This window comes from Pseudochrobactrum sp. B5, from assembly GCF_001939785.1.
Classification (GTDB): domain Bacteria; phylum Pseudomonadota; class Alphaproteobacteria; order Rhizobiales; family Rhizobiaceae; genus Pseudochrobactrum; species Pseudochrobactrum saccharolyticum.
Window position 1 is genome coordinate 230,687 of record NZ_MOYL01000006.1, and the last position, 56,385, is coordinate 287,071.

General features: G+C 51.7%; 59 protein-coding genes and 1 tRNA gene (1 of these 60 running past the window's edge). 35 read left to right on the forward strand and 25 right to left on the reverse strand.

All coding sequences use genetic code 11. The features are described from left to right. Positions 1-203 carry the 3' portion of an outer membrane protein gene (locus tag BKD14_RS16745; RefSeq protein ID WP_075657313.1) on the forward strand. Its footprint begins 502 nt before the window's first position, so only the last 203 of its 705 coding nucleotides appear in the window; the start codon falls outside the window, past its left edge; it ends in the stop codon at positions 201-203. Between the two features lie 61 nt (positions 204-264). Here BKD14_RS16745 and BKD14_RS16750 read toward each other — a convergent pair whose 3' ends face one another. From BKD14_RS16750 to BKD14_RS16760, 3 genes are read right to left on the reverse strand one after another with little or no spacing between them, the layout of a single operon-like run. Continuing rightward, a complete protein-coding gene (locus BKD14_RS16750) occupies positions 265-603 on the reverse strand; it encodes a DUF6616 family protein (protein ID WP_075657314.1) in 339 nt (112 codons plus the stop codon). 23 nt (positions 604-626) lie between these two features. After that, positions 627-1,397 (reverse strand): DNA alkylation repair protein, encoded by a 771-nt coding sequence (locus BKD14_RS16755; protein ID WP_075657315.1) that lies wholly within the window; start codon positions 1,395-1,397, stop codon positions 627-629. After that, on the reverse strand, positions 1,378-1,890 hold the full coding sequence (locus BKD14_RS16760) for a MarR family transcriptional regulator (RefSeq protein WP_075657316.1): 513 nt from the start codon (positions 1,888-1,890) through the stop codon (positions 1,378-1,380). Before BKD14_RS16760 ends, BKD14_RS16755 begins: the two co-directional genes overlap by 20 nt. Positions 1,891-2,080: 190 nt before the next feature. On the opposite strand from BKD14_RS16760, the gene BKD14_RS16765 reads away from it, so the two are divergent. The 5 genes from BKD14_RS16765 (at position 2,081) to BKD14_RS16785 (ending at position 8,998) form a co-directional block, all read left to right on the forward strand. After that, the gene (locus BKD14_RS16765) at positions 2,081-3,247 is read left to right on the forward strand and encodes a phosphoserine transaminase (RefSeq protein ID WP_075657317.1); all 1,167 of its coding nucleotides are present in this window, start codon (positions 2,081-2,083) and stop codon (positions 3,245-3,247) included. Between the two features lie 214 nt (positions 3,248-3,461). Beyond that, positions 3,462-5,063, forward strand: a complete 1,602-nt coding sequence (gene serA, locus BKD14_RS16770; RefSeq protein WP_022710547.1) for a phosphoglycerate dehydrogenase — start codon at positions 3,462-3,464, stop codon at positions 5,061-5,063. A 130-nt stretch (positions 5,064-5,193) separates the two neighbouring features. Continuing rightward, a complete protein-coding gene (locus BKD14_RS16775; protein ID WP_075657318.1) occupies positions 5,194-5,715 on the forward strand; it encodes a GNAT family N-acetyltransferase in 522 nt (173 codons plus the stop codon). A 205-nt stretch (positions 5,716-5,920) separates the two neighbouring features. Continuing rightward, positions 5,921-7,210: an adenylosuccinate synthase gene (locus BKD14_RS16780; protein WP_022710549.1), complete on the forward strand. Its 1,290-nt coding sequence runs from the start codon at positions 5,921-5,923 to the stop codon at positions 7,208-7,210. 321 nt (positions 7,211-7,531) lie between these two features. After that, positions 7,532-8,998, forward strand: a complete 1,467-nt coding sequence (locus BKD14_RS16785) for a hypothetical protein (protein ID WP_075657319.1) — start codon at positions 7,532-7,534, stop codon at positions 8,996-8,998. Between the two features lie 129 nt (positions 8,999-9,127). Here the strand turns inward: BKD14_RS16785 and rpoH are convergent, their stop codons facing one another. Both rpoH and BKD14_RS16795 read right to left on the reverse strand, forming a co-directional pair. Beyond that, positions 9,128-10,003 carry an RNA polymerase sigma factor RpoH gene (gene rpoH / locus BKD14_RS16790; RefSeq protein ID WP_022710551.1) on the reverse strand — a complete coding sequence of 292 codons (876 nt, stop codon included), beginning with the start codon at positions 10,001-10,003 and terminating at the stop codon, positions 9,128-9,130. Between the two features lie 306 nt (positions 10,004-10,309). After that, a complete protein-coding gene (locus BKD14_RS16795) occupies positions 10,310-11,323 on the reverse strand; it encodes an RluA family pseudouridine synthase (protein ID WP_075657320.1) in 1,014 nt (337 codons plus the stop codon). 137 nt (positions 11,324-11,460) lie between these two features. Here BKD14_RS16795 and BKD14_RS16800 point away from each other — a divergent pair, with 137 nt between their 5' ends. Both BKD14_RS16800 and BKD14_RS16805 read left to right on the forward strand, forming a co-directional pair. Beyond that, the gene (locus BKD14_RS16800; protein WP_306401565.1) at positions 11,461-11,853 is read left to right on the forward strand and encodes a hypothetical protein; all 393 of its coding nucleotides are present in this window, start codon (positions 11,461-11,463) and stop codon (positions 11,851-11,853) included. 340 nt (positions 11,854-12,193) lie between these two features. Further along, complete coding sequence (locus BKD14_RS16805) at positions 12,194-12,619, forward strand: Fur family transcriptional regulator (protein ID WP_028233722.1); 426 nt, start codon at positions 12,194-12,196, stop codon at positions 12,617-12,619. Between the two features lie 308 nt (positions 12,620-12,927). Here BKD14_RS16805 and BKD14_RS16810 read toward each other — a convergent pair whose 3' ends face one another. The 3 genes from BKD14_RS16810 to BKD14_RS16820 all read right to left on the reverse strand — a co-directional run bounded on the left by BKD14_RS16810 (position 12,928) and on the right by BKD14_RS16820 (position 15,248). Further along, the gene (locus BKD14_RS16810; RefSeq protein ID WP_075657322.1) at positions 12,928-13,950 is read right to left on the reverse strand and encodes a PAS domain-containing sensor histidine kinase; all 1,023 of its coding nucleotides are present in this window, start codon (positions 13,948-13,950) and stop codon (positions 12,928-12,930) included. A gap of 186 nt (positions 13,951-14,136) precedes the next feature. Beyond that, entirely contained in the window at positions 14,137-14,301 is a 165-nt protein-coding gene (locus BKD14_RS16815) for a DUF1328 domain-containing protein (protein WP_022711298.1), read from the reverse strand. Positions 14,302-14,450: 149 nt separating this feature from the next. Further along, a complete protein-coding gene (locus BKD14_RS16820) occupies positions 14,451-15,248 on the reverse strand; it encodes a response regulator (RefSeq protein WP_075657367.1) in 798 nt (265 codons plus the stop codon). A gap of 279 nt (positions 15,249-15,527) precedes the next feature. Between BKD14_RS16820 and BKD14_RS16825 the strand changes: the two genes are divergently transcribed. The 3 genes from BKD14_RS16825 (at position 15,528) to BKD14_RS16835 (ending at position 17,266) form a co-directional block, all read left to right on the forward strand. Then, positions 15,528-15,743 carry a NepR family anti-sigma factor gene (locus BKD14_RS16825; RefSeq protein ID WP_075657368.1) on the forward strand — a complete coding sequence of 72 codons (216 nt, stop codon included), beginning with the start codon at positions 15,528-15,530 and terminating at the stop codon, positions 15,741-15,743. A gap of 5 nt (positions 15,744-15,748) precedes the next feature. After that, positions 15,749-16,297, forward strand: a complete 549-nt coding sequence (locus BKD14_RS16830; protein ID WP_022711295.1) for an RNA polymerase sigma factor — start codon at positions 15,749-15,751, stop codon at positions 16,295-16,297. 63 nt (positions 16,298-16,360) lie between these two features. Further along, entirely contained in the window at positions 16,361-17,266 is a 906-nt protein-coding gene (locus tag BKD14_RS16835) for a diacylglycerol kinase family protein (protein ID WP_075657323.1), read from the forward strand. 191 nt (positions 17,267-17,457) lie between these two features. On the opposite strand, the gene BKD14_RS16840 is transcribed toward BKD14_RS16835, so the two are convergent. The 4 genes from BKD14_RS16840 to BKD14_RS19400 all read right to left on the reverse strand — a co-directional run bounded on the left by BKD14_RS16840 (position 17,458) and on the right by BKD14_RS19400 (position 19,013). After that, positions 17,458-17,694, reverse strand: a complete 237-nt coding sequence (locus BKD14_RS16840; RefSeq protein ID WP_022711293.1) for a hypothetical protein — start codon at positions 17,692-17,694, stop codon at positions 17,458-17,460. Between the two features lie 104 nt (positions 17,695-17,798). Further along, positions 17,799-18,257: a hypothetical protein gene (locus BKD14_RS16845; protein ID WP_075657324.1), complete on the reverse strand. Its 459-nt coding sequence runs from the start codon at positions 18,255-18,257 to the stop codon at positions 17,799-17,801. A gap of 1 nt (position 18,258) precedes the next feature. Next, a complete protein-coding gene (locus tag BKD14_RS16850) occupies positions 18,259-18,588 on the reverse strand; it encodes a DUF883 family protein (protein WP_028233720.1) in 330 nt (109 codons plus the stop codon). A 266-nt stretch (positions 18,589-18,854) separates the two neighbouring features. Further along, a complete protein-coding gene (locus BKD14_RS19400; protein WP_022711290.1) occupies positions 18,855-19,013 on the reverse strand; it encodes a hypothetical protein in 159 nt (52 codons plus the stop codon). Positions 19,014-19,623: 610 nt separating this feature from the next. Here BKD14_RS19400 and exbB point away from each other — a divergent pair. From exbB to BKD14_RS16865, 3 genes are read left to right on the forward strand one after another with little or no spacing between them, the layout of a single operon-like run. After that, positions 19,624-20,742, forward strand: coding sequence for a tonB-system energizer ExbB (exbB, locus tag BKD14_RS16855; RefSeq protein ID WP_139316465.1), 1,119 nt, complete (start codon positions 19,624-19,626; stop codon positions 20,740-20,742). Positions 20,743-20,747: 5 nt separating this feature from the next. Beyond that, positions 20,748-21,266, forward strand: coding sequence for a TonB system transport protein ExbD (exbD, locus tag BKD14_RS16860; protein WP_075657325.1), 519 nt, complete (start codon positions 20,748-20,750; stop codon positions 21,264-21,266). 3 nt (positions 21,267-21,269) lie between these two features. After that, a complete protein-coding gene (locus BKD14_RS16865) occupies positions 21,270-22,199 on the forward strand; it encodes an energy transducer TonB (RefSeq protein WP_238481653.1) in 930 nt (309 codons plus the stop codon). 68 nt (positions 22,200-22,267) lie between these two features. Here BKD14_RS16865 and dut read toward each other — a convergent pair whose 3' ends face one another. Then, on the reverse strand, positions 22,268-22,750 hold the full coding sequence (gene dut, locus BKD14_RS16870) for a dUTP diphosphatase (protein WP_022711286.1): 483 nt from the start codon (positions 22,748-22,750) through the stop codon (positions 22,268-22,270). Between the two features lie 208 nt (positions 22,751-22,958). Further along, a complete protein-coding gene (locus BKD14_RS16875; protein WP_075657370.1) occupies positions 22,959-23,435 on the reverse strand; it encodes an Lrp/AsnC family transcriptional regulator in 477 nt (158 codons plus the stop codon). Positions 23,436-23,563: 128 nt separating this feature from the next. Here BKD14_RS16875 and BKD14_RS16880 point away from each other — a divergent pair, with 128 nt between their 5' ends. Both BKD14_RS16880 and BKD14_RS16885 read left to right on the forward strand, forming a co-directional pair. Continuing rightward, positions 23,564-23,782 (forward strand): DUF6356 family protein, encoded by a 219-nt coding sequence (locus BKD14_RS16880; RefSeq protein ID WP_022711284.1) that lies wholly within the window; start codon positions 23,564-23,566, stop codon positions 23,780-23,782. 95 nt (positions 23,783-23,877) lie between these two features. After that, positions 23,878-24,702, forward strand: coding sequence for a class II glutamine amidotransferase (locus tag BKD14_RS16885; protein WP_022711283.1), 825 nt, complete (start codon positions 23,878-23,880; stop codon positions 24,700-24,702). A gap of 6 nt (positions 24,703-24,708) precedes the next feature. On the opposite strand, the gene mbfA is transcribed toward BKD14_RS16885, so the two are convergent. From mbfA to BKD14_RS16900, 3 genes are all read right to left on the reverse strand, one after another. Next, the gene (gene mbfA, locus BKD14_RS16890; RefSeq protein ID WP_075657326.1) at positions 24,709-25,692 is read right to left on the reverse strand and encodes an iron exporter MbfA; all 984 of its coding nucleotides are present in this window, start codon (positions 25,690-25,692) and stop codon (positions 24,709-24,711) included. 94 nt (positions 25,693-25,786) lie between these two features. Next, positions 25,787-26,281 carry a GNAT family N-acetyltransferase gene (locus tag BKD14_RS16895; RefSeq protein ID WP_051139038.1) on the reverse strand — a complete coding sequence of 165 codons (495 nt, stop codon included), beginning with the start codon at positions 26,279-26,281 and terminating at the stop codon, positions 25,787-25,789. A gap of 132 nt (positions 26,282-26,413) precedes the next feature. Beyond that, positions 26,414-28,597 (reverse strand): malate synthase G, encoded by a 2,184-nt coding sequence (locus BKD14_RS16900; RefSeq protein ID WP_139316462.1) that lies wholly within the window; start codon positions 28,595-28,597, stop codon positions 26,414-26,416. 519 nt (positions 28,598-29,116) lie between these two features. Between BKD14_RS16900 and BKD14_RS16905 the strand changes: the two genes are divergently transcribed. Then, positions 29,117-29,674 carry an HNH endonuclease gene (locus tag BKD14_RS16905; protein WP_075657328.1) on the forward strand — a complete coding sequence of 186 codons (558 nt, stop codon included), beginning with the start codon at positions 29,117-29,119 and terminating at the stop codon, positions 29,672-29,674. A gap of 23 nt (positions 29,675-29,697) precedes the next feature. Here BKD14_RS16905 and BKD14_RS16910 read toward each other — a convergent pair whose 3' ends face one another. Together BKD14_RS16910 and BKD14_RS16915 are read right to left on the reverse strand one after the other, a co-directional pair. Next, complete coding sequence (locus BKD14_RS16910; RefSeq protein WP_022711278.1) at positions 29,698-30,228, reverse strand: disulfide bond formation protein B; 531 nt, start codon at positions 30,226-30,228, stop codon at positions 29,698-29,700. A gap of 81 nt (positions 30,229-30,309) precedes the next feature. Beyond that, positions 30,310-30,900, reverse strand: coding sequence for a YqaA family protein (locus BKD14_RS16915; RefSeq protein WP_022711277.1), 591 nt, complete (start codon positions 30,898-30,900; stop codon positions 30,310-30,312). 274 nt (positions 30,901-31,174) lie between these two features. Here BKD14_RS16915 and BKD14_RS16920 point away from each other — a divergent pair. Then, positions 31,175-31,259 (forward strand) — tRNA-Leu (locus BKD14_RS16920). A 138-nt stretch (positions 31,260-31,397) separates the two neighbouring features. Then, positions 31,398-32,177: a glycosyltransferase family 25 protein gene (locus BKD14_RS16925; protein WP_075657329.1), complete on the forward strand. Its 780-nt coding sequence runs from the start codon at positions 31,398-31,400 to the stop codon at positions 32,175-32,177. Between the two features lie 7 nt (positions 32,178-32,184). Here the strand turns inward: BKD14_RS16925 and BKD14_RS16930 are convergent, their stop codons facing one another. Next, a complete protein-coding gene (locus BKD14_RS16930) occupies positions 32,185-33,072 on the reverse strand; it encodes a LysR family transcriptional regulator (RefSeq protein WP_075657330.1) in 888 nt (295 codons plus the stop codon). Between the two features lie 129 nt (positions 33,073-33,201). Between BKD14_RS16930 and BKD14_RS16935 the strand changes: the two genes are divergently transcribed. Continuing rightward, on the forward strand, positions 33,202-34,059 hold the full coding sequence (locus BKD14_RS16935; protein ID WP_075657331.1) for an EamA family transporter: 858 nt from the start codon (positions 33,202-33,204) through the stop codon (positions 34,057-34,059). Positions 34,060-34,062: 3 nt separating this feature from the next. Here the strand turns inward: BKD14_RS16935 and BKD14_RS16940 are convergent, their stop codons facing one another. The 3 genes from BKD14_RS16940 to secA form a co-directional block, all read right to left on the reverse strand. Then, on the reverse strand, positions 34,063-35,184 hold the full coding sequence (locus BKD14_RS16940; RefSeq protein ID WP_083647246.1) for a GNAT family N-acetyltransferase: 1,122 nt from the start codon (positions 35,182-35,184) through the stop codon (positions 34,063-34,065). Positions 35,185-35,187: 3 nt separating this feature from the next. Continuing rightward, a complete protein-coding gene (locus BKD14_RS16945) occupies positions 35,188-36,603 on the reverse strand; it encodes a lipopolysaccharide biosynthesis protein (RefSeq protein ID WP_075657372.1) in 1,416 nt (471 codons plus the stop codon). Positions 36,604-36,737: 134 nt separating this feature from the next. Next, entirely contained in the window at positions 36,738-39,458 is a 2,721-nt protein-coding gene (gene secA, locus BKD14_RS16950) for a preprotein translocase subunit SecA (RefSeq protein ID WP_075657332.1), read from the reverse strand. A gap of 393 nt (positions 39,459-39,851) precedes the next feature. On the opposite strand from secA, the gene BKD14_RS16955 reads away from it, so the two are divergent. The 6 genes from BKD14_RS16955 to BKD14_RS16980 all read left to right on the forward strand — a co-directional run bounded on the left by BKD14_RS16955 (position 39,852) and on the right by BKD14_RS16980 (position 43,976). After that, positions 39,852-40,778 carry a peptidylprolyl isomerase gene (locus BKD14_RS16955; protein ID WP_075657333.1) on the forward strand — a complete coding sequence of 309 codons (927 nt, stop codon included), beginning with the start codon at positions 39,852-39,854 and terminating at the stop codon, positions 40,776-40,778. A gap of 296 nt (positions 40,779-41,074) precedes the next feature. Further along, the gene (gene argJ / locus BKD14_RS16960; RefSeq protein WP_075657334.1) at positions 41,075-42,316 is read left to right on the forward strand and encodes a bifunctional glutamate N-acetyltransferase/amino-acid acetyltransferase ArgJ; all 1,242 of its coding nucleotides are present in this window, start codon (positions 41,075-41,077) and stop codon (positions 42,314-42,316) included. Next, the gene (locus BKD14_RS16965) at positions 42,316-42,855 is read left to right on the forward strand and encodes a hypothetical protein (RefSeq protein WP_075657335.1); all 540 of its coding nucleotides are present in this window, start codon (positions 42,316-42,318) and stop codon (positions 42,853-42,855) included. The genes argJ and BKD14_RS16965 overlap by 1 nt, the downstream gene beginning before the upstream one ends. Continuing rightward, the gene (locus BKD14_RS16970; RefSeq protein WP_245293667.1) at positions 42,852-43,076 is read left to right on the forward strand and encodes a GNAT family N-acetyltransferase; all 225 of its coding nucleotides are present in this window, start codon (positions 42,852-42,854) and stop codon (positions 43,074-43,076) included. The genes BKD14_RS16965 and BKD14_RS16970 overlap by 4 nt, the downstream gene beginning before the upstream one ends. A gap of 10 nt (positions 43,077-43,086) precedes the next feature. Continuing rightward, positions 43,087-43,497, forward strand: a complete 411-nt coding sequence (gene mutT / locus BKD14_RS16975; protein ID WP_075657337.1) for an 8-oxo-dGTP diphosphatase MutT — start codon at positions 43,087-43,089, stop codon at positions 43,495-43,497. Between the two features lie 122 nt (positions 43,498-43,619). Then, positions 43,620-43,976, forward strand: a complete 357-nt coding sequence (locus BKD14_RS16980) for a hypothetical protein (protein ID WP_022711265.1) — start codon at positions 43,620-43,622, stop codon at positions 43,974-43,976. A 9-nt stretch (positions 43,977-43,985) separates the two neighbouring features. On the opposite strand, the gene BKD14_RS16985 is transcribed toward BKD14_RS16980, so the two are convergent. Beyond that, positions 43,986-44,861 (reverse strand): methyltransferase domain-containing protein, encoded by an 876-nt coding sequence (locus BKD14_RS16985; RefSeq protein WP_075657338.1) that lies wholly within the window; start codon positions 44,859-44,861, stop codon positions 43,986-43,988. A gap of 176 nt (positions 44,862-45,037) precedes the next feature. Here BKD14_RS16985 and BKD14_RS16990 point away from each other — a divergent pair, with 176 nt between their 5' ends. The 4 genes from BKD14_RS16990 (at position 45,038) to BKD14_RS17005 (ending at position 47,423) form a co-directional block, all read left to right on the forward strand. After that, entirely contained in the window at positions 45,038-45,769 is a 732-nt protein-coding gene (locus BKD14_RS16990; protein WP_245293674.1) for a ComF family protein, read from the forward strand. 85 nt (positions 45,770-45,854) lie between these two features. Next, on the forward strand, positions 45,855-46,118 hold the full coding sequence (grxC, locus tag BKD14_RS16995; RefSeq protein ID WP_033316077.1) for a glutaredoxin 3: 264 nt from the start codon (positions 45,855-45,857) through the stop codon (positions 46,116-46,118). Positions 46,119-46,143: 25 nt separating this feature from the next. Further along, a complete protein-coding gene (locus tag BKD14_RS17000; RefSeq protein ID WP_022711261.1) occupies positions 46,144-47,001 on the forward strand; it encodes a carbon-nitrogen hydrolase family protein in 858 nt (285 codons plus the stop codon). Further along, the gene (locus BKD14_RS17005) at positions 46,998-47,423 is read left to right on the forward strand and encodes a DUF1178 family protein (protein ID WP_075657340.1); all 426 of its coding nucleotides are present in this window, start codon (positions 46,998-47,000) and stop codon (positions 47,421-47,423) included. The genes BKD14_RS17000 and BKD14_RS17005 overlap by 4 nt, the downstream gene beginning before the upstream one ends. Before the next feature lie 71 nt (positions 47,424-47,494). Here the strand turns inward: BKD14_RS17005 and ubiG are convergent, their stop codons facing one another. Beyond that, the gene (gene ubiG, locus BKD14_RS17010) at positions 47,495-48,286 is read right to left on the reverse strand and encodes a bifunctional 2-polyprenyl-6-hydroxyphenol methylase/3-demethylubiquinol 3-O-methyltransferase UbiG (RefSeq protein WP_083647263.1); all 792 of its coding nucleotides are present in this window, start codon (positions 48,284-48,286) and stop codon (positions 47,495-47,497) included. A 186-nt stretch (positions 48,287-48,472) separates the two neighbouring features. On the opposite strand from ubiG, the gene BKD14_RS17015 reads away from it, so the two are divergent. The 5 genes from BKD14_RS17015 to BKD14_RS17035 all read left to right on the forward strand — a co-directional run bounded on the left by BKD14_RS17015 (position 48,473) and on the right by BKD14_RS17035 (position 56,122). Beyond that, positions 48,473-49,726 (forward strand): aspartate kinase, encoded by a 1,254-nt coding sequence (locus BKD14_RS17015; RefSeq protein WP_022711258.1) that lies wholly within the window; start codon positions 48,473-48,475, stop codon positions 49,724-49,726. Between the two features lie 641 nt (positions 49,727-50,367). After that, a complete protein-coding gene (ptsP, locus tag BKD14_RS17020; RefSeq protein ID WP_075657341.1) occupies positions 50,368-52,638 on the forward strand; it encodes a phosphoenolpyruvate--protein phosphotransferase in 2,271 nt (756 codons plus the stop codon). A gap of 140 nt (positions 52,639-52,778) precedes the next feature. Continuing rightward, entirely contained in the window at positions 52,779-53,855 is a 1,077-nt protein-coding gene (gene prfA / locus BKD14_RS17025; RefSeq protein WP_075657342.1) for a peptide chain release factor 1, read from the forward strand. Between the two features lie 8 nt (positions 53,856-53,863). Next, on the forward strand, positions 53,864-54,739 hold the full coding sequence (prmC, locus tag BKD14_RS17030) for a peptide chain release factor N(5)-glutamine methyltransferase (RefSeq protein ID WP_075657373.1): 876 nt from the start codon (positions 53,864-53,866) through the stop codon (positions 54,737-54,739). 462 nt (positions 54,740-55,201) lie between these two features. Beyond that, on the forward strand, positions 55,202-56,122 hold the full coding sequence (locus tag BKD14_RS17035; protein WP_083647252.1) for a DUF4167 domain-containing protein: 921 nt from the start codon (positions 55,202-55,204) through the stop codon (positions 56,120-56,122). Positions 56,123-56,385: the final 263 nt, after the last annotated feature.

Genomic DNA, 56,385 nt, shown 5'->3' on the forward strand with positions numbered 1-56,385 from the left:
ATGGCCGTGATACGACCCGTCTGCAATGGGCGCTGATGGCCGGTGCTGCAATTGACGTGACCGAGAATATCAAATTTGATCTTGGTTACCGCTATGCACGTATTTCATCCGGTGATGCCGCAAGTGTCGGGTCTCTGACGATTGCGGATAAAGGTTTGGAATCGCATCAGATTCGCGCAGGTCTGCGTATGACAACCTGGTGAGCAGGTTAAAATCTCTGCTATTATTGAAATGCCGCGTTTCCATAAACGCGGCATTTTTTGTTTAGCAGGCGGCGAGCTGTGCCAGATGTGTGTTCATATCTGTTGCTTCACCTGCGGCATTGATCGTGTCGAAATAATCATGCCAACCGGTAGCCGCAATCGCTTCCAGCAAAGCTGTAACGGCTGCTTTGTCACTGAATTTCCAGATGGCGAAAAACTGCTGCTGTGCCGGATGGAGTTGAGACGAATCGGTTTGACCGAAGGCCAGCGGTTCAATGCCAAATTCAGACAGGTTGCTCATGCCTGCGCCAATGCTGGCGAAAAAATCCTGACGTTGCTCTGGCGACAGGGCAAGCCATGCCGCTTTAGGGCTGTATAATTCTGCAAGATAGTGGGTCATATCAGTCTCATTTACGGGGAGGATTATTTATTGAGTGTCCGCAAAGCGCGTTTGCAGATGTGGGCAGTAGAAGGTGAAGTGCTTTCCTGAAGCCAGCGGTCGCAAAGGGAACGTACCCAATCCGGTGTGGTTTTGGAGGCATCATTGAGCCAGTTGGCGACAGAATCCTGCACATAAATTTCCGGATCACTGTGCAGTGCTTCAAGGATAAGAAGTGCCAGTTCCGGCTGGGTTTTCAGCAGGTTAAAATGGGCGCACCATATGCCACGCGGACGGATGGCCTCGCAGGCATAGCGCCGGATTTTATAGGACGGATCATTCGTCCAAGGCTGCAACAGGCTGAAACTCAGTTCCGGTTGCGCGATCAGATCATTGCGCAGTGCCAGCCATGCCCATTCCCGCACGCCAAAATGATGATCATCGGCAAGCGGGCGGATCAGTTCCAGTTTTTCTTGCAGGGAAAGCTGCTGTTGCTGGGCGATGAAATAACAGGCCCAGCCGCGAATTGTATCTGATTGATGGATGGTCAGATCACTCAGTTTGATAGTTCCATGAGTGTGTAATAATTGTGCTGCCAGTGCCATACGGGCGGTGATACCAGCTGTAGTGCCGCTGAGTTGTTGATGCAATTCTGTCGGAATATCCGGAAAAACAGTCTGCATCAGCAGGGCAAAATCAATGGCAAGGCATTCCGTCAGTACGGTGGTTTCTGCTGTGCCGCTATTCAGCTCGGCCAGCCGTTCCGGTGTGATGTCGCTCATACGGCGAACAGATTTAACGGGTGCTTTGGTCATGGTCTGCCGGCTCCTGTGCCGCTGTCCAGATTTTACCCAGTAAGGTACTGAGCATTTGTTTCTCTTGTTCATTCAGCGGAGCCATCAGAGAGGCAATCCATTGTGAATGATCGCTCACCAGCGATGTTGCGGTCTGTTTTCCCTTGTCCGTCAGAGTCACGATAATAGAGCGGCGGTCTGTCTGGCTGTGATTGCGAATGAGAAAACCATCGCGTTCCAGCCCGTCGAGCAGGCCGGTTAAAGTGGCGCGGGTGATTCCGGCACGCTCTGCCAAAAGATGGGGCGCCAGACCTTCCGACTCTTGCTGCAACAAAAACAGAATCACAAAACGGCTCTCGGAGAGCTGATAAGGGGCGAGGCGTTGTGCGCAGCTCAGATCAATCATTTTGGCAGTACTGAGCAGCTCAAAACACAGGCGCATATTCTGATAATGACCTGTTTGCTGCGTTTCCGCACCAAGAAGAGCGCGATGTTTGATTTCCAAAATATCCATATGGCAACATATAGTATGGTGCCTAATTATATGTCAAGTTTATGCGGATGATGTAATTTTGTCGCAGATGATAAATTCTGTGACGGTTTCGTTTCTGACCCACTTGCGCGTGGCGTGGCTTTTATATAGCTTCGTCAGTGGGCCACTTCTCCCCAACGGGAAGCGTGCTATCTGAAAGGGTAGATACAAAATGACGACTTTTCCAAAGCCAGACATCCGTCCGGCTAATGCACAATTTTCTTCAGGTCCTTGTACCAAGCGTCCAGGCTGGACATTGGAAGCGCTCACAGATGCACCGCTCGGCCGGTCGCACCGCGCTAAACTTGGCAAGACAAAGCTCAAAGCAGCGATTGACCTGACCCGTGAAATTCTTGCAATTCCAGCAGATTACCGCATCGGCATTGTACCAGCATCGGATACCGGTGCGATGGAAATGGCTTTGTGGTCACTGCTTGGTGAGCGCGGCGTTGATATGGTCGCGTGGGAAAGCTTCGGTGCCGGTTGGGTCACCGATGTTGTAAAACAGCTTCAACTCAAAGATGTCCGCACATTTGATGCGCCTTATGGTGAAATTGTTGATTTCGCTAAAGTGGATTTCGACCGTGATGTGGTTTTCACATGGAACGGTACGACTTCCGGCGTTCGTGTGCCGAATGCAGATTTCATTCCGGCAGATCGCAAAGGTCTGACCATTTGTGACGCTACCTCTTCGGCTTTTGCGCAGGATATGGATTACAGCAAGCTCGATGTCGTTACTTTCTCATGGCAGAAAGTGCTCGGCGGTGAGGGTGCGCATGGTATGCTGATCCTTTCCCCGCGCGCAGTAGAGCGCCTTGAAAGCTATAAGCCTGCCTGGCCGCTGCCGAAAATCTTCCGCATGACCAAAGGCGGCAAGCTGATTGAAGGTATCTTCACCGGCGAAACCATCAATACACCTTCGATGCTCTGCGTTGAAGATTATCTGGATGCGCTGCAATGGGCGCAGTCGATCGGTGGTCTTCAGGGTCTGATGGCGCGTGCGAATAAGAATTTTGCCGTGCTCAATGATTTTGTTGAAAAGAGCGACTGGCTTGCCAATCTGGCTATTGTGCCGGAAACGCGTTCCAATACCTCTGTTTGCCTGTCGATCAAAGATGCGCAGGTTGCAGCTTTGCCGGCAGATGCTCAGGCCGCTTTTGCCAAAGCGATTGTAACGCTTCTGGAAAAAGAAGGCGTTGCCTTTGATATCGGCGCCTATCGCGATGCACCGTCGGGGCTGCGTATCTGGACCGGTGCAACCGTAGAGGCATCGGATTTGCAGGCATTGCTGCCATGGCTCGACTGGGCATTTCAGACGCAAAAAGCGCAGCTTTCCTAAGATCATTCATACGGCCGCAAGGCTATGAGCATTGTTAGAGCGTGATGTCTTTAGCTGAATAGTTATCCCGCTCTAATCTTTTGATTACGCATGATCTTATCCGAAAACCGGTTTCCCCTTTTCGGGATCATGCTGAGTACCCGCTGCAACTGTGTTGGGACGGTTGCGGCACACCACCCTTATTTTCTGCTATCACACAATTACGGAGGCCGTTATGGCACCTCGCGTTCTCGTTTCGGATAAATTGTCGCCAACCGCAGTGCAGATCTTCAAAGATCGCGGCGTTGAAGTGGATTATTTGCCGGATCTCGGAAAAGACAAAGAAAAACTGCTCGAAGTTATCGGCCAATATGATGGTCTGGCGATCCGTTCCGCTACCAAAGTGACCGATAAGCTGATTGCAGCAGCAAAAAACCTAAAAGTGGTTGGGCGCGCCGGTATTGGTGTGGACAATGTGGATATTCCTGCTGCCTCGCGCCGCGGTATCATCGTGATGAATACGCCTTTCGGTAATTCGATCACCACTGCGGAACATGCGATTGCGCTGATGTTTGCTGTTGCCCGCCAATTGCCGGAGGCTGACCAGTCAACCCGCGCCGGTAAGTGGGAAAAGAACCGCTTCATGGGTGTGGAAATTACCGGCAAGACGCTCGGTGTCATCGGTTGCGGTAATATCGGTTCGATTGTTGCGACCCGTGCCATTGGCCTCAAAATGCATGTGGTGGCTTTCGATCCGTTCCTCTCTGAAGGTCGTGCGGAAGAGCTGGGCGTTGAGAAGGTCGAGCTGGACGATCTGCTGGCACGCGCTGATTTCATCAGCCTGCATACGCCGATGACCGACAAGACCCGCAATATCATCAATGCTGAAAACATCGCCAAGATGAAAGACGGCGTGCGTATTATCAATTGTGCCCGTGGCGGTCTGATTGTTGAAGCCGATCTGGTTGCAGCCCTGAAATCGGGCAAAGTCGCCGGTGCCGGTATTGACGTGTTTGAAGTAGAACCGGCAACAGAATCCGAATTGTTTAATTTGCCGAATGTGGTCTGTACCCCGCATCTTGGTGCTTCGACCTCTGAAGCGCAGGAAAATGTGGCGCTGCAGGTTGCCGAGCAGATGGCTGACTATCTGATCAAAGGTGCTGTGACCAATGCGATTAACATGCCGTCGATCACTGCGGAAGAAGCACCGCGCCTCAAGCCGTTTGTAAAACTGGCTGAAGTACTGGGTGCCTTTATCGGTCAGGTAACGGATGAGCCTATTCAGGAAGTGGAAATCCTGTTTGACGGTTCCACCGCAGCCATGAATACCCGCGCTTTGATGAGTGCGGCGCTGGCCGGTCTGATCCGCCCGCAGGTCTCCGATGTGAACATGGTATCGGCGCCGGTAATGGTGAAAGAACGCGGTATTATCGTATCAGAAGTGAAGCGCGATAAATCGGGTGTGTTCGACGGTTACATCAAGATCACTGTGCGCACGACAACCCGCACCCGCTCAATTGCCGGCACCTGCTTCTCCGATGGCAAGCCGCGCTTTATCCAGATCAAAGGTATTAATCTGGATGCGGAAGTTGGTCAGCATATGCTTTATACGACCAATAATGACACGCCGGGCATGATCGGCTGGCTGGGTACAGTTTGCGGTAATCACGGCGTGAATATTGCAAACTTCTCGCTTGGTCGTGAGCGCATGGGCGGCGATGCGATTGCGCTTCTCTACCTGGATGAGCGTATTCCGGATGCGGTTCTTGATGTGCTGCGTGCCAATGAAGCCATTGTGCAGGCACGTCCGCTGGTCTTTGATATCGCTGCGGATTAATTAAGGCGTTAGGCCCGATTATCTAAAATGAACAGGCATCCCGGAAAGCGTTTTGTGCTTTTCGGGATGTGCTTTATCAACTGACGGGAAATTGACGAAGCATTCCGTCATATGAATAAAGGCAATGATTATGTCTGAGAATAAAGCGCCGCTGACTGCTGACTGGCGGCTGATGCAGCCATCCGACTTGTCGGAAGTGCATGATATGAGCTGTATAGTGCATCCGGATTTTCCTGAGGATCCTGCTATTTTTGCTGACCGGCTGAGTGTTTTTGCTGCCGGTGCTTTTGTGCTGCAGGGTGACAAACAATTGCTCGGTTATAGTTTCAGCCATCCGTGGATGCGTTTTTCCGCACCGGCGCTGAACACGCTTTTACATCAGGTGCCGGAAGGTGCTGACAGTTTCTATATGCATGATGTGGCATTGCTGCCGCAGGCACGTGCATTCGGTGCCGCACGCAAGCTGGTGACACTGCTCGTGGAAACGGCCGAAGCGCATGGTTTCGACTCACTGTCGCTGGTGGCCGTGAACGGATCGCAGCCCTATTGGGAAAAACAGGGATTCTCCGTGCAGGATGTGCCGCATTTGCAGGGAAAACTGCTTAGTTACTCTGAAGATGCCCGTTTCATGATGCGCAATCTGGCAAAATAAGCCAGTTTTTGCAGGAAGAGGTACGATTTCCGGCAATCGGGAGTCGCACTTTTTGTTGTGACGCTGTATAGAAGCTCACGTTCTGTAAAAAATACGGGCTTGCATAAGCACGCGTTTTAGAAAGAGCGGGCCTAAAGCGGCATGTGTCACAGGCTCGATTCAAATTCCAAACAAGCTGTACATTCTGTACTGAGGAGTTTTCTTCATGGCTAATGTGATCGTCGTCGGCTCGCAATGGGGCGACGAAGGTAAAGGTAAGATCGTTGACTGGTTGTCGGAACGCGCTGATGTAATCGTGCGTTATCAGGGCGGCCACAATGCCGGTCATACTCTGGTGATTGACGGTGTAAGCTACAAGCTGGCACTGCTTCCTTCCGGCCTCGTACGCGGCAAACTTTCCGTTATTGGTAACGGCGTTGTCGTCGACCCGCATCATTTCGTGACAGAAGTTGAAAAGCTGCGCGCACAGGGCGTTGAAGTGACCCCTGAAGTTCTGCGTATTGCTGAAAATGCTCCTCTGATCCTGTCTCTGCACCGCGAACTGGATGCGATCCGTGAAGACGGTTCTGCCGGTCTGAAAATCGGTACTACCAAGCGCGGTATCGGCCCTGCTTATGAAGACAAGGTTGGCCGCCGTGCCATCCGCGTGATCGATCTGGCTGAGCCTGAAAGCCTGCGTCCGAAAATTGAACGCCTGCTGACCCACCACAATGCGTTGCGTCGCGGTATGGGACTGGCCGAAATTTCCGTCGATAGCATCCATAATGAACTGACCGAAGTTGCTGACAAGATCCTGCCTTATGTGGATCAGGTCTGGAAGATTCTCGACGACAAGCGCAAAGCCGGTGCCCGCATTCTGTTTGAAGGTGCGCAGGGTGCGCTGCTCGATAACGACCACGGGACTTACCCGTTTGTAACTTCGTCCAATACTGTTGCCGGTCAGGCTGCCGCCGGTTCGGGTCTTGGCCCGACAGCAATCGGTTATGTGCTCGGTATTACCAAGGCTTACACCACCCGCGTTGGTGAAGGTCCGTTCCCGTGCGAACTGGATGATGCAATCGGTGAACATCTCTCGACCGTTGGTCGTGAAGTCGGCGTAAACACCGGTCGCTCCCGTCGTTGCGGCTGGTTTGATGCGGTTCTGGTTAAGCAGACTGTGCGCACTTCCGGTATTACCGGTATTGCACTGACCAAGCTGGACGTTCTTGACGGTCTGGACGAAATCAAAGTTTGCGTGGCTTATGAGCTGGATGGCAAGCGCATTGATTATCTGCCAGCCTCAATGGATGCACAGGCACGCGTCAAGCCGATCTATGAGACACTGGAAGGCTGGAAAGACACAACTGCCGGTGCCCGTTCATGGAATGAGCTGCCAGCACAGGCTGTGAAATATGTTCGCTATATTGAAGAGCTGATCGGCACGCCGGTTTCCATGCTCTCCACCAGCCCTGAGCGTGACGATACAATTCTGGTAACAGATCCGTTTCAGGACTAAAATTTCTGAAATCAGTGATTTGAAAAAGGCGGGATTTCGATCCTGCCTTTTTTGCTTTTTATGCCCCTTGATTGCGCAAGCGGAGTGCTCCATGTTGATCAGGGGACGATTTCAGGGTGATAGGGGACTTTTTAACGGTATTTTATCGTTTATGTTCGTCTGTAAGGTGTTGAATTACACAGTAAACTTTGCATTCGTTAAGACTTATGTTTAATAAAACATTCAGATTTCATCTGATTTTCTCATGAATAGGCTGATATGGCGCTGTGCAAAAGCGCTTGGAGAGGCAGATTCAGTCGCCAGTAACGGATTTGGAAGAGTATGGCAGATTTTGCAGCGGTACTGAAAAAGACAATTGATGCTCAGGAAAATCCTGATCAGGCGCTTCGTCAGCGTGTCTATGCGAAGGCCCGCTCCACGATCGAGCAGAAGCTGACGGCTGCAAATGCGCCGGACGCGGTTGCCCAGCGTCAGCGCCAGATGCTCGAAGCGGCGATTGAGGAAGTTGAAACCGATTACCGTGCTGCCGAGCGCGCTGCTGAAGAAGCTGCACAGCCGGAGCAGGCGACTGATCCGCTGGAAGATTTTCTGAAAGCAGTTCAGGAAGCCGGTGTTGCCGATGAGCAAAATACGGAACCTTCTGTCTTGCCGGATGATCCGCATGACAGCACATTGCATGGCAATACGCAGGATGACTGGCAGAATGACCGTGATGACACATCCGGTTTTGCAGAACGCTCCTCTTATAATGATTATGATGAAGAACCGCGCAGCCGCAGCTCCAAAGGGCTGATTGCCGGACTGATTGCAGTTCTGCTGCTTGGCGGTGTCGGTTATGCAGGCTGGACCTATCAGGATCAGATTAAGGATTATGTTTCTTCGCTCACAGCCGGTTCAACGGATAGCGGTGAGGGCACAGATGCAGGCGAAGATAGCGGTGATGAACCGGACACCGGAACAACAACACCGCCGGAAACAACACCACCTGCAACGAATAATGACAGTGGCGGTAATGCTGATAGCAATACAACACCGGCACAGACCAAGCCTGAAGGTGAGCAGAAACTGACCCAGCGTTTGCTGCCGGATGGCAGTGAAGTGGATGCAGGGACTTCCGGTGACAAGCCGACAGTCGGTGAGGGAACCTCCAATGCACCGGTGACAGGAACTGCTCCGGCGACCAATGGTCAGCCTGCGGCGAACACGAATACACAGGCGCAGACTATTCCGGTCGGACAGCCGGCTTTCTTCTATGAAGAACAGCGCGGCGGTGAAACATCGGCTGCAATCAAGGGTAATGTTGTCTGGTCAGTGGTGCAGGATTCACCGGGCGAAGGTGTGCCGGATGAACCGGCAATCCGTGCCGATGTCAGCTATCCGGACAGAAAAATCAATCTGCGCATGACCCTGCGCCGCAATGCGGATCAGTCAATTCCTGCAAGTCATCTGATCGAGATGATCTATACAGTGCCGGATGATTTCGACGGCGGCGTGATTGAGAATGTGCAGCGCGTGACCTTCAAGGATTCCGAACAGGCAGCAGGTAATCCGCTGGCAGCTATTCCGATGAAGATCGCGGATAACTTCTTCCTTGTGGCATTGAATGATGCCCGTACGGCTGTTGATATGAACCTGTCGCTGATGCGCCGTCAGCAATGGATTGATATTCCGATCACCTATCGTAATGGTCGCCGTGCGCTGATCAGCATCGAAAAAGGTGTGCCGGGTGATAAGGTCTTTGATGAAGTGCTGAAAAGCTGGGGCAACACAGCACCGGCAGCCAACTGATAAGAATAAACAGGGCAAGAGCGTGTTATGAAGCTTCAACATGCTATGCTCTGTGGTAATAAAAAAACCGCCTTGTACTTTGTACAGGGCGGTTTTGATTTATGCCGGATGCTAAACGGGATATCTGCTTTATGCAGCTTCCGCAGAGGCCATGACAGCCTCCTGTACTTTTTCAAAAGCGCGGACTTCAATCTGACGGACACGCTCACGGCTGATGCCGAATTCGGTCGACAAATCTTCAAGCGTAACCGGTTCCTCTGCCAGACGACGGGCTTCAAAAATCCGGCGTTCGCGGTCATTGAGCTTGGACATTGCTGATTCAAGCATGGTGCGGCGGCTGTTCAGTTCGTCTTCGTCAATCAGAACCTGTTCCTGAGAGGCGCTGTCATCCACCAGCCAGTCTTGCCATTCACCGCTTTCACCTTCCGAAGCGCGGATCGGCGCGTTCAGCGATGCGTCACCGCTCATACGGCGGTTCATGGATACGACTTCTTCCTCAGAAACGCTCAGGCGGTGAGCGATTTCTTTCACCTGTTCAGGGTTCAGATCGCCGTCATCCAGCGCCTGAATCTTATTCTTAGCCTTACGCAGGTTAAAGAACAGGCGCTTCTGGTTTGCGGTGGTGCCCATTTTGACAAGGCTCCACGACCGCAGCACATATTCCTGAATCGAGGCCTTGATCCACCACATAGCATAGGTGGCGAGACGGAAGCCGCGTTCCGGTTCAAAACGTTTGACAGCCTGCATCAGGCCGACATTGCCTTCAGAGATCACTTCACCGATCGGCAGGCCGTAGCCGCGATAACCCATGGCAATCTTGGCCACGAGACGCAGGTGACTGGTAACAAGTTTATGGGCGGCTTCCGGATCAGCATGCTCGCTATAGCGTTTTGCAAGCATATATTCTTCCTGAGGCTGAAGCATCGGGAAGCGGCGGATTTCATCGAGATATCGTGTCAGACCACCATCACCTGCGGTGATAGCCGGTAAAGTTGCACGGGCCATATAGCACCCTCCTTTTTGTGACAGGTTCCCATTGAGGCGAACCCGCGTCTGTATGATAACCATTTCAGACAGTTCGTCGCATAAAGTGAGTATATAGGAAGAATTTAGGCGAAAACACGGTCAAAGTGACAAAACACGAGAATTTTATCAAAATGACTACAGAATTAAATTTTAGAAGCGTGTTTTAATTAACATATTGAAAATCAATAATATTATTGTGGTGAAATGTCTGTAGGGAAAAAACAACCGGGAGCAAACATGCTGCCGCTCCCGATTGTTACAATTATTTAATATGGCGAACCGGTTTTAATCCGCTTTAAGACCGCCATGGCGGAAGGCTTCGAGCAGAATCTGCATATCTTCCGGCATGTCAGCGGTGAATTCCATAAATTCACCGGTCATCGGATGTTCAAAAGCCAGCAGCCGTGCATGCAGTGCCTGACGATGGAAATTCTGTACAGTTGTTTTCAGTTCGTCAGTCAGACGGTTGGCCTTGGTTTTATAAGCGCCGCCATATTCACTATCGCCGATCAGCGGATGGCCGATATGCGCCATATGCACACGGATCTGATGGGTACGTCCGGTTTCAAGGCGGCACTCTACGAGGGAAGCGAGTGCTGTGGCATCGCTGTTCTCACCGAAACGCTCTTCAATTGTAAAATGGGTAATGGCGTAGCGTGCATCTTCACGGTCTTCACGTACCACCGCCTGTTTGGTGCGGTCACGATGTGAACGGCCGAGATGGGCATCAATCGTACCGGCAGGGCGCTCAGGCATACCCCAGACCAATGCCATATAGGCGCGTTCCAGCATTCCGTTACGACCGTGATCGGCAAATTGTGCGCTTAAGTTCTGATGCGCCTTGTCATGTTTGGCGACAACCAGCACGCCGGATGTGTCTTTATCCAGCCGGTGAACAATGCCCGGACGTTTGACGCCGCCGATACCGGAGAGGCTGTCACCGCAATGATGTATCAAAGCGTTAACCAAAGTTCCGGTCCAGTTGCCATTTCCCGGGTGTACAACCAGTCCGGCAGGCTTGTTGACCACAATTATGTCATTATCTTCATAAAGGAGATCAAGCGGAATGTCTTCCGGCTGTGGTTCAGCGGGTTCGGCTTCCGGAATGTGCAGTACAATCGTTGAACCTTCGCGTAATTTGTGCTTAGGCTCACTCACAGTCCGGTTGTCTACCTGTACATGGCCGGCACTTATGAGTGATTGGATGCGATTTCGTGAAAGATCAGGCGTGAGTTGAGAAGCAAGCCACTGATCCAGCCGCTTCCCTGCGGCATCTGCGTCGGCAATTAGCTCTTTCAATCGTCTCTTCCCTTCGTTATCACGCCTCGCGATATCAGTAATCGGAGACCTTAATGCAGGACCACTATTATCAAGAGCACCCGGAACAGCAGCAATATGCTGCTCAGACGTATCAGGAGCCTCAACTCGATCCGGCTATGGAACGTGTGCGTCGTAAAATGGTTCGCCTGCTGATTATATCAATCGCCATTATGGTGATAGGTCTTATGGCGGTGCTGGCTGCGGTTGTCTATAAAATCAACAAGGCACCCGATACAGCAGAAACTGAAACAGCTCAATCGGATATTCCGGGACAGGCTCCGAAAACAGACGCGCAGGCGCAGAATGCAGAAGGCAAAGCTGCCGAGCCGCTGCCAATGGTTGAATCCCAGCTGGAACTGGCTCCGGGGACACGTCTCCTGTCACAGAGCCTCTCGGGTAATCTTGTATCGCTTGAGACCCTGCTGCCGGATGGCGGTACCGAGATCATGATTTATGACTATCGCCAGTCGCGCTTTGTCGGACGTATGCGCCTCGGCAATCTCGAATAGATTTCTGTTTTGACAGATCAGCTCCGCACCGGACAATACCGGTGCGGAGCTTTTTGTTGTCTGCAAATTTCCGCCAGGCATATATTGGGCATATATAAGTGCGGGATAAACTATTGCACAACAACAGTCTGGCTGGATCAGGGCTTTGCCTGACCGGTATTCATTTATAAGTTGCACATCAGAGATTCTTCATTCCTGTTGGTTTGACGAGAGTTCCAAGTTTTGTAAAAGTGACATCTGAAATCGTCACGGTTCAGTTCCGCTGATGGTGCAGACATAGTATGCGTGTTTCACCCGCAATTGCGCTTGGCGCTGTGTTTAAGGCACAGTGTCGGGTTCTATGGGGATTTTAATAATGAAAAATGATTATGAAAAACAGCTTCGTGATGCGGGTGTACGGATCACGCGCCCCAGACGGGTTATTCTGGATATTCTGTCCCAGACGGACGGACATCCGGATGCGCTGGAAATTTTCAAGCGTGCTGTTGAAGTGGATAACAGTATTTCATTATCGACTGTCTACCGGACCATGAAATTGCTGGAAGAGCAGGGGGCTATTCACCGCCATGCTTTTGACGGTGGCCCGTCGCGTTTCGAGCAGGCAGGCAATCAGCATCACGACCATCTCATTGATATGGAAACCGGTGATGTGATCGAATTCCACTCGGAAATGATTGAGAAATTGCAGGAAGAGATAGCCCGCTCGCTGGGTTATGAAATTATCCATCACCGTTTTGAACTCTATGGCCGCAAGCTGAAGAAATAAATTCCGACGCGTTTCAGAATTTATTTTTAAATAATGCAGTTTCGTGTGAAACTTATTGCCTGGATGGGCGTTATGAACCTTGTGAAAGGCTGACTTTCCGCCCCCTCACAAGTTCGGCCTTTCACCGACCGCGGGCACGCCCCCTAATCCCCGGTCCGCGCGCTCACGGAGCTGTTGTTCCGGAGCGCGCTATTTTTTATGCCATCCAAGAGAATTTAAAGTAGAGCGCCCTTTGTGCGCCCAACGGGGCGTCCGCGCTCTAGGTTTAATACTGTGCAGTGGCTCAGCAGCGGGCATTTCCGGCGAGCTTAAAAATCAAAATTCCGGTGGGGAATGCGCAGATAATATTCTACGCTCTTATCCTCAATCCTGTAGCAGGCCGTACCGCTGACGGCCTGAGGAACGATCCGCAGCAAAACCGCGCTGCCGAAACGGGATGTTTCATAGGATTTTACTTTAAGGTCTGACACTTCATCATGCATGTGGTTTTCTGTAGCTAATATATCCGGCGGACGGCCGGACAGATCGTTTTCCGTTGCAGGACTTGTTTCCTTCCAGTGAATAATCAGATCCATCTCGCCTTCACCGTCCGGCTCCAGCTCCGCTGAAATCGTCAGACTGCCATTTTCACAGGCCAGTGCGCCATAGGAGGCGGAGTTGACAATCAGTTCGTGGAAAGCAAGGCCGACATGTAGCGCTGCTCCGGGGAAAAGATAAACATCTTTGCCGGTAATCGTCAGGCGCGGGTCTTTGGGATGGATATATTTTTCCAGCTGTGAATGCAGCAATTCCCGAAAGGCTGCGCCATGCCAGTTGGAATCCGTTACCAGATCCTGCGAATTGGACAGGGAATAGAGACGGCCGCGGAATTTTTGCAAGAACTGATCCACCGAGCCGGAGAACCGTGCTGTCTGCATGGCGATACTCTGAATAATGGCCAGCAGGTTTTTTGAGCGGTGGCTGACTTCGCGCAACAAAATTTTGAGAACCTGTTCGCGGTGTTTCAGCTCGCTTATTTCAACGGCAGTCGTGACGATGCCGATAGTTTCGCCGCTTTCATCCTTGTCGGAATCGATGAAGAATTCATACCAGCGGGGATTTTTCTTGTCGGGGAACGAAATTTCCAGACGCTGGGCATCGCCGGTCGCAAGCAGCTGGCTTTTGGCAGTTGTCAGTCTGGCCGCAATATCTTTGGGCATCAGGTCGCTTTCGCTGATGCCCGTGCGCCATGGCAAAAGCCAGAACTCCGGCAGATTTTCTACCCAAGTGTAATTCATATCCGTGGTTTGATAAAAAACCGAAACATTACTGTTTCTTATGGCTCGCAACATAGAGCGCAACCGGATCTGAGCGGCACTGCTATATCCTGAAACGGGCGAAGTAGGAGCCATAGTCTGCGCTTTCTGTGCTTAAAACCGGCATAGGCTGCGGTACAGGATTGCTCCGCACAAGACAGGTTCGGGACGCGTCGCGGGCGTCCCGTTCAGATGTTTTCGGATCGGATTGCTTTGCAGCATTTATGCTTTCCTTATGATGCTGGCGATCAGTGACAGCAACAGTAAGCCGAGGAAAATAAAGAACAGAATTTGCGCTATGCCTGTTGATGCACCGGCAATACCACCAAAACCCAAAGCACCGGCGATAATGGCGATAATCAGAAAAACAACAGCATAATATAACATGTCAACCTCCTCTTGCAGGCAGGTAAAGAATTGCCCGCTTTATGGAATGACCGGATTTTTGAAGGTCATTGCATGTTAAAATAACGCCCGTTGCAGGTTTTGGTTCCGGCTAAAGCATTTTCAGCTCAAATCCCTGTTCAATTTGCCAATTATGATGCTCTTGCCAGCGAACCTTCTTCAAAAAACAGCGCCTGACTGATAAGCGCCTTCACCATATCCGGATTGAACGGCTTGGTGACGAGGAAGGTCGGTTCCGAGCGTTCCCCTGTCAGAAGACGTTCCGGGAACGCGGTAATGAAGATAACCGGAATTGTATCGCTTTTGAGAATGTCATTGACCGCATCGATGCCTGAACTGCCGTCTGCAAGCTGAATATCCGCCAGAACCATCGACGGTTTTTCTGCCTTATAAAGTGTCAGCGCTTCCTGATGGGTGCGGGCGATGCCCACAACTTCATGCCCCAGAGTCTCCACCATCTGCTCAATATCCATGGCAATCAGCGGTTCATCTTCGATAATCAGAATACGGGTGGCAACGTGGCGGGAAATCTGCTCCGAGGCCTCTGTCAGCAGAGCTGAAAAACCGGCTTCGTCTTCCTGCATGATCTCTGCGGCTTCTTTTTCATTAAAGCCTTCAACGGAAACCAGAAGGAAGGCCTGACGCGAACGCGGGGTCAGCATTGCCAGATTATTTGCTGCCCGCTTTTCCCATGCATGCTGGGAGTCGGTTTCCGGAATTTCGACAGAGGTACGATCGAAAATACTGGAATAAAGACGATAGAGCGCTATCTTATCGGATGAGGCCTCAGGAAATACAGAAATATCATCGATCAGAGTTTCGAGAATTGCTGCAACATATGCATCTCCGGCTGACTGAGAGCCGGTCACGGCGCGCGAGAAACGGCGCAGATATGGCAAATGTGGTGCAATACGCGTGGACAATGACATTGAATGCTCCATTTATATGGGCTGATAGGATTACAGCCTGTTTATGGTTCTAACGGCTGACTATAAAAATTGTTCCTGTGTTTGGGAACTAATTATTCACGCCCGCATTATGACTTGGATACAGCGTCTCAATCGGGCAGGGTTTTAGTGCTTGAAACAGGGCCGCACCAAGGCCGCATCAAGATCACATCAGAGCCGCAACTGAGCTCTGGTGGCATTAACCGGAATACGACTGAGATGACCAACACTAAGAAACCGCTTCAGGATCAAGACAACGCTATGACCTCATTTTCGCGCGATTATTCCGCGCAAGGCAGTTCGCAGGCAGGCAGTTTGAATAAAGGCGATGAACTGGGACCCAATTCCGAGATCGGTTCCAAATTGCGTGCTCTTTATTCCAGTATTCAGGATGAAACGATTCCTGACCGTTTTCTTGATCTTTTGGAGAAACTGGATCAGGCTGAACGTAAATCTGCTTCTCATTCAAGGAATTGACAGGAATGGCGGAGGAGAGAGACGAATTCAAGCGGCTGATGCTTGCGGCCTTGCCGGGCTTGCGGGCTTTCGCAGTATCTTTATCAGGTCAGCAGGATAAGGCTGATGATCTGGTGCAGGATACGATTATGAAAGCGTGGGGCAAGCGCGACAGTTTCGAAATGGGCACCAATATCAAAGCCTGGCTGTTTACGATTTTGCGTAATGAATTTTACAGCCAGATGCGTAAGCGCGGCCGTGAGATACAGGATACGGACGGGTTGTATACGGAGCGGCTGGCCGTTCATCCGTCACAATACGGATCGCTGGATTTGCAGGATTTTCGCAAGGCTCTGAACGAATTGCCGGATGATCAGCGTGAAGCGATTATTCTGATCGGCGCTTCCGGTTTTTCCTATGAAGAAGCTGCGGAAATCTGTGAATGTGCTGTCGGTACAATCAAGAGCCGTGTCAGCCGTGCGCGTGTCCGGCTGCAGGAATTGCTTGATGTTAAAGGTAATTCCGATTACGGCCCCGATGATACGTCGTCCCAAGTGACGATGCGCTCTTTCTAAACGGTTTTTGCGATCATCAGAGTATGACCGAATGATTAGCTGTCATCCGGAGCGGAGATTTATTTGAAGATTATTGCTGTTCTCAACAGTCAAAGCGGCACTTTGCGGACGATGGATATTGATGCGTTTATTGATGACGCATGTGCTGCCTTTGCTGCCGAGGGACATGAACTGTCCTGTGTATTGACGGATGGTGATGATATTCTTGCTGCTTTGGAAAAGGCCGCACAAAATCATGATTATGATGTGCTTCTGGCTGGTGGCGGTGACGGCACGATTTCTGCGGCAGCTGCACTGGCCTGGCAGAATGATAAAATTCTGGGCGTGTTGCCAGCCGGTACGATGAACCTCTTCGCCCGCTCACTGAATATTCCGCAAAATGTTACCGAGGCCATTCACGCACTGGCAAAGGCCGGTGCTGAAAATGTTGATATCGGCACCTGCAACGGCCAGTCCTTTGTGCATCAGGTGGCAATCGGCCTGCATCCGATGCTGGTCAGGTATCGTGAAAAATACAGCTATGCTTCACGGGTGGGGAAAATTCTGGCGAATTTCCGCGCTATGGGGCAGCTGATTACCCATGTACCGCGCGTGAAAGCTGTTGCAGATATTGACGGGCGTGCAGTCAAAGGGGTGTATTCTGCTCTTGCCGTGTCGAACAATCCTTACGGAGACAGCGTGCTGCCCGTAGCACCGGATGTGCAGACCGGGCATCTCGGTTTTTATCTGGCGAAGCCTCTTCCCGTCAGCGGCATGCTTAAGCTGTTCTGGGATATTGCGCGCGGACAGTGGCGCAGTAATCTGGCGATTGAGGAAGACCATGCCCGTTCAGTTCAGCTGACAATCCTCAATCATAAAGCGCATCAGTATATGTCTGTTGACGGTGAATTGCTGCCATTACCGGCCGAGCTGGATATCCGTATTCATCCGGCGGCATTGCGCGTGCTGGTGCCGCAGAGTGAGAACTGATGGGCAGAATTTGGTGAGCGCATGAAAAACACCGCACAAATCGCTTTGTGCGGTGTTGTTTATAGCCGGAGCAATCAGAGCGTGACGTGTTTAATTGTATCCACTGCGCTCGCTCTGTCTCCTTGTGTCGCGCATGTCGTTATCGGAAAACCGGTGCCCATTTTTCCGCGACATGCTCTGGCAGAAATGCTTCAAAGCGTTGCTGCGCCGGTCTCATCCGAACTGACACCGAGTGTTTCGAGTGCAAGTTCAATTTCCCGCAAGTCTTTGTTCAGCCCGTCATCAGGGTCCATGCCGCCTTCTGTTGCGGCGCGCTGGAGATCGCGCGCATCTTCCTGAAGTTTCAGAATAGCAGCAGATTTATCCAGATTGGTGAGGGACATATCTGCGAGGATCTCATTAAGCTGTGCTTTTGTCGAACTGGTCATCAATGGTCTCCTTAGGGTTTGGCTTTGCGGACTGAACTCCTTGACCCGAACATTGCGGCCCTAACACTGCGGCCCTAAAACTGCGGAGGGAGAGGGGGCGGAACCTATCCGCCCTGATCCTGCTTTTTATTGCCGGATTTTTTGTCCCGCGACAGCAATGTCACTGCAATCAGTCCTGCAAGCGGTACTGCTAAAGTTAAAAGCGGTTTTTTGAGCAAGGTCGGCACGGCGGCAACCGCTGCTGCTGTGAGCGCTGCATTGGTGTCAATCGCAGCGCGTCTTTCTTCTAGACGGCGTTTCTCGGCCTTATCCATCACGCGGTTGACGATATAGGCAAGGATCGCCAGCACCACACAGCCGGTTGTGATTATCAGAGCTGCGATAATCAGACCGTATTTCATCATGAGAATGAAAAAGACTGCGAGGAGCAGAAAGAACGCACCTGTGAGCAGCGCCACGGCCATAATCGCATAGAGAATGGCACTGCGCTTGGCACGCTGCGTTGCGGCCTGCACTTCGCTGCCGATAATGGCTGAAATGACCGGTGTGAACAATTTCAGCATATCAGCGCCGTGTCAGAGCTGCGAAAAGATAACCGAATGCGGCCGCCAGAGCGATCGATGTGACCGGACGTTCCTGAACATAATCGGTGACCTGTTGCTCAAGGGAGCAGGCACTGTCCTTCAGAGAACTCAGAGCATCTTCGCCCTGTTCATAAATATCCTGATAGGCATCGGATGCATCTTGTCTGGCCTGATTGATTTTTCGTGAGCCCATTTCTGTCAGTGTTGCGGCAATCGATGCAATATCTTCTTTAAGCTGGGCAATCTGTGCCTGCAATTCTGCTGTGCTGTCGTCCTGAATGTCATTTACGATTTTGGTATCACGAGCCATGGATGCCTCCGGAAGCTGAAATTTCAAATGACTGAGCAATTTCATTTTCTTTGAGACTGCTCAGTCATATTGTCTGGGTTCAGAAATATAACGTGGCTTTAACGTAATGGTTCCGTGCATTCATCGCCAGAGAGCAGTTGCCGGTCAGGATGATATTCAGCTGCCAAGGTTAATTGCCACAGTTTCCAAATTCAGCTCATGCGGAAGCAGACAGGCATATGCCGGGCATAACCTGTATTGGAAACCTGATAGAAAGTGCAGGAATGTCAGGCAATCATTAGAATGAGAGCTGCAATCAAAATACAACCGGCTGTCACATAAAAACCGGTACGTAAGACCGCATTTTCCTGTTGTTCCGGTTCATAAGATCCCGCCATTGCGGTACGGGCGGCAGTTTCAATGGTTTGCATGTCTTTGTGCAACATCTACTGTCTCCGGAGCATGATGATATTGGTGTCAGTCAATAACGGTATGCACTGCATTATGCGGCTTTAATGCGTCAGGTTTATGATTGTTCCTTGTCAGGATCTTAATATTTCCCTGATTATCGGGTTTGTGCTCAAACTTGTTTCAAATTGTCATATTATGGTTTTGCCGCTATAGTGCCCTCATAATCTGGAGCTGCGACTCACCGGAGCTGCATTGCGGATGTGAGAAATCCTTGCGACAGTGATGAAATTCGTAAAACATCCGTTTGTTTTGGTGAATAACTTCCGCTTTCCGGTCAAATAACAGCAGAATGACGGGTTTTTTTAAAACATGACTTGCGAAGTCATGTTTGATGGTTGTATTGCATAACCCGAAAAAGGCAGTTGCTGGTTGATGCAGCACATCCGCATAAATGCGGAGCAGGTTGATCCTGTACAGGCTGGAAATAATACAGGCCGGCTGTCCCTGATAATGAAATGCAGTGAGGTCGTCGCGGTGGTTAAGACAGTGTCCAAGGCAGCAATATCATTCAAGACAGGATTGTCAGCTTTCATTCTTTCCGCATTTCTTGCGGGCGGTAATGTGCTGACACTTTCAACGCCGGTTATGGCGCAGGAAGCGCAGCCACAGCAGACTGCCCCGCAAACCTCTCCAGCAACACAATCTGCGCCTCAGGCAGCGCCATCTGCTCCTGCTGCAGCGCCAGTAGCGCCAGCGGCACAGGCACCGACGTCCGCTCCGGCCACATCTTCTCCTGCCAATGAGCCTGCTGCCTCGCAGCCAGCCACAGGCACTGCTGCTCCGGCAGCAACAAATCCTGCTCCGGTCAATCCGGCAGCTCAATCCTCCCAGTCCGCGCCGTCTGCCGTAGCGCCTGCGCAAACAGAACCTGCCGGTCAGCCGGTCAGTATTGCACCGGAAGCCGGTCAGTCTCAGGCTACCGCACCGGTTCGCACCGCTGATAACGGCTTGCAGATTCCGCATGACCTTTCCCCTTGGGGCATGTTCATGGCTGCTGACTGGGTTGTTAAAGCTGTTATGATCGGTCTGGCGATTGCATCATTGGCCACATGGACAGTCTGGCTTGCCAAGACACTGGAAATTACCGGTGCCCGCAGCCGTGCACGCCGCGCCTTGAAAGAAGTATCCCATGCGGACAATCTGGCCTCTGCAGTGCAGGCGCTGGATAAAACCCGTGGTCCCGGTGCGCATCTTGTCCGTGCGGCACAGGAAGAAGTAACACAATCTGCATCTGCTGCTGCCTATGTCGGCGGGGAAGGTCTGAAAGAACGCGTTGCTTCCCGCCTTAGCCGTATTGAAGCCGGTGCAGGACGTCGTCTTGCCAAAGGCACCGGTATTCTCGCAACAATTGGTTCTGTTGCACCATTTGTCGGTTTGTTCGGTACTGTATGGGGAATTATGAATTCCTTTATCGGTATTTCCGAAGCGCAGACCACCAATCTGGCTGTTGTGGCACCGGGTATTGCCGAGGCGCTTCTGGCAACAGCTATCGGTCTTGTCGCCGCTATTCCGGCAGTGATTATTTATAATATGTTTGCCCGTTCGGTGACCGCCTACCGCCATCTGCTGGCCGATGTGAGTGCCGGTGTTGAGCGTCTTGTCAGCCGTGATCTGGATATGCGTGCAGCCCGTGACATTGTGCAGAAACAGGCAGCCCGTCAGAATGCGGCTCAGACTGTTCCGGTCACGAAAGCAGCGGAGTAAAGAATATGGGCAGCCGTTTGCGTGAAGATGCCGGTGATGACCTGCAGGAAAGCCATGAAATCAACGTAACGCCGTTTATCGACGTGATGCTGGTGCTTCTGATTATCTTCATGGTGGCAGCGCCTCTGGCAACCGTTGATATTAATGTTGATCTGCCTGCGGCCAGTGCTACGCCGCAGCCACGCCCTGACAAGCCGGTTTATCTGACGCTGAAGGAAGATCTGAGCCTCAGCCTTGGTAATGACGCGGTAAATCGTGATTTGCTGGCGCCGACACTGGATCGTCTGGCGGCAGGCAATAAAGACACGCGTATTTTCCTCCGTGCAGACAAGACTGTCGGCTATGGCGAGCTGATGAATGTTATGAATCTGCTGCGTGAGGCCGGTTATCTCAAAATCGCGCTGGTCGGTCTGGAAACGCTTGGTGCGGGTGATGCAGCCGGTGCGCCTGCAGCGGGATCACCGGCAGGTCAGCCTGAAGCTCAAAGCTCGGGTCAGACTTCGGGCCAGAATGCAGGAGAGTGAGACGTGAAGGAATTACCGATCGATCATCCGCCGGTTCGGGGTATGAAAAACGGCTCCGCTGTTGAACCGTCATCCGGTCTCTGGAAAGATATGGTGCGCTGGCTGGGTGCCGGTGCCGCCGTGCTGATGGCGCATGCAGCCGGCGCTTATGCTCTGCATGCATCGGTACCGGAAATGGTGCCGGATGGTGAGCCGCCTGCAGCGATTATGATGGAGCTTGATCCGGTTCCTCAGGCACCGGAAGTGGAAGAAGATTCCATTGCCCCTTCTGCCGAGGCTTCTCAAAATCCCGATGAAGCTGAAATCGAACCGGAAAAACCGGTGGAACAGGTTGAAGAAGTAACGCCTGAAGAACCTGTTGAAGAGCCTCAGGAAGTGGCTGAAGCTGAGCCGGTAGAAGAAGAAGTTCCGGAAATCATTGAAGCGCCGAAGCCTGAAGTGGTTCTGCCGAAGGTTGTTGAAAAACCTAAGGTTGAAAAGAAAGAACCAAAGCAGGAAAAGCCGAAAGAAAAGCCGAAACCTAAAGAAAAAGCCAAGAAAACTCAGAAAGCTGAGCAGACACAGGCCGCTTCCGCACCGCAGATCAATGCGAAGAATTCTTCCCGTGTTGCGGCTAATGCCAATCGCCAGAGCTCGGCATCTGCCGGTGTCAGTTCGGCAAAATGGCAGTCGAAAGTGCAGGCACATCTTGAGCGCAAGAAGCGCACAGCACAGCGCAAGCTTGGACGCGGCGATAAAGGTATTGTGCAGATTGCTTTTGTGATTGATGCAGGGGGCAATGTATTGTCTGCCCGTATTTCGGGGACATCGGGCAATCCGCAAGTGGATCAGGCCGCTTTGACCGCCGTGAAAGCGGCTTCACCGGTTCCGGCACCGCCACCGGCAATGGCAGCCGCACGGATTCCGTTTCAGGTGCCATTCAAATTCAACTGATATAACAGCATTAAAAAGCCCCGCATGAGTTTCATGCGGGGCTTTTTAATTTCAGCTTTACAGCACTCTTATTTATGACCGGTTGAGCCAAAACCACCGGCACCGCGTTCGGTTTCGCCGACTTCTGAGCGTTCTTCAATTTCAACCTGCACAACAGGAGAGATCACCGCCTGCGCAATGCGCATGCCGCGCTCGATACGGAAATCATCATCACCGAGATTGATCAGCAGGACTTTGACTTCACCGCGGTAATCGCTGTCGATGGTGCCCGGAGTGTTCAGGCAGGTGATGCCATGTTTGAAAGCCAGACCGGAGCGCGGACGGATTTGCGCTTCATAACCTTCTTCCAGTTCAAAAATCAGGCCGGTCGGCACAAGTGTACGGCGACCCGGCAGCAGCACGATCTGGCGGTCTTCCGGTACGGCAGCACGCAGATCAACACCAGCAGAACCTGATGTTTCATAGGCCGGCAGGTCAAGGCCTGCAGCATGTTCAAGACGGACAATTCCGAGCTTCGGGCGGCTGGATGATGAAGGGGAATTGGCAGACATGATAAACCCTTTTCAGCAATATATGATTTAAAATGAGCACTAAACATATTGAGGCTCTTTTTGAAAGAGCCGTATGCTTTTTTCAAAAATAATTAGAGCGGTTCCGGTTAATATTGCATCGGTAGAACCGCTCTAACTCTTTGTTTTACGCGTATCTTATTCGATAACCGCTTCGCACTTTTCGGGATACGCTTTAGGGGCTCTTTTCTTATGGTGTGTAACCGAAAAGCGGGATTTCCGTGCTGTCCTTAATTTCTTCCATTACGAAGGACGCAGAGACATCTGATAGCGGCACACGGGTGATGAGTTTCTGATAGAGCCGGTCATAGGCTTTCATATCTTCAATGCGGGCACGGATAATATAATCAAGATCCCCGCTCATGCGATAAACGCCGACAACCTCTGTCAGCGATGTGACTGCCGCGCGAAATTGTTCCAGCCATTTCGGATCATGATTGCTGGTTCTGATCAGCATGAAAACGGTGAGGCCAAGGCCGAGCTTGTCGGCATCCACGATTGCAACACGGCCTTTGAGAATGCCGTCATCTTCCAGCCGCTTCAGCCGTCGCCAGCATGCATTGCGCGACAGGTGGATACGGGCAGAAAGCGCGTCTACCGATAGAGTGGCATCTTTCTGTAATTCCTGAAGGATGCGGCGGTCTGTTTCGTCTATATTATGTGCCATATAGAGATAATTGTCCCAAAAACTTATATTATCAAGGATTTTTTGAGACAAAATATGCGTTTGGCGGTGTTAGTATTTTAAATCAGAAACCTATCTTGCTGATTTTAAAATTGATAACGGGGAAACTCATGCAAACCAAAATTTCACGTCTGTTTACGGAACATCCGGCATCCGTTAACGAAACCTATTTTGAGCATATGGCTTTTGCGGGCAAATTTTCATTCAAGCTTTTTGCAGCTGCTTTTGCAGCTTTGATCCATGCAATTTTGCCATTTTTATTCGACAAAACAGCCAGCACTATTGTCGCGAAGCTTTACGCCAAAACGCATAAGCGCGCGGCTGAATAGTGAATTGTTAACTATAGTGGCGGAAGATCGCTGTTGTAACCGGCTATAAATAACGGCAGGTTCCTATCTTTCGCTCACTTGTCAGAGTGTGTTTCATGTGCCGCTGGGCTGCGTATTTCGGATCTGATCTGTATCTTGAAGATATTATTACTTCGCCTTGTCATTCGCTGATCGCGCAAAGCCATCATGCGACTGAGGCGAAAACCGCGACCAATGGCGATGGCTTTGGCGTGGCGTGGTACGGTACACGCGAGGAGCCGGGATTATACCGCGATCTTCTGCCTGCATGGTCTGACCAGAATTTGCGCAGTCTTGCGCGCCAGATTAATTCGCGCCTGTTTCTGGCGCATGTGCGTGCCTCCACCGGCGGTGAAACCAGCCGTGCAAATTGCCATCCGTTCGTGTTTCAGCGCTGGAGCTTTATGCATAATGGTCAGATCGGCAGTTTTGACCGTCTGCGCCGCCCGCTGGAAAGCCTGTTGCCGGATGCGCTTTACAGCCACAAATCAGGTTCGACCGATTCAGAACTCTTCTTCCTGCTGATGCTGCATTTCGGGCTGGATGATGATCCGCTCCGTGCTCTGACGCGCACTGTCGAGACAATTTATGAGGCTGCGGAACGTGCAAAAGTGCCGCCTTTTATCCGTCTGACAGCAGCATTCTCGGATGGTCATTCACTGTTTGCAGTACGCTATGCCAGTGATACTTATGCACCAACGCTTTACACCGCCAAAATGGCATCCTCTACGGGAATATGTGTTGTGTCTGAGCCGCTGGACGGTGTTGCTGAAAACTGGATGGCGGTGCCACGCAATAGTTTTGTGACCATTAACAAGCCCAATCATATCTGCATTGAACCGTTTATGGACGAGCAGTCTGTAGTGAAGCCTGCCGCAACGCTTGCTGTTGTGGCAGGCTAATTTTTATCAGGCATTACCGATAAGAATACCGGCTGCGAGCACCAGTGCGCCGCCGAGTACGACCTGAAAGGCTGCACGCATGAACGGTGTTTCCATGAAGCGGTTCTGGATATAGGCAATCGCCCAGAGTTCGACAAAGACGACGAATACCGCAATGCCGGTTGCAGTCCAGAAGTCGGTAATCAGATAGGGCAGGGCATGACCGAGGCCGCCGACAGTGGTCATAATACCGCTGGCAAGGCCACGTTTGACCGGCGAGCCACGGCCTGAAAGTTTGCCGTCATCATGGGCAGCTTCTGTGAAGCCCATGGAAATACCGGCACCGACGGAAGCAGACAAACCAACGAGAAATGTTTGCCATGTATCCTGCGTGGCAAAGGCCGCGGCAAAAATCGGTGCCAGTGTGGAAACCGAGCCATCCATCAGACCTGCAAGGCCTGGCTGGATATAGGTCAGGATCAGTTGTTTGCGCTCACCGGCACGTTCTTCATCCTGCACAGTATCCGGTGTCAGTTTTTCTTCCAGATGATGGGCGCGTTGCTCATGATGTTTTTCTTCCAGCGCCAGATCACCGAGTAATTTACGCGTGGCAGCATCGGAAACACGCATGGCTGCCTGTTCGTAAAAACGTGCAGCCTGCTCCTCCATCTGTGCCGCCATATTGCGTACTTTATCGATGCCGAGCGGGCGCACCAGCCAGTCGGGCTTGCGTTCATAATAGCCACGCACATGTTCGCGCCGGATCAGCGGAATCGTTTCGCCGAAGCGCTGGCGATGCAGTTCAATCAGGCGTGCACGATGATTGTGCTCTTCCTCGGCCATGGCTTCAAAAATTTTCGCCGATTGTGGGTAAGCCTCACGCAATCCGTCCGCATAGCTGAGATAGATGCGGGCATCATCCTCTTCGGAGGAAATGGCAAGTGCCAGCATTTCCTGTTCGGAGAGACTTTCAAAAGACCGGCGTGACGGCGAGAAAAGGGAGGAGAACATGGAAGTTCCTTTTTAGAATTGTTCTAAATTTAATAGTTTGGAATAATTCTAAAATCAAGCTCCTTTTGCAGAGCTTGACCAGATTAGTGCGTGTTCAGAGAATGCGTTGCATCAGTACCAGATCAAGCCAGCGGTCGAATTTTCGGCCGACCTGCGGCAGAAGACCGGTTTGTGTAAAGCCATGTTTCTCATGCAGACGAAGAGAGGCGGTATTCTGTGCTTCAATTGCACCAAGCAGAACATGGATATTGTTGCCCGCTGCATGTTCCAGCAAGGCGCGCATTAGTCTGTCACCGGCACCTTTGCCGCGCGCATGACCGGCAATATAAATCGAGAGTTCTGCCGTATGTTTATAGCACTCAAAAGCACGGAAAGCACCGTAGCTGGCATAGCCGAGCAATTCGTCCCCCTCTGTCAGCACCAGTACCGGAAAACCCGCGTTTTGGCGTGATGTCAGCCATTCCGCACGGTTTTGCAAATTGACCTTCTGGCTGATGAAAACGGCCGTCGTATTGGCAATCGCATCATTATAAATATCAAGGATTGCGGGTAGGTGGGTGGTGTCAGCGTGCTGTATGGTCAGCATGATCGGCCTCAAAGCATTTCCAGCAAAAGTGTGAAGCGGTTTTGCGTAGGATAATGCGCAAAAACAAAAATAAAAGTGGCGGACAAGAAGAACTTGTCCGCCACTTTTATGCCGCTTGTGAAAAGCGTCAAGAATTTATTTTTGGGCAGCTTTGAACTGCAAACGGCGGGCATGGAGAACCGGCTCGGTATAGCCGTTTGGCTGCTCGCGGCCTTTAAAGACCAGCTCACAGGCTGCCTGAAAAGCGATAGAGCCATCAAAATCCGCAGCCATCGGCTGATAGGCTTCATCAGCGGCATTCTGCGCGTCTACCACGGCGGCCATGCGCTTCATGGTTTCCAAGACCTGTGCTTCGCTGACAATGCCATGATGCAGCCAGTTGGCGATATGCTGTGCCGAGATACGCAAGGTTGCACGGTCTTCCATCAGGCCGACATTGTTGATGTCCGGAACTTTGGAACAGCCAACGCCCTGATCGATCCAGCGCACCACATAACCAAGAATGCCCTGTGCATTATTGTCGATTTCTGCCTGCACGTCTGAAGGTGCCCAATTGGTGTCACGGGCAACAGGAATGGTCAGAATGTCTTCAAGCTTGGCTTTCGTGCGGGACTTGAGCTGGTTCTGCACAGCTGCCACATCAATCTTGTGATAATGCGTGGCATGCAATGTTGCTGCTGTCGGGGACGGCACCCATGCGGTATTGGCGCCGGCTTTCGGATGAGCAATTTTCTGCTCCAGCATTGCAGCCATCAGATCCGGCATCGCCCACATGCCCTTGCCGATCTGTGCATGGCCGGTCAGACCACAGGCAAGGCCGGTATCAACATTCCAGTTTTCGTAAGCTGCAATCCATGCCGCCTGTTTCATCTCGCCTTTGCGGATAACAGGTCCTGCTTCCATAGAAGTATGGATTTCATCGCCGGTACGGTCGAGGAAGCCGGTATTGATGAAGAAGACCCGTTCTTTGGCAGCACGGATGGCTTCTTTGAGGTTCACTGTCATACGGCGCTCTTCATCCATGATACCCATTTTCAGCGTATTCGGCTTAAGACCCGCCAATGCTTCAGCGCGAGCGAAGATTTCTGCGGCAAAGGCGACTTCTTCCGGCCCGTGCATTTTCGGCTTCACAATATAGACCGAACCGGTGCGGGAATTGAGATGCGTGCCTTTGAGTTTGCCGTCCTGCGTACCGATATCGTGGAGCGCAATCACTGCGGTGAAAGCTGCATCAAGAATGCCTTCCGGAATTTCATTGCCTTCGCTGTCGACAATGGCAGGATTGGTCATCAGATGACCGACATTGCGGATCAGCAACAGTGAGCGGCCAGGCAAAGTGAGGGTGGAGCCATCCGGTGCGGTATAGCTACGGTCGGCATTGAGCTTGCGGGTGATGGTTTTACCGCTCTTGTCAAAGCTCTCCGACAAAGTGCCCTTAAACAGGCCGAGAATGTTGCGATAGGCCAGAACCTTATCGGCAGCGTCAACCGCGGTGACTGAATCTTCACAGTCCTGAATGGTGCTGAGAGCAGATTCCAGTGTGATATCGGCAATATGTGCCGGATCGGTCTTGCCGATGACATGAGCAGCATCGCAGCGGATTTCGATATGCAGCCCGTTATTCTTCAGAAGCACGAGGGAAGGGGCAGATGCATCGCCCTGATAGCCTGCAAAGCCTTGGGTATTTTTCAGGGATGAAGTTTTGCCGTTACCGAGTGCAAGAATAAGCTGGCCATTGGCGACAGAGAAACCGGTGACCTCATCCCAGCGGCCATCGCTCAGCGGGGTGGTTTCATCAAGAAATGCTTTTGCCCATGCAATGACTTTTGCGCCGCGCACAGGATTGTAGGCTTTGCCTTTTTCCGCGCCATTGTCTTCGCTGATAGCATCTGTGCCGTAAAGCGCATCATAGAGCGAACCCCAGCGCGCATTGGCAGCATTGAGCGCATAACGGGCATTCATGACAGGTACAACAAGCTGCGGACCTGCAAGGCTGGTGATTTCACTGTCTACATTGGCGGTGGTGACCTGAAAATCTTCACCTTCCGGCAGGAGATAGCCGATTTCACGCAAATAAGCCTGATAGTCCGCCATCGCGTAATTGCGGTTGGCTTTATACCATGCGTCGAGTTTAGCCTGAATATCGTCACGCTTGGCAAGCAGGGCTTTATTGCGGGGCGCCAGTTCTTTGACCATGCCGGCAAGACCGCTCCAGAAGGCATCTGCCGCAATGCCGGTTTCCGGCAAGACTTCCCTTGTCAGGAAATTGCTCAGTTCCTGATCAACCTGCAGACCTGCATGTTCAATACGACCACTCATCACTCGCTCCCTGTCTGATCTCAATGCTAACCAGCTTGTCCTTTGCAGCTTAATCTGAACGGGCGGCAATGGACAAGCACGGTTACGGCTTTGTTTTGTCAAAGCTGTCAATGCATGTTTACATAATTGTCTACAATATTCAAAGCCGATAATGCGTATAATCAAACACTGTTTACGCTGTCAGGTCTGAATTCCTTATCAAAGCACGGAATTTTGAAAGCGGAGGGCTGATTTTGTTACAGGATTATCCATCGGCAGCATGAATAGAAATTGACTGATAAACAGTCTGGCTTCACAATACTGACATGTCCTGCTTACATATTATGACCGGTAAAAGCATTCGTTTTTCACGTATCATTCTGTCAGGTACATTGAAGAGTGAAGCGCCTCAAAAATATAGCTGGCAGAGACGGAATGGAATGCAAGCAGGGTAAGCCGCGTGTTTGCTCTGTCTCTTTGAAGCCGCGTTTTGCAATCGCATGAACCGCAGTGTTGCAAGATGCACAAAGGAGGTGTTTCTTGAACATTGCCGCATTTGCCGGCAAATTGCCGGCACTGGTTCTGAACGCGGATTTTCGTCCGCTCAGCTATTATCCTTTATCACTCTGGTCGTGGCAGGACGCGATCAAAGCGGTTTTTCTTGAGCGTGTTAATATTGTTGCGGAATATGATGCGGAAGTCAGCTCTCCGACTTTTTCCATGCGGCTGCCAAGTGTTATCAGTCTTAAAACCTATGTAGCTCCGCCGACCTATCCGGCGTTTACGCGATTCAATCTGTTTCTGCGGGATCGTTTTGAGTGCCAGTATTGCGGTGCGCATCATGAACTGACATTTGATCATGTTATACCGCGATGCAGCGGCGGCGAAACAACCTGGGAAAATGTGGTTGCTGCCTGTTCTCCGTGTAATTTGCGCAAGGGCGGCATGATGCCTGCCAAAGCGCAAATGTGGCCGCGACAAAAACCCTATATGCCGAGTGTTTTTGATCTGCATAAAAACGGCAGGCGGTTTCCGCCGAACCACTTGCATGAAAGCTGGATGGATTATTTATACTGGGATGTGGAACTGGTGCCGTAAAGATACAGCTCCGGTTTTTTAGATCACGCTTTACGGGTTTTGAGCGATGCGCCGTAAAAGGCAATGATTGCGAGGATCAGCGAGGCAACACCATTCCATCCGGCAAAGGAAATACCGAGGAAACGTCCGGCGGCAACATCGCAGGCGGCCGGTTTAACCGCATTGAGATCACCAAGCAGATTGCCTGCGCTGGTGGTGATGGATACTGCACCGGTTGCACAATCGGCAGGACCTGCCCAGAATTTCCATTCCACACCCGAATGATAAACCGAAAGAATCAGGCCATAGGTCATCAGCAATCCGGCGATCAGCAGGAAAAGACGGGTTAGTTTTTCTGACTTTCCAAGCGCTGCCAGCAATGCACTGAGAAGCATCAGCGGTACGCCGATATAATAGGGAATGCGCTCTTCAAGACATAATTTGCACGGCAGATAACCACCAATATATTGAAACGCCAGTGCGGAGCCCACGACACCGGCCATGCTTACCGCAAGAAATGCTGAAATAAGCGTATGTTGCGAACGGGTTGTCTGAGCAGTACCGGTTGAGGACACAGGAAAATCCTTGTTGCAAAAATCAGTTTAAACCCAGCTCAGCCATGACCTTATGGCATAAACATGGCTGCCTGATGCTTTTTAGGCGTGAAGATATTTGACGACCATAAATAACAAAATCAGGATGACGGCAACCGTGGCCGCGATTAATCCGAGACGCTTTTCAATGAAGTTGCGGATCGGTTCGCCAAAGCGCTGCAACAGCCATGCCAGCAATATGAACCGTGCACCACGGGTAATAATAGCTGACAGGATAAACAGCCAGATATTGACGCCTGCGGCACCGGAGAGAATGGTTACAACTTTCATCGGCGGCAGATGAGACAGGCCGGAAGTGATGAGCAACAGCAGAATCATATCGGCGCTGGTGCTGCCGCGCATGGCTTCGAATGTATCGAGCTTGCCGTAAAAATGCAGAACCGGCTTGGCAACAGTTTCATAGGCATAATGACCGATATACCAGCCAAGAATACCGCCGAGCACGGACATGACCGTGGCAATCAGTGCGTAATGCCAGACTTTTTTCGGGCGGGCGATACCCATCGGTACGAATAGGACATCTGCGGGAATCAGAAAAACCGAGCTTTCGAGAAAAGCGATGACGGCCAGCCATGCAGCTGCGGATTTACGCGCTGCAAGGGAAATGGTCCAGTCGTAGAGTTTGCGCAGCATGATGGCCTCTGTTGGTTCTCAGCAATGATAATGCAGGCCAAAGCCATGCGGAATTTTGATGCTGTGTGTAAAACGAAAAACTTCGCAGGGCAATGTGTGCCGGAATTCGTTATGAATGGTTTTACAATCCGTGAGCAAAGGCTGAATTTTCTGCGCGGGTGAATTTTGTTGAAATAATTTGAAACAAACAGGTTTTGCAGTTGACGGGAAGGTGGTTCTCACTATATTTCGGCGCACCAGTGCAGCGCTTTGAGTATGAAGTGCCTGCGAATGTGCGGGTGTGGTGGAACTGGTAGACGCGCCGGACTCAAAATCCGGTTCCGAAAGGAGTGTCGGTTCGATTCCGACCACCCGCACCACTTTTCCCCTGACAAAATTTCGCCGCAACTTTCTTTCACTTTTTTACCGTAAACTTGAGTAAAATATACCTAATATCTCTTGAAAGATATGCGGACATATTTTACCGAAAGAGAATATTCTCTAGGGCGGAAATTGCAGTGAAAGCCTATTTGATTAATCTGGATCGTTGTCCTGAACGCTTGGTGCGCATGCAGGCGCAATTTGCCAAAGCGTCAGTTCCTTTTGAGCGTGTCGCGGCTGTGGATGGCAAAAATCTCAGCGATCAGGAATTGGCGTCCATCATTCGCATACCGTCCTGGAAAGAGCCTCTGACACGAACGGAAATCGGTTGTTTTTTGAGCCACCGGAAATGTCTGGAGCTCATAGCGCAGGGTGAAGATCGTTTCGCAGCGATTTTTGAAGATGATGTGACCCTATCGAAAGATACGCGACAGTTTTTCGAATCCACAGACTGGATTCCGGATAATGCCGAACTGATTAAAATTGAAACTCAGGGTAAAAAAGTTCTGACTGACAAGCCGGTTGTGACAATTGCCGGTCACTATACGGTGGCACAATTGCGCAGCCAGCATATTCTTGCTGCCGGTTATATTGTTTCCCGTGATTGCGCGAGAAAATTACTCTGCGTTATGAATGATGCGGCCTCGCCGATCGATCATCTCCTCTTTACGCCATCCTGTGGTTTCTTCCCGCAAATGACGGTTTATCAGGTCAGTCCTGCAATTTGTGTGCAGGCGGGACTGGAAAGCACATTGAGCCCTGAGCGGTCTTCGCAATATTGCCCGCCGGCCAAAATGCAAAGGCTGAAGCGTGAAGTGAAGCGAGTGTTTGTCCGTGGTAAAACCGGTTTATGGGGACTTTACATCAATTGTTTCACCAAGAAGCGCTGGGGACGGGTTCCGGGCGCCCGTGACTGATTTGTTCTCAATTTCCGAGCTTTTCGCTTAAGAAATCCAGAAAGACCCGCACCTTGGGTGCCAGATACCGGCGGGACGGATAAAAGGCGTAAATACCGGTTTCCATCTGCTGCCAGTCGTCCAGTGCTGTAACCAGTCTGCCTTCCGCAAGATCATTTTGCACATAGCTGAGCGGGATCAGACTGAGGCCGAAACCGGCGCATAAAGCATCGCGCACAGCAAAACTGGATGAAACAATATAACGTCCGGTCACCGGTATGCGCTCTGTTCGCTCCCCTTTGCGGAATTCCCATTCATGGACATGTCCGGACAGGCTGTAGCGGATACAGTTGTGGTGGCGCAGATCTGCTGGTTCCTTAGGCTTACCGTGCTTTTGGAAATAAGAAGGCGAAGCGCAAACCACATGATGGAGTGTGGACAGGCGTCGGCTTATGAGGCTGGAATTTTTCAAACTGTCGCTGCCTTTGACGGCGATATCATAACCTTCCCTGACAATATCAATCTGCCGGTCATCGAGGTTGAACTCCAGTGTGATCTCAGGATAGCGCTCTAAAAACTCCGGTATGAAACGCGATAGGCTAACAATTGTCATGGTCAGAGGTGCCGTCACGCGCAACAGCCCGGATGGCTGATTATTATGCGGTGTCAGTGAGCGGTCGGCTTCTTCAAGCTGTTCGATGATCGGGGCAATCTGCTCATAATAGAGCGTACCGGCTTCTGTCAGGCTCATGCGTCGCGTGGTGCGGTTGAATAGCCGGACTTTCAGATGGGCTTCAAGCTCACCGATGCTTTTTCCGACCGCTGCCGCAGTCAGACCGCTTGCGCGTGCAGTTTCGGCAAAACTGCCAAGTTCAACGGTTTTGCGGAAGAGTCGTAATGCACTGAGCTGATCCATATCTTGCCTGTAATCAAAATATTCAAAACTTTTAGTTGGTAATATAATCGTAAAACAAGAAATTATCATCTCCAGTAATTGTAATTATGGTGCGCTGTACCGGCATGTGAGAACTTATGGAGACTGTATATGACATCGACACGCACGGATTTGCTGCTGACAGCATTGGCACCGGCGATCTGGGGCAGTACCTATATTGTTACCACGCAAATGCTGCCTGCCGGTTATCCGATGACAGTCGCGATGCTGCGTGCTCTGCCTGCAGGGCTGGTGCTCTTGTTGCTCGTCCGCCAATTGCCGCAGGGTATCTGGTGGCTGCGTGTGTTTATCCTTGGTGCGCTGAATTTTTCATTTTTCTGGGCAATGTTATTTGTCGCTGCCTATCGCTTGCCCGGTGGTGTTGCAGCCACAGTGGGCGCTGTGCAGCCCCTGATTGTCGTGTTTCTGGCGCGAATGGTGCTAGGAACGAGATTGCGCATTGTTGCGGTAGCCGCAGCTCTGGCAGGGATTGCCGGTGTGGCGCTCCTCGTTTTGAAGCCCAATGGTGTGCTGGATCAGACAGGGATCATTGCAGCGCTGGCCGGTGCATTTTCGATGGCTGCGGGCACGGTTCTGAGCCGCTATTGGCAACCGCCGGTCTCTCCGCTTACTTTTACTGCATGGCAGCTGACGGCCGGTGGTTTGTTGCTGGTGCCGGTAGCTTTCTCGCTGGAACCGGCTTTGCCGGTACTGACACTGACAAACTGGCTCGGGCTGATTTATCTCGGCCTGATCGGCGGTGCTGTCACCTATCTTTTGTGGTTTCGCGGATTGGCACGGCTGGAATCATCTGTCGCTGCTTCGCTCGGTTTTTTAAGCCCGCTGACAGCTGTGATCCTTGGCTGGGTATTGCTGAACCAGCAACTGAACTTGTTACAAATCACCGGTATGGCGATTGTGCTGTTCAGCGTCTGGCTCGGGCAGCGTGTACAGGCGCGTAAAATTTGACGTTTAGCGTTTCAGTCGTTTTTGCAGGCGGGATTTGATGTGGCGTAATGCTGAGCGCAGGCGGTCATAGCGGTCGAGCTGGCGGGCTATTTTAGACACGTTCTGCTGGCTTTGGGCGCCCAGGCCAAGAATAATTGTGCCGAAACTCTCGCGCTCATGAAACAGGCGCGACATCACCGGATGATCGGGAATGGCGCAGGAATCGGTGATGCGCAATGCCGGATTTTCCAGATGGTTTTTCAGTACTTCGATCATCAGCAGCACACCGGGAGAGTAGGCGCGCAGAGCTTCGTCATAGGCGGTTTTCCACGTCCATGCCTGATCCCCCTGCACAAAGACCACAAGGCTGGCAATGAGCCTGTCATCCAGTGTCAGGGTATGAATGCGTACCAGATCACGCTCGGCCAAGGAGAGGACAGTTTCACGGGCAAAATCCGCATCAGCCTGTTTGCTCAGAAAAGCCGTGCCGCGTGTACCTTTCCAGCCTGCAGCTTCCAGTGACAGAAAGTCATTGAATGCATCTTTGATCGCGGTTTTGTCCGCAATGATCTCGTATACCAGACTGCCTGTTTCGGACAGTCTGCGCCACAGGCGGCGATATTCACGGCGATGGTTTTTACCGATTGCATTGGTCAGATAGCTCTCTGCATCGCTGCCAATAGACAAAACCGGACGTTCTTCATATCGCATGATATGAAGTGGCAGATTTTTGCGCTGTGCCAGTTCTTTGAGTGCTGTTGCAAAAGCTGCATTGAGATTGATATCCGGCAGAATGAGCGTATCCGGCAATCCGCGCTCCGGTTGCTGCAATACAGCCAGCGCTGTTTCCAGAGTGTGTGTCAGGTTGCCTGCAGCGATTAATGGTGTGCCTTGCGTGGCATAGATATTGCTCCAGCCGCAAAGTGACTTTTTAAAACCAAGTCCGGCACGGGCAAGCTGAAAGGGCATCAGAAATGCGGTTTCAGGATCATCGTCAAGGAGCACTGCGCAATTATCGGACGCGAAATGTGCAACTGCAGGGCGCAAAAAATCCGGATGATTGAAAATATTTGCTTCTGCAACAGACGGGATCTGCAAATTTTTCAGATGCTCAAGAGCTTCAGCTTTCTGCAAGATTTGCATCATGATTTAATCTCCGGTACGGCGCGCTGAAGGGGCAAACACAAACATTGTGATACCCAGACGTTTATAAACCACAAAGGAGAGGGTGGCTGCTTCTGTGGCCATAGCGCAGACCGTGGCAATTGCCGCGCCGCTCAAGCCCAGAAGCGGGATCAGGGTAATGTTCAGCGCGATATTGACGATCAGTGCCAGCGCATAGAGCAAGGCGCAGATATTCTGATTGCCGGACATGGAGAGCAGGCTTTCGCAAGGGCCGACACTGGCACGTGCAATAACCCCGAAAATCAGAATGAACAGCAGCGGATAGCCTTTGGTGAATTCATGGCCGAACAATGCCAGCAAAGGCCAGCCGGCGGCCAGCAACAGAATACCGAGCAATAAAGACGGCCAGAATGTCCAGCGGGCGGAGTTGCGGGCGAAATCGTTGAAGGCCTGCTTGTCGCCGCCATGCAGCAGCTGGGAATAGCGCTGTGCCACACTGGATTTGACGGCAAAATAGACGAAATGTGCCAGTGCCAGCACTTTGGTGACCGCAAAATACAGCGCTACACTGTCCGGTTCCATCATGCGGCCGACCATCAGCACATCAATATTGATGAGCAGGAAGAAGAAACCTTCAATGAGGAATATCGGCAGGGATACCCGTATCCATTCCCGTAAATGATAGGTTCCCGCACCTTTTGGCAGAACTGTTGCAATGCGTTTGCGCAGGAATAGTTGCTGGCTGATGACGGTCAGCGCAGTGCCGGAAAAGGCTGCGATAAGTGCTGTGGTGGCCTGCGGCTGCCATCCTGTCAGCAGCAACAAGATGAAGATCAGCAGCATCATCAGCGGGCGGAGAATATAGCCGGGGCTGAGTGCTGCCAGAATCCAGCCCTGTGAGCGTGCTGTGCCGTCATAAATATTGCCGAGCGCAATAGTCGGAATACAAAGAATGCCGATAAGGAAAGCAGGCCAGTAATAGGGCGCAAATTGCGCACTCAGACTATTGAGAAGAACAATTGCAATCAGGGTAATGATGCTTGCGCTGATGAGCGCGAAAACGGGGCCGGTGCGCAGAATGCCGCGTGCATCATCTGTTTGTTTCTTCTGCAAATATTGCGGAACATAGCGGATAATCGTGGTGTGGAACCCGAAACAGGCGAGGTCGCCGAGAATAAGCGTAACCGTCCAGACAAGGACATAAATACCGAATTCAAAACTGCCCATCAGACGGGCCAGCACAACCTGACTGAGCAGTGCCAGAGCCGCACCGGCAATGCGAATTGCAAAAGCAATCAGCGAAGAGCGTTTGGCCTGAGCCTGTTCATCCTCACCGGAGAACAAGCCCTCTGCCCGTAGCAAAAAAGGACGCAACTGTTCTGCCCGTTTTGCAGGCAGGAATCTTTCAGCCAGTGATGTGATCTGAAATTTTGCAGGCAATGCGTCTCTCGGAAAAACTTTGATATGCAGCTGTTGTTGCACAGAATAGTTTAAAAGTCAGTCTATGTGCTTACCACAAAAGAAAACACCGCCTGCGAAGACAGGCGGTGTTCTTTATCAATTTATATTATCGTTTAAACAAAAGCGCCGTGGCAATGTTTGAACTTCTTGCCGGAGCCGCAAGGGCAGGCTTCGTTACGGGCAACACGACCCCATGTCGACGGATCAGCCGGATCACGGTCTGCCGGATCAACAAAGCGGTCGCTGTCTGCCAGACGCGGGCCTTCAGAACCTTCGCCGAAATCATCTTCACCGGTGGTGCCGTCAATATGGTGACCATGCATTTCAGGCAGTTCCGGCTGCGGTTCTTCACGCATGATTTCCACACGCATCAGCTGCGATGTCACAACTTCACGCAGGTTGGACAGCATGGCCTGAAACAGTTCAAAACCTTCGGTCTTATATTCGTTCAAAGGATCGCGCTGGGCATAGCCGCGGAAACCGACAACGGAACGCAGATGGTCAAGATTGACCAGATGCTCGCGCCACAGATTGTCCAGAGACTGCAGGATAACGGATTTCTGCACATAGGCCATGATCTGCGGGCCGAAGCGCTCTGCACGGTCAGCAGCAGCCTTATCAGCAGCTTCCTTGATACGCTCTTCGATCTGCTCTTCGGCAATGCCTTCTTCTGCCGCCCATGCATCCACCGGCAGGTCGAGATTGAGGACTTTGAGTACCTCTTCCTTCAACTCCGGCACACGCCATTGTTCGGCATAGGCATTTTCAGGAATATGGGCACGCACCATATCCTCGATCACTTCATGGCGCATTTCATCGACCGTTTCGGTCAGATCTTCTGCATCCATCATTTCCAGACGCTGTTCGAAGATCACCTTACGCTGATCATTCATCACATCATCATATTTGAGCAGGTTTTTACGGATTTCAAAGTTGCGGGCTTCGACCTTTTTCTGAGCCTTTTCCAGCGCTTTGTTGATCCACGGATGCACAATGGCTTCGTCTTCTTTGAGACCCAGCTTCTGCAGCATGCTGTCCATACGGTCAGAGCCGAAAATGCGCATCAGATCGTCCTGCAGGGACAGGAAGAATTTCGACTTGCCCGGATCGCCCTGACGGCCGGAACGGCCACGCAGCTGGTTGTCGATACGACGGCTTTCGTGACGCTCTGTCGCCAGAACATAAAGACCGCCGGCAGCCAGTGCCTGTTCTTTCTTCTGAGCGATATCCGCTTTGATTTCCTGAATTTTGGCATCGCGCTCAGGACCGGCAGGTACATCCGCCAGTTCCACCTTCACGCGCATTTCCAGATTGCCGCCGAGCTGAATATCGGTACCGCGACCGGCCATATTGGTCGCAATGGTGATCGCGCCCGGAACACCGGCCTGTGCAACAATATAGGCTTCCTGCTCGTGATAACGGGCATTCAGAACCTGAATATTCTTCACTCCGTCTTTTTTCAGACGTTCAGCCAGAATTTCGGATTTTTCGATGGAAGTGGTACCAACCAGAACCGGCTGGCCTTTTTCGTGGGATTCACGAATATCGCGGATGATGGCTTTATATTTTTCATCAACCGTACGGTAAACTTCATCATCGGCATCAATACGGGCAACCGGCAGATTGGTCGGGATGGTTGCAACATCAAGGCCGTAAATATTGCCGAATTCTTCCGCTTCCGTTGCTGCTGTACCGGTCATACCGGCCAGTTTTTTATACATACGGAAATAGTTCTGGAAGGTGATCGAAGCCAGTGTCTGGTTTTCCGGCTGGATCGTTACTTTTTCTTTGGCTTCCAGTGCCTGATGCAGGCCTTCGGAATAACGGCGGCCCGGCATCATACGACCGGTAAATTCGTCGATGATGACCAGTTCGTCATTACGGACGATATAATCCTTGTCGAGCTGGAACAGCTTATGGGCACGCAGGGCGTTGTTGAGGTGGTGAACAACAGCCACATTCTCAACATCGTAAAGGCTTTCGCCCTTCAGGTGGCCTGCAGCTTCCAGCAGTCTTTCGATCTTTTCTGTACCGACTTCGGTGAAGATCGCAGTCTTCTGCTTCTCGTCAACTTCGTAATCTTCCGCTTGCAACTGCGGAATGAAAGTGTCGATCAGTGAATAGAAGTCTGAGCGGTCTTCCAGCGGGCCGGAAATAATCAGCGGGGTACGGGCTTCGTCGATCAGGATCGAATCAACTTCGTCGACGATGGCGTAGTTATGTTCGCGCTGCACCATCTGGGCGCGCTCATATTTCATATTATCACGCAGATAATCGAAGCCGAGTTCGTTATTGGTTGCGTAGGTAATATCGCAGGCATAGGCCTCGCGACGCTGATCGTCATCAAGGCCGTGAGCAATCACGCCGACAGTCAGACCGAGGAAGTTGTAAAGCACACCCATGGTCTGCGCATCGCGGGTGGCGAGATAGTCGTTGACTGTCACGACATGCACGCCTTTACCTTCAAGCGCATTGAGGTAAACCGGCAGGGTTGCCATCAGGGTTTTACCTTCACCGGTGCGCATTTCCGCGATGGAGCGGTCATGCAGCACCATGCCGCCAATCAGCTGCACATCAAACGGGCGCATACCAAGTGTGCGTTTCGCCGCTTCACGCACCGTGGCGAAAGCATGAGGCAGAATGTCATCCAGTGTTTTGCCGCTGCTAAGCTGGGCACGGAATTCATCGGTCTTAGCCTGAAGCTCAGCATCGCTTAAGCCTTCATATTGTTTCTCAAGCGCGGTAATTTCTGCTGCGCGAGGACGAAGGCCTTTGATGCGACGCTCATTGGATGAGCCGAAAATCATACGGGCGAGACCGCCAAAGCTGACCATCGCTGGTCCTTTCTTAAATCTTCAGCCAAGTGTGTCGCCGCCTGCGCGGCGCTCTGTCATCGGCTTTATTTGTTTATGCGAGACTTATGGCAAGAAAACACGCTGTCGAAAAGACATTTCGCGCAATTTCTCTCTGGCAGCTCTCTGGACGCAAAGCCGATGGACAGATAAGAGGGGAGTGCGGCGATGTCAATGATTTGACAACAGTCATAGTCCCGAGCAATGCGTTTATATGCGCATAACAAAAGGGACTATTACTGCTGAAATATATATATTGTGCAGAAAATTGCCATATCGCCTAAAAACTATTCTGCTTTATCCGAATGAGAGCGAAGCAGCAAAATTCTGCCTTATTCTTGGGACGGTACTTCGTCCCCGAAGGAGAAATCACTGATGACCCGTACCCGTAAAGTCCTGATTCAGCTTGCAGCCGGTCTGCTTTTGACCACTGCTGCAGGCTCTGCCTATGCGCAAGGCACCGCTGCAAAGACTGAAACTGCAGCAAAACCGGCTGAAAAAGCCGATCCGAACAAAGTGCTTGCCACTGTAAACGGCGTTAAGCTGACACAGGGCGAAGTTGATCAGGCTTCGAGCGATCTGGATCCGCAGTTCTCCCGTTTGCCGGATGATCAGCGCCGTCTTGCTGCACTGGCTGCTCTGGTTGATATCAAAGTTCTGGCCGCTGCCGCGAAAACTGAAAAACTCGACGACAGTGCAGATTTCAAACAGCGCATCGAGTTTCTGAAAGACCGCGCGCTGCATAATGAATATTTCCAGACTGCAATCGTAGACAAGATCTCCGATGCAGATGTACGTGCCCGTTATGACAAGGAAATCGCAGCAATGCCTGCGAAAAACGAAGTCCGTGCGCGTCATATCCTCGTAAAAACTGAAGACGAAGCCAAAGCAATCATCAAGAAGCTTGAAGGCGGCGCCAAGTTTGAAGATCTGGCAAAAGAAAGCTCAACCGATGGTTCTGCCGCACAGGGCGGTGATCTGGGCTATTTCGGCGAAGGCATGATGGTGCCTGAATTCGAAAAAGCTGCCTTTGCACTGGAAGTCGGCAGCTATACCAAAGAGCCTGTGAAGTCGCAGTTCGGCTATCACATCATCAAGCTGGAAGATAAGCGCCAGCAGCAGCCACCTGCATTTGATGAAGTGAAAGATCAGGTTCGCTCGATCGTCATTCGTGAAAAATATATCGAAATGGTCAAGAAGCTGCGTGACGGTTCGAAAATCACTTATGAAGACGAAGCTGTTGCCAAAGCGATGAAAGAAGCTGCTGACGCACAGGATGCAGCTGCGAAAGCCGCTCAATAAGCTTACATTTTGCTTTGATGTGATTACCAATCTGGTAAGTTTAAAGCGAATTTTGATAAAAATGATCACCTGCCCTGATTATTTCGGGCAGGTGATTGCATTTTATGCCTATCCGTCATTTATTGGCCTCAACCTGAGGTGAAATGGCGGGTGATTTGATGTGCCGACAGCATCTGAAAGGCACTCAGGATACGAGCTGTTTTATTTCGGTTAAAATTCATTGGTATTTAGCCGCATGACCCTGACGCAAAATCTTTTTCGGTTTTGCCGGTAATGCTCTTATTCTTGAGGCACGCATGTCTTCTTCTGTTTCTCCGCTTGCACCAAAACATTATCCTGCCATGCCGGTGATTACCGGCGTGCGAATGGCAACAGCCGAAGCGGGGATTAAATATAAAAACCGAACAGACGTGCTGATGATGGTTTTTGATAAGCCTGCTTCGGTTGCCGGTGTTTTCACCCGCTCCAAATGCCCGTCTGCGCCGGTGGATTTTTGCCGCGAGAGCCTGAAACACGGAACAGCCAAAGCGGTGATCGTCAATTCCGGTAATGCCAATGCCTTTACCGGTAAAAAAGGTCGTGAAACAACGACAGCCACAGCCAAAGCTGCCTGTGAGGCGCTGGGCTGTGAAGCGCATGAAATCTTTCTCGCTTCAACCGGTGTGATCGGCGAGCCGCTGGATGCCGGTAAATTTTCGCATCTGTTCGGTGATATGAATGCGCGTGCCGATAATAATGGCTGGCTGGAAGCGGCCAAAGCGATCATGACCACCGATACTTATCCGAAAGTGGCAACGGAAACCGTGCTGCTTGGCGGCGTGCCGGTGACGATTAATGGCATCGCCAAAGGTGCCGGTATGATTGCGCCGGATATGGCGACCATGCTGTCTTTTGTGGTGACAGATGCGCCGATTGCCTCTGATGTCTTGCAGGGTCTGTTGTCCAAAGCGGTGGATTCCAGCTTCAATGCGGTGACTGTGGACAGCGATACTTCCACATCCGATACGCTGATGCTGTTTGCAACCGGCACAGCCGCGGAACGCGGCGCTGTTGTTGTAACATCATCCGATGATGACCGTCTGGCAGAATTTGACCGCGCATTGCGTAAGCTTCTGAAAAATCTGGCTTTGCAGGTTGTGCGTGACGGTGAAGGTGCGCGCAAAATGCTGGAAATCACCGTGAAAGGTGCGGTGTCTGATGTGTCTGCCAAGCGCATTGGTCTGTCGATTGCCAATTCCCCGCTGGTGAAAACCGCTGCCGCCGGTGAAGATGCCAATTGGGGACGCGTGGTGATGGCTGTTGGTAAGGCGGGTGAACCGGCTGACCGTGATCGTCTGGCCATCAGTTTCGGGAATATCCGCGTGGCGGTCGATGGTGAACGCGATCCTGATTATTCGGAAGCTGCGGCTTCAGCCTATATGAAGGGTGAGGATATTCTCATTACGGTTGAGCTTGGTATGGGCGAAGGAACAGCCACGGTCTGGACCTGTGATCTGACCAAGGAATATGTGGCGATTAACGGTGATTACCGGTCGTGATGTCTGAAATCCGTCAGTTTGAAGAGCTTGGTTTTCATGCATGGCCCGCTTTGCAGGTCACGCATTTCGGGGACTGGGCTGTTCAACTGACACCTTACTATCCGTCAAAACGCGGCAATTCGGTCAATCTGCTGAACCCGGCTGATGATGCAGATCTGGCGCAGCGGGTGGAGGCCTGTGAAGCGCTGTTTACAGCGCAGGGCAAACAGCCGGTTTTCCGGCTGACACCGCTGGCACCGCCCGCATTGGCCGATTATCTGGTAAAGCGCGGCTATACGGCCACGGGCGCATCATCAGTGATGGCCTGTGATTTGCGTGATAACGCAGCGTTGAAAACGCCGCAGCCGCGCCTGCCGTTACGGCTTGTGCAGTTTCGTGACGGGCAGGAGATTGGTTATAGCCGGATATCCGGTGTGTTTCATGACCGTCTGAGCCGCTGGTGGAGGGACTGGCGGAAGTTCTGCGTTCAATCAAGCTGCAGAAATATGTCATTGCCGGTTTTGCCGGAGTTGAACCTGCGGCAACACTGCTTTGTGTGAGTGAGAACGGCTATACCGGTCTGCTGGATTTGTGTATTGGTGAGGCGTTCAGACGGCGTGGTTTTGCAAAAGCACTGGTTCTGAATGAGATGGCGCAGGCCTTATCCCGCGGCGATCATTGTTTCTGGTTGCAGGTGGAAAGCGCGAATGCAGCAGCGCGTGCTTTGTATCAGGGGTTAGGCTTCACCACTGTCTATGATTATATTTATTATTGCAGATAGGTAGTATTTGATGACTGAGGGCAAAAAGATTGTGCTGGTGGCAGCCTGTGCGCTGATTGATACGGACGGCCGTATTTTGCTGGCACAGCGCCCTGAGGGTAAGAATTTGGCCGGTCTTTGGGAGTTTCCGGGCGGTAAAGTTGAAAGCGGTGAAACACCGGAAGATGCGCTGATCCGCGAATTGCAGGAAGAGCTGGGCATCATCACCAAACATGCCTGTCTCGCACCGCTGACTTTTGCCAGCTATTCTTACGATAAATTTCATTTGCTGATGCCGCTTTATATCTGCCGGCGCTATGAGGGCATTGCCCGCTCGATGGAAGGGCAGGCGCTGAAATGGGTCAAACCAAAAGACCTGCGCTCCTATCCGATGCCGCCTGCCGATGAGCCGCTGATCCCTTTCCTGATGGATCTCCTGTAATCCTCCAGCGCATCCTTGATAATTGCCGGTTATTTTTGGTCGTAAGACGGGTTTTTACGATTTTGTTAAGGGATGATTCACTGACATGCCGCATGGTGGGATCATCGCGCCGGAGTATGACGATGAGCAGCAATCGCAGTCAGTATCAGTCAGAATTTCTGACAGACTTTTTTAAAGATGATGAAGAGACAAAATCGGGCTTTATGCCTGTTGCCAAAAGCGGCTTTGTCCGTTGCATTTTGCTGTTCGGTTCCGCAATTCTCGCATTGACGCTGGTCATCGTGCCGGTGCTGAGCCAGAAAGCCAATAAGCAAACCGCGCAATCGCTGTTTCCTGCCGGTGTGGATATGATGTCCACCGGTTCTATTCAGCGCGGCAATACTGACAAAGCCTATATTGAGCGCAAAAGCCTGCTGCAATCCTCACCGGAAGCAGTTTGCGTGATTGCTCGTGACGGCTCACAGCAGGGCGACTGCTGATCTTTCTTGTTACTTTTTCGGTTCTTTTTCCGTAGCAAGCAGGGCTTCAGCCAGTGAAGCCTTGGCCGATCCCGGTTTCAACGGCTGCTGCTGCGAAGCATGGGGTGCCCAGCCGGACATCCAGATGAATGAGAATGTTGCGCGGATGCGCCCGTCGGGATCGCTGAAGCGCTCGGCATAAATCTCCGCAGCCCGCATGAACAGGCGACGGCTAACCGGTTTGCGCGAACGGCCGGTGAGAATATTGGCCATACCCATGGCGCGGATATCGGCCATCAACGCAAACATATTGTCATAGCGCACTGTGACATTCTCAATATCCGTTACCGGCAGCGCAAAACCGGCACGCTGCAACAGGGCACCACCATCACGCACATCGGCAAAAGGTGCCACACGCGGGCTGACGCCGCCGGTCAGTTCAGACTCAGCCTGCAACAGTGATTCACGCAGCTCTCCGAGTGTGCCGGCACCCGCCATGCAACCGAGAAACAATCCGTCAGGCTTCAGCGCCTGTTTGATCTGCATCATCAGTCCCGGCGTGTCATTGGTAAACTGTAATGATAGCAGTGAGATAATCAGATCAGCACTTTGTGGTTCCAGCGGCAGATATTCCGTGCTGTCTTTTGATTGATAGTCAATGCTTTCAATCACTTCTGCCTTGCCGGATTGCTGCAAAGATAAAGCAGCAGACGGCGTATAGGGATTGACGATTACAGCACGGGAAAACTGACGCTCAACCGTTGAAAGCCTGTCTTCCAGATCCTGCACCGTGCGCTCCAGCAGAAAATCCGCACCACTTACATTGCGCTGTATCGCCCGTTTCAGGCGCTGTTGCAGCAATGCGCTGTCGAAAATAGTGTTTGGTGTGGTTTCTGTTGCTGGCATTTTTTGTATCCCGATATCAGGCACCTCTTACTGAGCAGAGATTTCTCTGGACTACACCGGTGCATCTGGCATGGTGATGTAAATGCGTTCAATCGGGGGCGAATGCAATGGGGGAATTGCCGCTTTCTCATGAAACTGTTGTGAGAGAGACAGGTTTTCAGCGCTTGCTGCAAAATATGCAGGCCTGTTTAAAAACGCTGCCGGACAGGATTTTTTCGGCACTTTGCGAGGGCTGCGATAGTCCCGTTTCACAGGCTGGCACTTTATGCGGGGCTTGCTGGAGTGAGATGCGTTTTCTGGAAGCACCATTGTGTCCGGTGATGGGTACGCCTTTTACCCATGATTTTGGCGAGCATTTTCTCTCAGCCGAGGCAATTGCCGATCCGCCGCCTTTCCGGCGCTTGCGTTCTGTCGCCTGTCACGATGGTTCAGCCCGTCATGCCGGTATTTCGCTGAAATATTATGACCGGCTTGATCTCGCCCCCTGGATGACACGCTGGATGCAGCGGGCGGGGCATGAATTGCTCCGTGATTGTGATGTGATTATTCCGGTGCCGCTGCATCGCAAACGTCTGTGGAAACGCCGCTATAATCAGGCGGCAGAACTGGCGCGGGTTTTGGCGCGGATCAGCGGAAAAACCTATGAGGCTGCAGCCTTGCAGCGCATTAAAGATACACGCCAGCAGGCCGAACTCAGCCAGTCCGAGCGGTTGCGTAATGTGGCAGGTGCATTTCAGGTGCCTGAGGCAGGGCGAAGCAGTGTGCAGGGGCGCACTGTGTTGCTGATTGATGATGTTTATACCACCGGTGCAACGGTGAAGGCCGCATGCCGTGCTTTGCTGAAAGCAGGAGCGGCAGAAGTGGATGTGCTGACTTTCGGCAGGGTTTTACCGGACATACAGAAATAATACCCGTGACAACAAACCGACAGCAAATGCTTGGATGATTGTGAAGGCATGGTTATATAGAGTTGAAACTCTGGAGACTCTTGAAATGAATGTTGAAATTTATACCCGTGACGGCTGTGGTTACTGCGCACGTGCAAAACAATTGCTGAATGAACGCGCGCCTGGCTACACGGAATTTAATGCGAGTGTTGATCCGAAATATCGCGAAGAAATGATGACCCGCTCCGGCGGTACAACATTTCCGCAGATTTTTATCGGTGATGTGCATGTCGGCGGTTGTGACGATCTTCATGCGCTGGATCGTGCAGGCAAGCTGGTTACTCTGCTGGAAACCGGTAAAGCAGACTAATCTATAAGGCATAAAAGGGAGAATAATGTCGATGGTTAAAGTTGCAGCAGTGCAGATGCGCTCAGATGGCGATATGTCCGCCAATATTGAAGCCCTCAGCCGTATGGTCGGAGAGGCCGCCGCCCAAGGTGCGCAATATGTGCAGACGCCTGAAAATACCGGCATTATTCAGAATGACCGTGCGCTTTACCGTGCCAGCCTTCATGCGGAGCAGGATGATCCTGTGGTGCGTGAAGCTTCGGTTCTGGCAAAGCGTCACGGCATTCATCTCCATATCGGTTCCACGCCGATTAAACTTGAGAGCGGGCTGATCGCCAACCGCGCATTTGTTTTTGCGCCGGATGGTTCGAAAATCACCACTTATGACAAGATCCATATGTTTGATGTGGATCTGGATAATGGTGAGAGCTGGCGTGAATCCGATACGATTTCGGCAGGGGATCGCGCAGTGGTTGCCGAGCTACCATTTATGAAACTCGGACTGGCAATCTGCTATGATATCCGCTTTCCGCAGCTGTTTCAGGCGCAGGCCAATGCCGGTGCCAATGTGATTTCGGCGCCTGCTGCTTTCACCCGTCAGACCGGTGAGGCGCATTGGCATATCTTGCAGCGGGCGCGTGCCATTGAAAATGGTGCCTTCCTGATTTCTGCTGCGCAGGGCGGCCTGCATAACGGCAATCGCCAGACCTATGGTCATACAATTATTGTTTCGCCATGGGGCAAGGTTCTGGCAGAAGCCGATCATGACAATCCGGCGGTGATCTATGCGGATATTGATGTGGCGGACAGCGCTGCTGCCCGTAATAAAATTCCGAATTTGAAAAATGCGCGGGAATTCAAACTGGAAACCATTGTCGCGGAAGGTGAAACGATCAAGGCATGATGCGGTTTTCTCTGCACTGTGACCAGTCCCATGAATTTGAGGGCTGGTTTCGTAATAATGAGGATTTCGACAGCCAGACCGTACGCGGTCTGGTGCAGTGCCCTGTTTGTCATTCGCCAAATGTGAATAAGGCGCTGATGGCACCGTCCGTCACCACCGGTCGCACCAAAGAGAAAATCGCTGCGACAATGGGTGAAGCCCAGCGCAAATTGCTGGATGAGATGCGTGAGATCAGCCGCAAGGTGAAAGAGAATGCCGATTATGTCGGCGACCGTTTTGCCGAGGAAGCGCGTAAAATTCACCATGGTGAAACGGAAGAGCGCGGCATTTACGGTGAGGCAACGAAGGAAGAAATCACATCGCTCGTTGAGGATGGTGTGGAAATTCTGCCGCTGCCGGTGTTGCCTGAGGATTATAATTGAACCGTGCCGGTTCAATGGCTGAAGACTATAACTGATCCGCATTATACGGATCAGTTCTCTCCCAGTCTAATTCAGCGGCGCTGCGCCAGAACCATATAATTCACGTCGAGATCGCGTGAGCGGCTCCATGTATCATTGAGCGGATTATAGCTCACGCCGGTTTTTTCTAGCACAGTCAGACCGGCAGCCTGCAATGGTTTTTCCAGCTCTTCAGGACGCACCAGTTTTTCATATTGATGGGTGCCTTTCGGCAGCCAGCGCAGCACATATTCTGCGCCGATAATCGCCAGCCCCCATGCCTTGAGTGTGCGGTTGATGGTGGCAACAAACATCAGCCCCTGCGGCTTGACCATTTTCGCTGTCGCCGACATGAACAGATCAACGTCAGAAACATGCTCAACCACTTCCATATTCAGCACGATATCAAATTGTTCACCGGCATCAGCCAGATCTTCTGCTGTGGTGGCACGATAATCGATTTCAATGCCCATTTCCGCAGCATGGATTTTGGCGACTTCAATATTGGTGGTTGAGGCATCGGCACCGATAACTGTAGCGCCAAGACGTGCCATCGGTTCGCAAAGCAGACCGCCGCCGCAACCAATATCCAGAATGCGCAGGCCTTCCAGTGGTCTTGCCGCCAGCGGATCACGGTTGAAATGCTTGCAGATCTGTTCTTTGAGATATTCCAGACGGGTCGGGTTGAATTTGTGGAGCGGGCGGAATTTGCCCTGCGGGTTCCACCATTCGCTGGCAATGCGCGAGAAATGCGCAACTTCAGCGGGATCGATCGTGGTGCGGCCGGATACGGCTTCCTGTGGCTGTTGTGAGCCAGTATCTGTCTGTCTGGACGTGTCGGACATAGCTTTCTCCATTTCCTACCAATGGACTTGTCTGTTCATTGATGAAAGTCAAGTATCTTTTCGCCTGTTGCGCTTGCGAAGTGGTCATAATTTCGGTATGTCAGCATCACTTACCTGTCAGGAGTACCTCTCAGTACGATGGCAGGTTCCGTTGGTTCTCATTTTCATTTAGGATATGTCGACATAATGGCGCGCATTGTGATGAAATTCGGCGGTACTTCTGTGGCCGATCTTGAACGGATCCGGAATGTGGCGCGTCACGTTAAACGTGAAGTCGATTCCGGCAATGAAGTAGCAGTTGTGGTTTCGGCTATGGCCGGTAAAACCAATGAACTGGTTGCCTGGACACGTGAAGCATCACCGATGCATGATGCCCGTGAATATGATGCGATTGTTGCATCGGGCGAGCAGGTAACGGCCGGTCTTCTGGCGATTGTGCTGCAGTCTATGGGCGTGAATGCACGTTCATGGCAGGGTTGGCAGATCCCGATCAAAACCGACATGACCCATGGTGCGGCACGTATTACGGATATTGACGGTTCATTTCTGATTAAGCGCTTTGGCGAAGGTCAGGTTGCGGTGATTGCCGGTTTCCAGGGTATCAGCCCGGATAACCGTATTTCGACGCTCGGTCGCGGTGGTTCCGATACTTCGGCTGTTGCCGTTGCGGCAGCGGTTAAAGCTGACCGCTGTGATATTTATACGGATGTGGATGGTGTTTATACGACCGATCCGCGCGTGGAGCCTAAAGCCCGCCGTATGGCCAAGATTTCTTTTGAAGAGATGCTGGAAATGGCATCCCTTGGCGCTAAAGTGCTGCAGGTTCGCTCCGTAGAACTGGCCATGGTGCATAAAGTGCGTACATTTGTACGTTCAAGTTTTGAAGATCCGCATGCGCCGGGCATGGGTGATCCGCTCAACCCTCCCGGAACACTGATTTGCGATGAGGATGAAATCGTGGAACAACAGGTTGTAACTGGTATTGCTTTCGCCCGAGATGAAGCTCAGATCTCATTGCGCCGCGTGGCCGACCGCCCGGGTGTATCTGCGGCGATTTTTGTCCCGCTGGCTGAAGAACATATCAATGTTGATATGATTGTTCAGAATGTTTCCGAAGACGGTTCAAAAACCGACATGACCTTCACCGTTCCTTCCGGTGATATGGATAAGGCTGTGCATGCGCTGGATAAGGTAAAGGCCGAAATCGGCTGTGACTCCATCCAGTCGGAAACCGGTCTGGCAAAAATTTCGGTGATCGGCACCGGTATGCGCTCTCACGCAGGTGTTGCAGCGACTGCATTTAAGGCGCTGGCTGAAAAAGGCATCAATATTCGCGCAATCACGACCTCCGAGATTAAAATCTCGATCCTGATTGACAGCGCATATACAGAACTGGCGGTACGAACCCTGCATTCTGTTTACGGGCTGGATAAGCACTAACAGCTGCGTGAGTTATAAAGTTTCAGAAAGGCAGTGCTTCGCGGCGCTGCCTTTTTTTCTGCCTGTATTCTATTCATTTCTGTCAGGTGGCAACATTATGCCAGGCCGTGTCGCGTTTAATCGCATTCATGGCGCTCGCTCTATCTCTTTGTTTTTACGCATGTCACTATCGGAAAACCGGTACTCACTTTTCCGCGACATGCTATTATCTTTTCAGGGGCAAACGGAAATACAGGGTTTAGCTATGCAGTCATTGCATAGCTGGAGAGCAAGAATAAGAGCAGAGCGATCCGGTTCTGGTCAGATGCAGGCAGCGGGACGAATAAAATCATTTTTGTTGATGGAGAGTCTTTAATCGGTTTATGCCCCATTTTAGACACGTAAACTGCAATAAGAGCACAATGAATAATAAGATTTGATAATTGTACTCTGGACGATTGTGAGAAAAATGCTCACAAGCAAACCAAACTGAGCTATGCACACAGCGGTGTGATTCGTGATCGGACTGGTATTGTAGTATCAGGATGAAACAATGCCTGACCGGCCGATCGGAAAAGCGGTAAAAGCCGACGAGTAACCACATACATTGTGTATTGTGGTTTGAGATTGGCATGAGGCATATGGAGGAGCATTGAGACCCTATGCGTGAGCTGACAGCCGGACCCCGGATTTTGCTCAAGCGTCTTCGCGCTTTAATGGCGGAAGCGCTCGAACCGCAGGAACGTCTTGACCGTATCGTGCGCGAAATCGCGCAAAATATGGTGGCGGAGGTCTGTTCATTCTATGTGCTCCGATCTGATGAAATTCTTGAGCTCTATGCAACCGAAGGTCTGAATCCGCAGGCTGTGCATCTGGCGCAACTGCGTCTGGGGCAGGGGCTTGTCGGTACGATTGCTGCAACCGCGCGCCCGCTCAATCTGACTGATGCGCAGAGCCATCCGGCTTTCACTTATCTGCCAGAAACCGGCGAAGAAATTTATAACTCCTTCCTCGGTGTGCCGGTATTGCGCGCAGGCCGGACGATGGGCGTTCTGGTTGTGCAGAACCGCACCAAGCGTGCTTATCGCGAAGATGAGCTGGAAGCTTTGGAAACAACCGCCATGGTGCTGGCGGAAATGGTTGCCGCAGGCAATCTCACCCGCCTTGCGCGTCCCGGTGTGGAGCTGACCAACGGGCGTTCTGTCAGCTTCAACGGTCACGCCTATAATGATGGCGTAGGTCTCGGACATGTGCTGCTGCATGAGCCGCGCATTGTTGTGACCAATCTCTTTAATGAAGATATTGAGCATGAGATCACCCGTCTTGATGAGGCGATGGGGTCTTTGCGTCTCTCGATTGACGATATGTTATCGCGCCGCGATGTGGCGGTAGAGGGTGAGCATCGGGATGTGCTTGAAGCCTATCGGATGTTTGCGCATGACCGTGGTTGGATGCGCCGTCTTGAGGAAGCAATCCGCAACGGCCTGACCGCAGAAGCAGCGGTTGAAAAGGTGCAGAGCGATACGCGCGCACGGATGATGCATCTGAGCGATCCTTATATGCGTGAGCGTCTCAGTGATTTTGACGATCTTGCCAATCGTCTGATGCGGCAGCTGATGGGCTATGACCCGAAAACCGCTGCGGAAATGATGGCGAAGGATTCAATCATTGTTGCCCGTTCCATGGGGGCTGCGGAATTGCTGGATTATCCGCGCGAGCGTGTGCGCGGTCTGGTGCTGGAAGACGGCGCAACGACAAGCCATGTTGTGATTGTCGCGCGTGCCATGGGTATTCCGGTGGTCGGGCAGGCCAAAGGCGTAGTTGCACTGGCTGAAAATAATGATGCGATCATTATTGACGGCGAAGATGGCCGTGTTCATCTGCGGCCGCAGTCTGATGTTGAAGCAGCCTATGCGGAGAAAGTCCGCTTCCGCGCTAAAAGACAGGCGCTTTATCGTGAGTTGCGCGATAAGCCGACGATTACCAAAGATGGTCAGCCGGTTTCCTTGCTGATGAATGGCGGGCTGATCGTTGATCTGCCGCAGCTGAAAGAATCCGGTGCGGATGGCGTCGGCCTGTTCCGCACAGAGCTGCAATTTATGGTGGCTTCCACTTTCCCGCGTTCCGGCCAGCAGGAAAAGCTCTATCGCGCAGTGCTGGAAGCGGCGGGTGATAAGCCGGTAACCTTTCGCACACTGGACATTGGCGGTGATAAGGTTCTGCCTTATTTCCGCTCCAACGCGCATGAAGAAAATCCGGCGATGGGCTGGCGGGCGATCCGCCTTGCTCTGGACCGGCCAGGTCTGATGCGTACGCAGTTGCGAGCGCTGCTGAAAGCTGCGGGCGGTCGTGAATTGCGCATTATGTTGCCGATGGTGACGGAAGTGGCAGAGGTGAAAGCGACCCGCGAGATTATCGAGCGGGAAGTCAATTACCTGACCCGTTTTGATTATCAGCCGCCGAGCAGCCTGAAAGTAGGGGCGATGATCGAGGTGCCGTCACTGTTGTGGCAGCTGGATGAGCTGATGCGCGAAGTGGATTTCGCCTCGGTAGGGTCGAATGATCTGTTCCAGTTCATTATGGCGGTTGACCGTGGCAATGCGCAGATTGCGGATCGTTTTGACCAGTTGTCTCCGGCATTTTTGAGAGTATTGCAGCAGATTGCCGAAGCGGGCAAGCGCCACAATAAACCGGTGACACTCTGCGGTGAAATGGCGGGTAAGCCATTAACTGCGATGATGCTGGTGGGGCTGGGCTTCCGCTCGATCTCAATGTCTGCGGCGGCAATCGGACCGGTGAAAAATATGCTGTTGTCGCTTGATGCGGCGCAGCTGAATACGGTTCTGAGCGACCTCGTGCAGAGACCCGATGCAAACGGATCAATCCGCGAGCATCTGGTTCGTTTTGCAACCGAACAGGGCATTCCTCTGTAAAAGACCACTAAAAGCGCTGACATTTGTGCAGAAAATTTCGCAATCAGGCATTTCCGTTTGATTGCGAAATGCTTTATGGGTGCCCTCATCAAGCTGAAAACTGAATTTCAGACATATAATTATATTATCAGGATTATCGCATGGTCGCGCTTCCGCAAGACAGAATGGATCAGTTGTTAAAGCATTTTGTCATGCTTGAAGCGCAGATGGCGAATAATCCTTCGCCGGAAACCTATGTCAAACTGGCGTCGGAATATTCCGAGCTGCAAGATGTGGCGCTGAAAATCCGTGAATTGCAGGCTGCCCGTCAGGAACTGAGCGATCTGGTTTCCATGCGTGATGATATGTCAGGCGATGCAGAAATGCGCGCTTTGGCTGAAATGGAAATTCCGGATACGGAAGAAAAAGTCGAGGCGCTGGAAGCCGAAGTCCAGATTTTGCTGCTGCCGAAAGATGCGGCGGATGAGAAAAACGCTATTCTGGAAATTCGTGCCGGTACCGGCGGTTCCGAGGCGGCCTTGTTTGGCGGCGATCTCTTCCGCATGTATGAGCGTTATGCAGCGGATAAAGGCTGGCGTGTGGAAGTTGTCTCCGCCAGTGAAGGCGATGCCGGTGGTTTTAAGGAAATCATTGCGACAATTTCCGGTAAGGGTGTGTTTTCCAAGATGAAATTTGAATCCGGTGTGCATCGCGTGCAGCGCGTGCCGGAAACAGAAGCCAGCGGACGTATTCATACCTCGGCGGCAACGGTGGCTGTGCTGCCGGAAGCGGAAGATATTGATATTGAAATCCGCAATGAAGATATTCGTATTGATACGATGCGCGCGTCCGGTGCCGGTGGTCAGCACGTCAATACCACGGACTCGGCCGTACGTATCACCCATATTCCGACCGGGATTATGGTGGTGCAGGCAGAAAAATCGCAGCACCAGAACCGTGCGCGTGCGATGCAGATCTTGCGTGCCCGTCTTTATGACATGGAGCGCCAGCGTGCAGAGAGCGAACGCTCGGAAGCGCGGCGTAGTCAGGTGGGCTCCGGCGATCGTTCAGAGCGCATCCGCACTTATAATTTCCCGCAAGGTCGTGTGACGGATCACCGGATTAATCTCACACTCTATAAGCTTGACCGCGTGATGATGGGCGAGCTTGATGAGCTGGTGGATGCATTGATTTCGGATCATCAGACCGCATTGCTGGCGGAATTGGGTGATAATTGATCGCCGTTATGACTAAACCGGAAACTACAAATAATACGCTTGGTCAGCTTTTAGCCCATGTGCGGCTTGAGTTGCGACAGGCAGAAATTGACGGTGCCGAGCTGGATGCACGCCTGCTGGTGCAGCATTTTACCGGTGCAACGCTGACAGATTTTGTGATCCGTTCGGATACAGAAGTCGCGCCGGATGTGACGGAGCAAATGCTGGGTGCAATGCAGCGCAGGCTGGCCGGTGAGCCGGTACACCGAATCATCGGTGAGCGCGAATTTTATGGTCTGAGCTTTAAATTAAATGCCGATACGCTTGAGCCGCGCCCTGATACAGAGGCGCTGATCGGGCTGGTATTGCCGTTTCTCGAACAGAGAAGCTCGGAAAAGGGCTTCGTTGATCTTCTGGATATGGGCACCGGTACGGGGGCAATTGCGATTACCTTGTTGCATGAAATAAAGACCGCGCGCGGCGTTGCTGTTGATATTGCTGAAGGCGCCCTGCAAGCGGCACGGATCAATGCAAAATTGGCGGGTGTTTCATCACGTCTGGCTGTTCTGAAAAGTGACTGGTTTGGTGCCGTTCGCGGAAAATGTGACCTGATTGTCTCGAATCCGCCCTATATTCCGGCAAAAACAGTGCTTGAACTGGACAGGGAAGTTAAAGATTACGATCCGCGCCGTGCTCTGGACGGCGGAGAAGACGGATTAAATTTTTATCGTGCTCTTGCAAAGCACAGTGGCGCCTACCTACATGATAATGGTATAGTTGCTGTGGAAATCGGGGCAGGACAGGCGGATGATACGGAGGCAATTTTTGCACAATATTCATTCCGTCTGACAAGCGTAGCCGAAGATTTGGCCGGTCATAAACGGGCATTGTCATTTCAGCGTTGACTTTAATGTTTAATATGCCCAAAAAAGACTTGGAATTTACGGCAAACACGTCTAATTTCCTGTCACCGCTACTGCATCGCATGTCCTGTAGGATGGATGAAAGATGCGGTAACAATTCGGACTAATGCGTAATCTCATTTTTAAACCGGCAGTGATTTAAAGAATTATGCATTGGTATGTCGGACAGGGTTGTCAGCCTGAAATTATATGTTTGAATTTGTATCTTTATAAAACCGTGTTATGCGACGCGAAATTATGAGTGATTCAGACATTTTGATCAGCAGCTGTCCGGTGGTTTTTCAACCGACCTCCTTTGCGGAGTTGCTGACACGGCAGCACAAAACTTAAATTAAAATTATACGCTGAAAGTGCGGGGCGCGCTTTCTGTTATTGTAGTTATGAAGTCGCTCAGCCCTTTCAGCTGAAATGATTTCTTCGCCCCTAATCTGAAAAGAGATGAGTATGAGGCCAGGACAGCAGAACAGGCGCATGCGTGGACGGGGGAATAATAACCGTAAGGGCCCTAATCCTCTTTCCCGTAATTACGAAAGTAACGGACCTGATGTAAAAATCAGGGGTAATGCGCAGCATATTGCCGAAAAATATATGACTTTGGCCCGTGATGCGCAGGCGACCGGCGACCGGGTGATTGCAGAAAATTATTTGCAGCACGCTGAACATTACAATCGCATTATTCTGGCGGCACAGGCACAAAATCCTGCGCCGGTGCAGCGCGATGAAGCTTTTGATGATGACTTTGATGATGAAGAAGGTATGGAGCAGGGGCATTCCGGCCAGTCCGTATCGCATCAGGAAGTTTATGATGGCAGCGGCCCGCAGCCTGTGATCGAAGGCACGCCTGCTGAAGTCATGTATGGCGAAGAAAATTCCCGTTCTTCCAACCGTAATAACCGTCAGCAGAATAATCGTCAGGATCGCGGCGACCGTAATGATCGCAATGATCGTAACGACCGCAACAATGACCGTCAGGGTCGCATGCAGCGTCCGCGCCGTCATCAGCGCCCGGAATATGGTGCAGATCAGGGACAGGAAGCGCCGGTTGCAGCCGCACAGGTGCCTTTTGACCAGTCTGCTGAACAGCCGGTTGTCACGTCAAACTTTGCTGAACCGGTTGTGACTGAAGTTGCGGAAGCGCCTGTTACCCGCCGCCGTCCGCGCACCGCAGCGCCTGTTATGCAGGACGGTGATGATGCACCGGCAGTTGAAGCGAAGCAGGATGTTGTTGCTGAAGCAACCGGTGCGGATGAAGCACCGGCACCGCGCACCCGCCGTGTTCTGCGCCCGCGCCGCACGACAAGCCGTGCAGCGAAAGCTGATGGTGAAAATCAGGATCAGGATACCGCTTTTGCTGAAACAGAATAATCTGTTTGCATAAGAGAGAATAAAAACCGGCAGGGAAATCTGCCGGTTTTTTTATGTGCGGGGGGCATGACTGCGGCTTTGCATAACTGTGGGCGGGGCTTAACCCCTGTTGTGATAATAATTTTTCACCTTCATGCTTTCAGCCCTTGCAGGGAGAGGGCTATCGCCCCATATCCCTTGTGACAGGATGCCGGAGCAATTTATTCCATGCATTTCCAGTGAAACTGGTTCTGATTTTTGCCAGAATATTTTGTCCCGTTTAT

Bases quoted from the DNA above. Each gene is read 5' to 3' on its own strand.
- BKD14_RS16760 (WP_075657316.1), bottom strand. From the start codon at position 1,890: ATGGATATTTTGGAAATCAAACATCGCGCTCTTCTTGGTGCGGAAACG.
- BKD14_RS16845 (WP_075657324.1), bottom strand. From the start codon at position 18,257: ATGCTGAAATTGTTCACACCGGTCATTTCAGCCATTATCGGCAGCGAA.
- BKD14_RS16880 (WP_022711284.1), top strand. From the start codon at position 23,564: ATGCAAACCAAAATTTCACGTCTGTTTACGGAACATCCGGCATCCGTT.
- BKD14_RS16805 (WP_028233722.1), top strand. From the start codon at position 12,194: ATGGGGATTTTAATAATGAAAAATGATTATGAAAAACAGCTTCGTGAT.
- BKD14_RS16850 (WP_028233720.1), bottom strand. From the start codon at position 18,588: ATGGCTCGTGATACCAAAATCGTAAATGACATTCAGGACGACAGCACA.
- BKD14_RS16775 (WP_075657318.1), top strand. From the start codon at position 5,194: ATGTCTGAGAATAAAGCGCCGCTGACTGCTGACTGGCGGCTGATGCAG.
- BKD14_RS16980 (WP_022711265.1), top strand. From the start codon at position 43,620: ATGAGCAGCAATCGCAGTCAGTATCAGTCAGAATTTCTGACAGACTTT.
- argJ (WP_075657334.1), top strand. From the start codon at position 41,075: ATGTCTTCTTCTGTTTCTCCGCTTGCACCAAAACATTATCCTGCCATG.
- BKD14_RS16810 (WP_075657322.1), bottom strand. From the start codon at position 13,950: ATGTTGCGAGCCATAAGAAACAGTAATGTTTCGGTTTTTTATCAAACC.
- BKD14_RS16885 (WP_022711283.1), top strand. From the start codon at position 23,878: ATGTGCCGCTGGGCTGCGTATTTCGGATCTGATCTGTATCTTGAAGAT.
- BKD14_RS17000 (WP_022711261.1), top strand. From the start codon at position 46,144: ATGTCGATGGTTAAAGTTGCAGCAGTGCAGATGCGCTCAGATGGCGAT.
- BKD14_RS16965 (WP_075657335.1), top strand. From the start codon at position 42,316: ATGTCTGAAATCCGTCAGTTTGAAGAGCTTGGTTTTCATGCATGGCCC.
- BKD14_RS16985 (WP_075657338.1), bottom strand. From the start codon at position 44,861: ATGCCAGCAACAGAAACCACACCAAACACTATTTTCGACAGCGCATTG.
- BKD14_RS17015 (WP_022711258.1), top strand. From the start codon at position 48,473: ATGGCGCGCATTGTGATGAAATTCGGCGGTACTTCTGTGGCCGATCTT.
- mutT (WP_075657337.1), top strand. From the start codon at position 43,087: ATGACTGAGGGCAAAAAGATTGTGCTGGTGGCAGCCTGTGCGCTGATT.
- prfA (WP_075657342.1), top strand. From the start codon at position 52,779: ATGGTCGCGCTTCCGCAAGACAGAATGGATCAGTTGTTAAAGCATTTT.
- prmC (WP_075657373.1), top strand. From the start codon at position 53,864: ATGACTAAACCGGAAACTACAAATAATACGCTTGGTCAGCTTTTAGCC.
- BKD14_RS16875 (WP_075657370.1), bottom strand. From the start codon at position 23,435: ATGGCACATAATATAGACGAAACAGACCGCCGCATCCTTCAGGAATTA.
- BKD14_RS16935 (WP_075657331.1), top strand. From the start codon at position 33,202: ATGACATCGACACGCACGGATTTGCTGCTGACAGCATTGGCACCGGCG.
- grxC (WP_033316077.1), top strand. From the start codon at position 45,855: ATGAATGTTGAAATTTATACCCGTGACGGCTGTGGTTACTGCGCACGT.
- BKD14_RS16990 (WP_245293674.1), top strand. From the start codon at position 45,038: ATGCAGGCCTGTTTAAAAACGCTGCCGGACAGGATTTTTTCGGCACTT.
- secA (WP_075657332.1), bottom strand. From the start codon at position 39,458: ATGGTCAGCTTTGGCGGTCTCGCCCGTATGATTTTCGGCTCATCCAAT.
- BKD14_RS16915 (WP_022711277.1), bottom strand. From the start codon at position 30,900: ATGCTGCGCAAACTCTACGACTGGACCATTTCCCTTGCAGCGCGTAAA.
- rpoH (WP_022710551.1), bottom strand. From the start codon at position 10,003: ATGGCCCGTGCAACTTTACCGGCTATCACCGCAGGTGATGGTGGTCTG.
- dut (WP_022711286.1), bottom strand. From the start codon at position 22,750: ATGTCTGCCAATTCCCCTTCATCATCCAGCCGCCCGAAGCTCGGAATT.
- BKD14_RS16765 (WP_075657317.1), top strand. From the start codon at position 2,081: ATGACGACTTTTCCAAAGCCAGACATCCGTCCGGCTAATGCACAATTT.
- BKD14_RS16840 (WP_022711293.1), bottom strand. From the start codon at position 17,694: ATGACCAGTTCGACAAAAGCACAGCTTAATGAGATCCTCGCAGATATG.
- BKD14_RS16930 (WP_075657330.1), bottom strand. From the start codon at position 33,072: ATGGATCAGCTCAGTGCATTACGACTCTTCCGCAAAACCGTTGAACTT.
- mbfA (WP_075657326.1), bottom strand. From the start codon at position 25,692: ATGTTCTCCTCCCTTTTCTCGCCGTCACGCCGGTCTTTTGAAAGTCTC.
- BKD14_RS16800 (WP_306401565.1), top strand. From the start codon at position 11,461: ATGGAACGTGTGCGTCGTAAAATGGTTCGCCTGCTGATTATATCAATC.
- BKD14_RS16940 (WP_083647246.1), bottom strand. From the start codon at position 35,184: ATGATGCAAATCTTGCAGAAAGCTGAAGCTCTTGAGCATCTGAAAAAT.
- BKD14_RS17005 (WP_075657340.1), top strand. From the start codon at position 46,998: ATGATGCGGTTTTCTCTGCACTGTGACCAGTCCCATGAATTTGAGGGC.
- ubiG (WP_083647263.1), bottom strand. From the start codon at position 48,286: ATGTCCGACACGTCCAGACAGACAGATACTGGCTCACAACAGCCACAG.
- BKD14_RS16750 (WP_075657314.1), bottom strand. From the start codon at position 603: ATGACCCACTATCTTGCAGAATTATACAGCCCTAAAGCGGCATGGCTT.
- BKD14_RS16755 (WP_075657315.1), bottom strand. From the start codon at position 1,397: ATGACCAAAGCACCCGTTAAATCTGTTCGCCGTATGAGCGACATCACA.
- BKD14_RS16955 (WP_075657333.1), top strand. From the start codon at position 39,852: ATGACCCGTACCCGTAAAGTCCTGATTCAGCTTGCAGCCGGTCTGCTT.
- BKD14_RS16815 (WP_022711298.1), bottom strand. From the start codon at position 14,301: ATGTTATATTATGCTGTTGTTTTTCTGATTATCGCCATTATCGCCGGT.
- BKD14_RS19400 (WP_022711290.1), bottom strand. From the start codon at position 19,013: ATGTTGCACAAAGACATGCAAACCATTGAAACTGCCGCCCGTACCGCA.
- ptsP (WP_075657341.1), top strand. From the start codon at position 50,368: ATGCGTGAGCTGACAGCCGGACCCCGGATTTTGCTCAAGCGTCTTCGC.
- serA (WP_022710547.1), top strand. From the start codon at position 3,462: ATGGCACCTCGCGTTCTCGTTTCGGATAAATTGTCGCCAACCGCAGTG.
- BKD14_RS16825 (WP_075657368.1), top strand. From the start codon at position 15,528: ATGACCTCATTTTCGCGCGATTATTCCGCGCAAGGCAGTTCGCAGGCA.
- BKD14_RS16785 (WP_075657319.1), top strand. From the start codon at position 7,532: ATGGCAGATTTTGCAGCGGTACTGAAAAAGACAATTGATGCTCAGGAA.
- BKD14_RS16900 (WP_139316462.1), bottom strand. From the start codon at position 28,597: ATGAGTGGTCGTATTGAACATGCAGGTCTGCAGGTTGATCAGGAACTG.
- exbD (WP_075657325.1), top strand. From the start codon at position 20,748: ATGGGCAGCCGTTTGCGTGAAGATGCCGGTGATGACCTGCAGGAAAGC.
- BKD14_RS16820 (WP_075657367.1), bottom strand. From the start codon at position 15,248: ATGTCATTGTCCACGCGTATTGCACCACATTTGCCATATCTGCGCCGT.
- BKD14_RS17035 (WP_083647252.1), top strand. From the start codon at position 55,202: ATGAGGCCAGGACAGCAGAACAGGCGCATGCGTGGACGGGGGAATAAT.
- BKD14_RS16780 (WP_022710549.1), top strand. From the start codon at position 5,921: ATGGCTAATGTGATCGTCGTCGGCTCGCAATGGGGCGACGAAGGTAAA.
- BKD14_RS16830 (WP_022711295.1), top strand. From the start codon at position 15,749: ATGGCGGAGGAGAGAGACGAATTCAAGCGGCTGATGCTTGCGGCCTTG.
- exbB (WP_139316465.1), top strand. From the start codon at position 19,624: ATGGCGCAGGAAGCGCAGCCACAGCAGACTGCCCCGCAAACCTCTCCA.